A 56,723-nucleotide genomic window follows, 5' to 3' on the forward strand; every position below is an offset into this window, starting at 1 on the left:
TTTACCTTGAGGGTGCCTATGGCAAAGGATTGCTGGGCTGAAAGGTGAAACAGCAACATGCCCTGGGATTGATTGGCTTTGCTCGTCATGGCAGATGTCCTGTTGGTCGAAAGGTTGGCAGTCACTTCAGGCCTTTAGCATAAAGGATTACGGGGGGGATGGCCCTTCCTTGTTAACGACCATCTGGCAAAAAACTGGACTCGTTCAGCCAATTTAGTTGGCGCATTCATACCTGTGTCCGGTTATTGATCGCCATCCTCGCCAACGCCCCACTGCTGGCAGGCCGCTCGCAATGCGGCCTCATCGGCATAACCCAGCTTGCTGGCCACCTGCGCGGGTTTGCTGCCGCCCTTGAGCAATCTGAGCGCCTGCAGCAGTTGCCACTGTTGTTGCAATTCACTCCCTTCCACCGGCGCATCGGCTTGTTGTGCCCACAGTTGCAGAGACTCCGGCTGGCCATTGGCCAGCGCTTGCCAGCAGGCTTGCAGCTCACCGTGACCCTGCTGGCTGATGGCACACTGTTGCAGCTCATCCAGGATCACCTGCAGTCGCTGACCGTAGGCCCCTTGCCACTCTTTTGGACGTTGCCACCGTGCCAGCGAGTCGAGCAGGGCATCGAGCAGCGGGGTGGTCTGCAGCCAGCCTGCCTGCTGCGGCTGAGCCACGCGCAAAGAGACATTCAGCTGATCGTACTCGCAACCGCTGAGGGGGCTGAAGGCCGCAAGTGCATCGGCGCAGAGCCAGAAGCTGCAGCCTGCCGGAAGCAACAGCTCATGTTGGCCCAGTCTCAGCAGCGCGGCGCCCCGGGTGATCCGCAACAGCTGCCCGACCGGAGTTCGTTTGCGGTTGCCGGCGTGCAATCCCTCACAGGAAAAATGGTGGTATTCGATTGCGTGATGCATGTAAAAACCCTGATATGATGCTGCCTGGAGGTAACAAATATGGAAACCAGGCGTAAAAAACGCTTCATTGCCGGTGCGGTTTGCCCGGCGTGCGGCAAGTTGGACAACATGATGCTGTATCTGGAGCATGGAGTCGAGAAGGTGACCTGCGTCGCCTGTGGCGATACCCAGGTACAAACGCCTGCCGAGGTCGACAAGCAGACTCGCGAGGCGGAAGAGGTGATCGGGGTGTTTCGCCCCTGATGTGGCAACGGCGGGTGGAGTGCGGGTCTCCTCGCTGACGCTGTTGCCGTTTTTTTCGTCACTCCGTGGCGCCGCACGGCATATGCGCGGCCCGCTTTTTAGGGTATTCTGAGCCCGTTTTTTTCTATCCGCAGGATCCTGACATGAAAGTAGCTCCTCTGAGCGTGGTTACGCTGGAATACACAGTCACCGACGAGCACGGTGAAGTCATCGACAGCACTGTCGGCAAAGAGCCGCTGGTCTATCTGCACGGCACCCGTTACCTGGTCTCTGGCCTGGAAGCCGAGCTGGAAGGTCGCGCGGTAGGTGAAGCCTTCGAAGTGACTCTGGCACCGAGCCAGGCCTACGGCGAATATGACGAGACACTGGTACAAGAAGTACCGGGCGAGCTGTTCGACGGCATGGAAGTCTCCGAAGGGGATACTTTTGTGGCTGAAACCGACGATGGCCACCGTCCGGTGACCGTGGTTGAAGTGTCCGAAGAGTTCGTCAAGGTGGATGGCAACCATCCGCTGGCTGGCGTAACCCTGGGCTTCAAGGTCGAGATCAAGGATGTGCGTGCTGCCACTGCCGAAGAGCTGGCTCACGGCCATGTTCACGGTGCCGGTGGTTGCGGTCACGATCACGGTCATGACCACGATCACGGCGGTTGCTGTGGCGGTCATGGTCACGACCACGATGAGGAGCATGGCCAGAGCGGTTGCTGTGGCGGTGCTGGCCACGGTCACGATCATGGCCACGACCACGGTGACGACCATGGTCACGGCGGCTGCTGCGGTGGCGGCGGTTGTGGTGGCAAGGGCCATCACCACTGATCACGGCCATACCGATGATAAAAAACCCGCGTGAACGCGGGTTTTTTTATTGGCTGACAGCTATGCCAAGCCATGTCGCCAGACCAGAGATAGCGCCGGTTCAGTAGTGCGGCGGAGGGGTCTCTTCGGCCATGCTGGCAATCTGGCTGGGTTGTACGCTTTGCAGTTTATCGATCAGCAGCTGGATCTGGTATTTGAGTCGATCGAGTTCGCGGCCCTGAGTGGTCACCTCGTCGTTGAGCTGCTCTATGGCGTACTCCGCATAGGCGAGACGGGTTTCCAGGGTTTCGATGCGATCGTTAAGTTGCTGACTCATGGGCCTTCGGGTCCTTACTTGATTGTCCAGATTTCGGCCAGACCACTGGAGCTGGCACTGACAAGATGGCTATTGTCGCGCAAAGCGACGCCGTAGACCACTGCGCTGGGCGGTTTCACCTTGGGTTGCGGCGAGACGCGCCAGCTCTGCAGCAGGGCACCATCGCTCACTTGCCACAGGGAGAGCTGACGGGAAGGGGCGCCAGTGATGATCCACTTGCCATCGTTGGCAAAGCGGGCGCTGGTGTAGACCTCAAAGCGGTGATCATATTGCAGCTGGCTTACCTCCTTGCCGGTTTTCAGATCCCAGATGCTGGCCCGGCTGCTGTCGGCGGTGAAGGCGTAGCGGCCGCTCGGTTCCAGTCTGGCCATGATCACCCGGCCACCATGGTTGAAGCGCCAGATCACCTGCCCGCTGCGGGTATCCCACAGATAGGCGCTGTAGTCGTTGCCGCCGGTCAGGGCATAGCGACCGTTGGCGGAGAGATCCACCGTATTGACCTGTTCGGTGTGCCCCAGAAACTGCAGGCGACGGCCGCTTTGGGTATCGAGCCACTCTGCCTTGCCATCTTCCCGGCCGATCAGCACATAGCGCCCGTCAGCTGAGAGCGCGATGTCCCTCAGCTTGGATTCAGGAAGTGAGTAGTAGCCTTGTGACTGCCCATCCTGCAACCGCCAGGTGGCAAAGGTGTCGGTTGTGGCGGTGACGGCATGGCTGTTGCCTTCGGAAAAACGGGTAATGAAAACGAGATCGTCCGGCGAGTCGGATTGCTTCCAGCGCCAGCGTTGACGGTTCTGTTCCAGATCCCAGACGATGATGCCCTGGCTGATGCTGGAGACGATGGCCTGCTTGCCATCATTGGAGAGATCTGCGGTCAGCAGACCCGTGCTGGCGAGGGTCATTTGCTGGTTGGGTTGGGAGCTCTGCTCGCAACCGGTGAGCATTAAACAGAGGCTCACCAGATAAATGGCACTTTTTATCATTTTTGCGGTCTCACGCTTTTGTTACCTGCGATCACGGCGTTAGTATAAGGCGCTTATCACGATAAACCTCTCATTTCACGATGGAACCGAGAGCGGTATTTGGAGTTTGGAGAAACTGATGAACAAATTTCTGAAGGTGTCCCTGTTGGCGGCGGCGGTTGCCGTCGGTCTGACTGCTTGCCAAAAAGACGAGAAGCCTGCTGCGGCCAATACCGCCGAAGTGAAGGCAGAAGCCAGCAAGCCGGCAGAGGCGACCAAGGCCGAAGCCAAGAGCTTTGAAGAGCAATCTGGCTACGCAATTGGCCTCTCCATGGGTCGTTACATCGCCAATACCCTGGAGCGTCAGCAGGAACTGGGCATCAAACTGGACAACGCCGTGATCCTGAAAGGGGTGACCGACGGTCTGGGCAAAGAAGCCAAGATGACTGATGAAGAGATCCAGAAGGTACTGCAGGATTACGATGCCAAGATCAACGAGCTGACCAAGGCCAAGGCCGAGAAAGACGCCGTTGAGAATCTGAAGAAGGGTGAAGAGTTCCTGGCTGCAAACGCCAAGAAAGAGGGTGTGAAGAGCACTGAATCCGGCCTGCAATACGTGGTCGAGAAGATGGGCACTGGTGCCAAGCCGAAATCTACCGACATCGTCAAGGTGCACTACACCGGTACCCTGACCGACGGCACCAAGTTCGACAGCTCCGTCGATCGCGGCGAGCCGGCTACCTTCCCGCTCAACCAGGTTATCCCGGGTTGGACTGAAGGCGTACAGCTGATGCCGGTTGGCTCCAAGTTCAAGTTCTTCCTGCCGTCCAAGCTGGCCTATGGCGAGCACGGTGCAGGCTCCATCCCGGCGAATGCCGTGCTGGTGTTTGACGTTGAGCTGCTGGCTATCGAGAAGCCGACTGCAGACGATGCCAAGAAGTAATCTTTTCTTGTAGTGAAAAACGGCTCCTTAAGGAGCCGTTTTTACTTGTGTATTCCCTGCAATCGCGGGATAACAGAGCTGTCTTGGCGTTGGGGTTGCGCGCGAAAATAAGGCAAAATAGATCGCAGAATCAAATACAAGGATGAGTCCAGTGGCTGAAAATAAATCGCGTGTCCTGCTGGTGGAAGATACCCGTAGTCTGGCGGTGGTCTATGAACAGTACTTGCGCCAGGAGGGGTATGAGGTGGTGCTGGCCGATTGCGGTCAACAGGCGTTGGCGCAGTTGCTGGCAAGTCCTCCCCCCGTGGTGCTGCTGGATCTGGAGTTGCCGGATATGTCCGGTATGGATATTCTGCAGATGATCACCGAACAGCAGTTGCCTTGCTCGGTGGTGGTGATCACCGCCCACGGCTCGGTGGATGTGGCGGTGGAGGCGATGCGCCTCGGTGCCTTCGATTTTCTGACCAAGCCGTTTGACAGCAAGCGGCTCTGCGCCACCGTTCGCAATGCCTTGAAACATCAGCAGTTGAGTTCGCTGGTTGCCCACTATCGGGAGAACTTCGAGCGCAGCTCCTTCTTCGGTTTTATCGGTGCCTCCATGTCGATGCAGGCGGTCTATCGCATCATCGAGAGCGCGGCGCCCAGCAAGGCTACCGTCTTTATCACTGGCGAGAGCGGCACCGGTAAAGAGGTGTGTGCCGAAGCGATTCACCAGTGCAGTCCCCGTAGCGAACAGCCCTTTATTGCCCTCAACTGCGCCGCCATTCCCCACGATCTGATGGAGAGCGAGATCTTCGGTCATGTGAAGGGCTCTTTTACCGGCGCCCAGGGGGATCGCAAGGGGGCGGCCAGTCTGGCTGATGGCGGTACCCTCTTTCTCGACGAGATCTGCGAGATGGACCTGGATCTGCAGAGCAAGCTGCTGCGCTTCATCCAGACCGGCACAGTGCAGCGAGTCGGCAGTGGCAAGCTCGAGACGGTGGATGTGCGCTTTATCTGCGCCACCAACAGGGATCCGCTGGTAGAGGTAAAAGCGGGCCGTTTTCGCGAGGATCTCTACTATCGGCTCCACGTCATTCCGCTTACCCTGCCGCCGCTGCGGGAGCGGGGTGAGGATATCCTGCTGCTAGCGCGTACCCTGCTGCAGAGCTACGCCAAGGAGGAGAACAAACGCTTCAAGGATTTTGATGTCGAGGCTGCACGAGTGCTGCTCGACTACCCCTGGCCCGGCAACGTACGCGAGCTGCAGAACGTGGTGCGCAATATCGTGGTGCTCAATGACAAGGAGCTGGTGAGCCCGGATATTCTGCCGCCACCGCTCAATGGGGTTCGTCCCCAGCTGCCGGCTGCGATTGCGGCAGCGGTGGCATCGGCTCCGGCCGCCACCGGCGTGGCCCACGGGCCAATTCGTCCGCTCTGGCTGGTGGAGAAAGAGGTGATCGAACAGGCCATCGCCAGCTGTGACGGCAACATTCCCAAGGCGGCGGCACTGCTCGAGATCAGCCCCTCCACCATTTACCGTAAAAAGCAGGGGTGGGAAGAGTCCAACCGGGCCTGAACCATCTTGCCAGGAGAAAGGGCGGCTAGCGTGCCGCCCTTGTTATTTTGGGGATCAGAGTTTGGCGAGGCGCTTGAGGCGGGCCAGTCGTTCCCCCTCGTTGGCGCTGAACCAGCGGTCCTGTGACAGCAGAAACCAGGCGCGGGAGAAGTATTCCGCGGCCAGCGGATCGTCCAGCACCAAGGCATTCTCCCCCAGCTCCTCGAACAGATAACCATCCTCAGGTTCGCCAGCCTCGGCCATATCGGCCTTGAGCTGGTGCAGCTCTGCCAGCGCCTGCTGGTGCTGACCCTGGGCCCGGGTCAGGCGAGCCAGACTCCAGCGGGCGATAAACGCCTTGGCCGGCTGGTTATGTTGCAGATGCCAGGCCAGGCACTTCTGTTGCTGGATTTTCGCCTCCTCGAAGCGGCCCAGTTCGAACAGGGTCCAGCCCTGATTGTTGTAAAGGGGGGCCAGCCAGCCGCGCACCTTCTCGTCACTGCTGCGTTCCGCCAGCTCCATCGCCAGTTGATGCCAGCGGCTCTGCTCTTCCAGCGGTGCGGCGATGGCGATCATGTGGGCGGCGTCGATAGCAAGATAGGTCTCCTTCTCCTTGAGCCCCCATTGCCAAGCTTGTTCAAACAGCGGTTTGGCACTGGCTTTGTCGCCCGCCGAGTTAAAGGTGCGGCCTCGCTCCAGCAGGGCCCTGATCCGCGCTCTGGGGGTTGTATCTGTGAGACGAGGCGCTATCTCGTCGAGCAGCTGGTGGGCTTCGGCAAACTGGCGCTGCAGCGAATGGGTACGGGCAATTTGGGTCAGCAACTCCAGTTCGAGTTGCAGGTCGGCGGCGGCGCGCGCTTCGGGAAGAAGGGTGTGAAAACGAAGGGCACTGGCGGCGGGATCCTGATAATCCCACAGCGCCATGAAATCGGGCGGATTGTCCATTTGGCCTCCTTGCTGGTTATCCTGTCACCAAGATGCCTGCAGGCCATTGTTTGTACAAGGGCGCCCGTCACAGAGCGCCCCTTGAGCCATGCTAACGGTTGTGCCAGCCGATCAGTAGACCATGGCCAGGCTCATCAGCATCAGGCCGAGGGCGGCAAAGGCCCCCTCCTTGATGGCGAGCCGTGGCACCAGCGCCTTGGGCAGGGCCGGAAACAGGCTCAGGGCAAAGCCAAGGCCCGGCATCAACCAGTGGAATGCCGGATCGCGCAGGGCGGGATTGGCGGCTCCATTGATGATGATCAGCAAAATAAACAGGGTGAAGGCGGGGAGGATAAACCAGCGTACCCCGCCGGCGGCGACCGCCCGCAGCGGCGAAATGCGATAGAGCAGCATGGTCACAAGGAACAGAACAAAAGGGGCCAGCAGATAGAGCGGAGCGGGGTTCATAACATCTTTCCTGAAAACTGATCGTCAAAAAACAGGGAGTCCGGTGCAAGAGGCGCGGGATTTAACCACTCTTCGCAGGTAATCACCAGCAGCCCGGGCCCGGGCTGTGAAGAGGATCCCGGATAAAGGTTTGCTAGTGCGTCTTAATGCAACCAGAACCAGGCTGCTGCAAATCCCAGCCAGCTCAGCACCAGCAAGATCCAGGGCAGGGGATGCTGATGGCTTACTTCAACCAGCTCCAGCTGATCGTCTTGTTCTTCGATTTGGGGCGCGCCCTGTGGCTGCCTGGCTTTGGCCTGCAATTTTTTCTGGCGGCTCGCTTCGCGGGCCCGCGCCTTCATCTGTTTCTTGTATTCGTCGATGCCTTTCTGGATCCCTTGTGCGATAAGTTGGGTCTGTTCCTTGGTCTGCCCCGGCTTCTGGTTGGCACGGGCAATTTTCATCGCCTCCTGCTGGGTCTCGGGGGAAATCTTGTCGTACTTGGCCATCAAATTATCTCCTCGGGCATGGCTGGCTGGGGAGTATGCCATAAAGGCGCGTCCGGGTGGCGCCTCCTTGGTGCGGGAGGGGAGCAAGTGAGTGACTGCTCAACAAAAAACCTGATAAATCAGCAGGAAGCCGGATGTTGGGCCGAAGATCACAATTAGCAGAATTTGTGAGTCATCGATGAAAAACGGTCATCTGTTGTTTGTTATATTGGCGCCCGACCCGCTGGACAGGGTTGATAAATAACAAAACAATCAAGGTGATATGGAAATGAATAATAACTTTATCAAAGGTGGCGTGGCACTGGCCGTGCTTGCTGCACTGACTGGCTGTAATACCTCGAGCAATGACACCGTTGCACCCTGCACCGAAAATGTCTGCAAACTGACCATCCTGCACACCAACGATACCCACGGCCGTTTCTGGCACAACGCTGAAAATGAGTATGGTATGGCTGCCCAGAAGACTCTGGTCGAGCAGCTGCGTGCCGATGCCAAGGCTGCTGGCAGTGACGTACTGGTTCTTTCCGGTGGTGATGTGAATACCGGGGTGCCGGAGTCCGATTTGCAGGACGCCGAGCCTGACTTCATGGCGATGAACAACATTCGCTACGATGCCATGGCGGTGGGCAACCATGAATTCGACAATCCCCTCAGCGTACTGGAGAAGCAGCGCAAGTGGGCCCAGTTCCCCATGCTCTCGGCCAACATCTATGACAAGGCCAGCGGCAAACACTACTTTGACCCCTACAAGGTGTTCAAGCTGGAGAGCGGTCTCAAGGTCGCCGTACTGGGCCTGACCACCGAAGATACCGCCCAGCTGGTTGACCCCAACAACGTGCAGACCCTGGAGTTCCGCGATCCGACCAGCGAGGCGGCCAAACTGGGCCAGCAGATACGCAGCAACAAGGAGGCCAATCTGGTCTTCGCCATCACTCACATGGGCCATTACGAGAATGGTCAGCACGGCAGCAATGCGCCGGGCGATGTAGAGATGGCTCGTGCACTGCCGGCAGGGACTCTGGATGCCATCATTGGTGGCCACTCCCAGAATCCGGTCTGTATGGAACCGGGTACCACCAACAAGTACGCCAATTTCAAACCGGGTGATAACTGCCAACCGGACCAGCAAAACGGCACCTGGATCATGCAGGCCCACGAGTGGGGCAAGTATGTGGGCCGTGCCCAGTTTGAGTACCAGAATGGCAAATTGACCCTGACCAGCTATGACCTGATCCCGGTCAACCTGATCAAGCGCAACGCCAAGGGAGAAGCGATCGATGCCAACGGCGCCGTAACCAAGGACCCGGCCAAGATGCAGTTCGTACAGGACGAGATCACCAAGGATCCCGAGCTGTATAACACCCTGCTGGGTTACCAGGAGAAAGGTCAGCAAGAGCTGAATGTCGTCATTGGCTCGGCAGATGGCTTGCTGGTTGGTGATCGCAACTCGGTTCGCAACAAGCAGACCAACCTGGGTCGCCTCATCACCACGGCGACCAGCAGCAAGCTGGGTGTCGACTTTGGTATCGTCAACTCAGGCGGTGTGCGCGACAGCATCCCGGCCGGTGATATCACCTACCGCAGCGTGCTGCTGGTGCACCCGTTTGGCAACACGGTCAACAAGGCTGTCATGAAGGGAAGCGAGCTGGCGACCTATCTGGGCCAGGTGGCAAGCAAGACCCGCAATACCGGTGGTTATGCCCAGTTTGGCGGTATCAACATGGCGGTGGATTGCCAGGCCAAGAGCGTCAATATCACCAGTATCGGTGGCAAGGCGTTTGATCCGGCAGCAACCTACAGCTTCGCGATCCCGAGCTTCAGCGCCTCCGGTGGTGACGGCTATCCGAAGATCGATACCATCAACGCCGGGTTGGTCGATGCTGCCGTGCTGAAGGAGTACATCGAGATCAAGAAGACCATCAACGTGGCCGATTATCAGCCAGGCAATGAGGTGAGCTACCTGAACTCAGCCTCTACCGAAGGGTGCAACTGATTCGTCAGCGGGGCGCATAGCCTCCAGATGTGATCCGAAAGGGCAGCCGGTGGCTGCCCTTTGTCGTTATGTGCGTGGTGACATGTCATCTGGGGATTGGTCACAACTCTTCAATTATCAATGACGATAGCCATCGCCTGTAGGAGGTCAGGTGAGGGGATGAAATGAAAAGAGGCGGCCCATGGGCCGCCTCTTGCGTAGTGACAATCTAAACCTTACAGCTGCTCGATACCGACGATATGCCAGGGGGCATTGTTCTTGGCCAGATCGCGCTCGAGGTGCCACACCTCCTTGATGTCTTCTTCGACCTGCTCCTGACGGTCCATGTAGCGGCCGCTGAAGCGCACGCTAACCTGGGCCCAGTCGCTGCCGTAGTCGGCGCGTACCAGCTGGGTATCCACATACATCACTTCGGTATGCTGGTCGCCAGTCAGTTCGGCGCGCTCGGCTTTGAGCTGTTCAAACAGCTCGGGGCTGACGTATTCGCGCACTTTTTCCAGATCGTTCTTGTTCCACGCATCTTGCAGGGTGCGATAGTGATCGCGGGCACCGGCCAAGAAGCTGTTCATGTCAAAGCCCGGCGGCAGGCGGAACGGCACGTCGCTGTCGGCAAAGCCGGTGGCTTGCGGTGCGCTGTTGCTCTGCTCAAACTGCTGCGGGGCCGCAGATTGCGGTGGCTGATAGCCCGCATAGGCCGCCTGTTGTGGCTGTGGCGTCGTGACCTTGCCCTTGCGCAGGGTACGGATCAGGAAGACGGCACCCAGCGCCAGCAGAGCGATCAGCAGGAAGTCCATTCCTTGCAGACCTTCAAAGGCACCGCTGCCCAGCAGGTAGGCAAACAGGCCACCGGCCAGCAGGCCGCCCAGCAGGCCGCCCATCATGCCGCTCTTTTTCGGCGGAGTCTGGGCATTCAGTGTCGGATTCTTGTTGTCGACCGGTTTGGCCGCAGGCTGGGCCGGCGCAGTTTTGTAACTTTTACCAAAGGATTTGCCGCCGCCAAACTTCTTGGCTTCGGCGTGAGGTGCCCCCAGGCCAATGGCCAGGATCACGGCAAACAGGGTCAGCATCTTTTTCATTTTGACTCTTTTCACTCTCGTCTGTGGGTGGGGCATGCTCCGCTTTGGCAAGCTCAGCAAGGCGCATGGCAGGCTGCCTGTCCCTAATTGTGTCGCAGCTTGTATTCATCAATATCACCTCTGGCATGAATTATTCATGAACGAGGTTGCCGCGATGCGGCGTCAAACAAGAGGAGTAAACCGGATGAAAAGCAGAAGATTGAGTCGCAAGGAGCGCAAAATGCGAAGCAAAATCAAAATGGTCAAGGTAGAGCAGACTCTGGTTTGGCCCTTTATGATGGTATGAGCCGCCAGATAGGGCTCGCCGTAGTTGGCTTTCTTTTGTAAAATTCCCGTCCCCTTCCCGCTGCGGTTTTTATGTGTATGGCAGAGCAAGTGACGGCGAAAAAAGACGCCAAGACACAACAGCTGAAAGTTCCTCCCCACTCTTTTGAGGCCGAACAGTCCGTACTGGGCGGCCTGATGCTGGATAACGATGCCTGGGATCGGGTTGCCGAACGGGTTATCGATCAGGATTTCTACAGCCGTCCGCACCGGTTGATCTTCCAGGCCATGACCCGCCTCTCCAACGCGGGCAACCCCATTGACCTCATCACCCTGCAGGAGGAGCTGGAACGCTCCGAACAGCTGGAAGAGGCGGGCGGTTTCGCCTATCTGGTGGAGATCGCCAAGAACACCCCGAGTGCCGCCAACATCAACGCCTACGCCGAAATCGTGCGCGAGCGGGCGGTGGTGCGGGAGATGATTTCGGTCGCCAACGAGATCGTCGAAGCGGGTTACGAGCCGCAGGGCCGTACCTCCAACGATCTGCTCGATCTGGCCGAGAGCAAGGTATTCCAGATCGCCGAGCAGCGCACCAGCGCCAACGAAGGCCCCCAGCCGCTCAAGCTGATCCTCGAGCAGACCGTCGACAAGATTGAAGAGCTGTTCAAGACCCCGCACAACGGGGTGACCGGTGTCTCCTCGGGCTACAACGATCTCGACAAGATGACCGCCGGCCTGCAGCGCTCGGATCTGGTCATCGTCGCCGCCCGTCCCTCCATGGGCAAGACCACCTTTGCCATGAACCTCTGTGAGCATGCGGCCCTCACCGCCGACAAGCCGGTGCTTATCTTCTCGCTGGAGATGCCCTCCGAGCAGATCATCATGCGTATGCTCGCCTCGGTGGGGCGTATCGACCAGACCAAGGTGCGTACCGGTCAGCTCGACGACGAGGATTGGGCCCGTCTCTCCTCCACCATGGGATTGCTGCTGGAGAAGGGCAAGATGTATATCGATGACTCCTCCGGCCTGACCCCGACCGAAGTGCGCTCCCGCGCTCGGCGGGTGGCGCGGGACAATGGCGGCATCAGCATGATCATGGTGGACTACCTGCAGCTGATGCGGGTTCCCAGCCTCTCCGACAACCGGACTCTGGAGATCGGTGAAATCTCCCGCTCCCTCAAGGCGCTGGCGAAAGAGCTGCAGTGCCCGGTGGTGGCGCTCTCCCAGTTGAACCGAAGCCTGGAACAGCGGGCCGACAAGCGCCCGGTCAACTCGGACCTTCGTGAATCGGGCTCCATCGAGCAGGATGCGGACTTGATCATGTTTATCTATCGTGATGAGGTTTATCACGATGACAGCCCTGACAAGGGGATTGCCGAGATCATTATCGGCAAGCAGCGTAACGGCCCCATCGGCCGGGTGCGCCTCACCTTCCAGGGTCAGTTCTCGCGGTTCGACAACTACGCCGGCCCGGCGTTTGACGACGATTATTGATGTAAACCCAAGGTGATGGCGGTTTCGTCATTACCACGACTGCCCTGATCGATAGCCAGTCATTGGCTGCCGCTCAGAGCCTGTTTTCCCGGTTCGACAATTATGCCGGTCCGGCCTTCGACGACGATAAGTGAGTGGCGGTCTTCTGCCCGATGAGGGGGAGACCATTTGTGCCCTCGTAAGGGAAAACCATGAAAGCGGCTACTGCCCAAATCAACACTGCGGCCTTGCGCCACAACCTCGCCGTGGTCAAGCGCCACGCTCCCGCTTGCAAGATCATCGCTGTGGTCAAGGCCAACGCCTATGGCCACGGACTGCTGCCGGTCGCCCGCACCCTGGTGGATGCGGATGCCTATGCGGTGGCCCGTATCGAAGAGGCGCTGATGCTGCGCTCCTGCGCCGTGGTCAAGCCCATCGTGCTGCTGGAGGGCTTCTTCTCCGCCGACGACCTGCCGGTGCTGGCGGCCAACAATCTGCAGACGGCGGTTCACACCTGGGAACAGCTCGAAGCGCTGGAGCAGGCCGAGCTGCCAGCCCCGGTGGTGGCCTGGCTCAAGCTCGACACCGGCATGCACCGGCTCGGGGTGCGTGCCGACGAGATGCCCGCCTTTATCGAGCGCCTCGGCAAGTGCAAGAACGTGGTGCAGCCGTTCAACATCATGACTCACTTCAGCCGTTCCGATGAGCTGGAGCAGCCCACCACCCGCGAGCAGATCGACTTGTTCAGCAAGTTGACCGCGCCGCTCCTGGGTGAGCGAGCCATGGCCAACTCGGCGGGCATTCTGGCCTGGCCAGACTCCCACTGCGACTGGGTTCGCCCCGGTGTCATCCTCTATGGCGTGTCGCCCTTCCCCAACACGGTGGCGGCCGATTACGACCTGCAGCCGGTGATGACCTTGAAGACCCAGCTGATTGCGGTGCGGGATCACAAGGCGGGCGAGCCGGTGGGCTATGGCGCCAACTGGGTGGCGGATCGCGATACCCGGCTCGGGGTGATCGCCATCGGCTACGGTGACGGTTATCCGCGCATGGCGCCCAATGGCACTTCGGTGCTGATCAACGGCCGCATCGTGCCGCTGGTGGGGCGTGTCTCCATGGATATGAGCACGGTGGATCTTGGGCCCGGCGCCACCGACAAGGCCGGCGATGAGGCGGTGCTGTGGGGCGAGGGGTTGCCGGTAGAGCGGGTGGCTGACGAGATTGGCACCATCCCCTACGAACTCATCACCAAACTCACCTCCCGCGTCTTTATGGAGTATGTCTGATGTGGCAGCAGTGCCTGCTGACGTTGAAGCCCCGTTCGCGGGGCTTTCATCTGGTGACTGACGAGCTGGTGGCCAAGCTGCCGATGCTGGCGGATTACCGGATCGGCATGGCCCACCTGCTACTGCAACATACTTCCGCCTCGCTCACCCTCAACGAGAATTGCGACCCCAGTGTGCGCAGCGATATGGAGGCCCATCTGCACCGGCTGGCGCCGGAAGATGCCCCCTACTATCGCCACACCTATGAGGGGGCGGATGACATGCCCGCCCACATCAAATCCTCCCTGCTCGGGGTGAGCCTGCTACTGCCGATCCGTGACGGTCAGTTGGCGCTCGGCACCTGGCAGGGGATCTGGCTTGGCGAACATCGCGTCGATGGCGGTGCCCGCAAGGTGCTGGTGACCCTGCAGGGTGAGTAATCAGGCTGCAACCAGCTGAAAGATGACGATAAAAAAGAGGGATGGCATTGAGCCATCCCTCTTTTTTCGTTTTTGCGGTTTCGCGAGCTATCCGCCTGCCAGTGGTGAAGCGCTCTTAGTAGCTCAGCGCACCTTGAAGGGGGTCAGCTCGGCCAAGGGGCTCGCGTCCATAAAGGCTTGCGGCTCCTGGCCATGTTTGAAGATCTTGAAGTCCTGCTCGCGGGCGCTCCAGTACTCAACGGTATCGCCGCTGATCTGCAGCAGACTCGCTTCGCGCAGGGCCACCACGTATTCGCTCGGGTTGATGGCGCAGAACTCGGCCAGACGCTCGTCGCGGGTTTCGCCCATGTGTCCGCTGATGCTGGCATCCAGATAGTGCGGGTTGATTTGCAGCGGGAACAGGCCCAGCGCGGGCAGCACGGCGGCGTTGCAGACCGGCATGTCGTTGGTGGTGCGGATGCTCGGGGTCGCCACGTTGCAACCGGCGCTCCAGCCCACATACGGGACGCCCCGCTCACGCACGGCGCGCTGGATCGGCACGATCAGGCCATTTTCATGCAGCAGCTGATTCAGGCGCCAGGTGTTGCCGCCGCTGATAAAGATGGCGTCTGCCTGATTGACGGCATCGACCGGATCATCGAAGTGGTGAATGCTGATGGTCTCGATCCCGAGGCTCTCGGTAAGTTCGTTGGCACGGGCATCCCAGTCGCTGCGGATCACCGCGTAGGGGATGAGCAGGATGCGCTTGACCTGTTTGCGCGCGAGCAGGCTTTGAACCCGATCTCGGGCCCAGCCGAGCAGACCCGGAAATTCGTTGGCTTTACCGTTGCTAAGCAGAAGCAGTTCCATCAAATCGTTCCTCAAAAAGTGAAAGCGGAGGAGGGAGGGCCACCGGATCCGCCGTGCGGCCGGATGGCAAGAGCAGGCATGCTACCACCATTGGCGCGGCGGTTCTGTGATCGGGGGGCCTATTCAACGGCTATGGATGAGTGATGCCATGCCAAGCGGTGGATTAATGAGCCGTGGTCAGCTCGCCACCCATTGCCAATAAAAGACCCCGCCGCAGCGGGGTCATGGCAGAGTTAGTCGAGTTTGAGATCGACCCACACCATGCGGTGATCCGAGCTGACTCCCTTGGCGATGCCGAGTTTCGCATCATAGACCAGGTGATAACCGGCCTCGAAGCTGGCAGGCCAGAAGACGCCGCTCTTGACCGCGTTGAGGTTGGCGGAGGGGATGACGTGATCCAGCTGCAGCACGCTGGAGTTGGTGATGCGTTCCGGGTTGGGGCGAGTGAGGTTGCGTTTGCAGTCGGTCCCCTTGCTGACACACTCCGGGCCCCCTTCGCTGACCGGGATCAGGGTGCCATTGGTGATGGCCTGATTCATCAGCGGGTTGTTTAGCAGATCCTGAATGGCGGTCAGGTCGCCGTCACCGGTGAGCGGATCGGCGTTGAGATCACCCGCGATAACAAACTTGGCGTTTTTGGCCAGCCCACCCTTGGTGCCCTTGTCATCGGTCATGTAGTTGAGACCCTTGACGTAGTCATTCCAGAAGGCGATCTCGGCGCGGTTGTGTTTGACTGTGTGGCGCGCCGCATTGGCAAAGATTGGCGGGGTCGGGTGGGAGATCAGGAAGTGGATCACCTCTTCCCCCTTCTCGGTCTTGATCCGTACCGGCACATCGGCATGGTTCTTGGAGGAGAGCGGGTACTGCTGCCAGGCTGCGTCTGAATACCAGGCATCACCACACTGGCGGCCGGCCGGGATCTTGACCTTGGGATTGTTGCAGTCATCGATGATGGGGTTTTGCTCGCCCGGCATATCCTTCCACTTGAAGTTCTGGAAGGTGCGGATCTGCTTGGTGTCGATGGGGTATTTGGACATCACCGCAAAGGCGTACTGGCCGTGGTAGTTGCCAAAGCCCCAGGCATCGTCGGGGCCGCTGTTGACCTTGCCATCCAGATTGAGGTCATAACCGCTCATCAGGCCGGTGTTGGTGGCGAAGTTCTGCATCACCGGATAGCTAATGGCCGTCACTTCGGCATGCTGGGCATGGGCCAGATAGTTGTCGTTGAAGGCTTTCAGATCGGCGGTGCTCTCGCCTTTGCCGTCGTTGTCGAACTCGTTGAGCAGGAACACATCCGGGCGGGTGCGCTGGATGATCTCCGCCACGTTGCGGATCTGCTGCACGTTCTTGGCTTTGGTTTCAGTGGCGCCGCTCAGGCTCCCTTCGGCGAGGCGGGCCAGCAGGGCATCCTGCTCGGTGCGGGTCAGCGCCAGCTCACCGGTCAGCATACCGGCGGCAGTGCGATCAAAAGAGAGGTTGAAGGTGGCAAAACGAACCATGGGATCAGCTGCCTTTGAGTCGTTGTCGCTGTTGCAGCCAGCCAGCATCCCGAGGGAGATGGCGGCAGCCAGTAGGGTTTTGTTGATATTTTTCATTGTAATTATTCCGTAGCATCAATGAGTTATGCCTTCTGTGAGGCGGCGCCATTATAAGTAGACGGTGATGCTGCGGGGGTTTTGCCTGAGCAAAGTGTGAGGATATTCACACCACATATCTGGCGATGATGAATGTTAGCAGGGCGACATGGGGTGTGAAAAACCGGTTTATACGCTGCAGTTTTCGGGATGAATAGCGCGCGCTGCCAACCATTACCGCACTCTGAATTTGTCACACCACCATCGGCAGGCCGCTCTCGGGGTGGTGGATCACCTGTGCCGGATAGTCATAGAGACGGGCGATGAGCTCAGGGGTCAGCACCTCGGCAGGCGTGCCATCGGCCATCAGTTTGCCCCGCTCCAGCATCACCAGCCGATCGGCATAGCGCGCCGCCAGATTGAGGTCGTGCAGCACCACCAGCACAGCTGTATTGCGGCTGGCGAGGGCGCGCGCCATGGTGAGCAGCTGATGCTGGTATTTCAGATCCAGCGCCGAGGTGGGTTCGTCGAGCAGCAGCAAGCGGGGTTGCTCGGCCTGCTCGGTCGGGGAGGGGGCCTGCCAGATCTGCGCCAGCACCCGGGCAAACTGCACCCGCTGCCGCTCGCCGCCAGAGAGCCCGGGATAGAGCCGCTTGGCCAGATGCTCGACCCCGGCATGGGTCATGGCCGCTGCTACTATCTCGTCACGCCGCGCCGCCGGTTCACTGTGGGGCAAGCGCCCCATGGCGACCACTTCCTCGCAGAGAAAGGGGAAGTTGAGGGAGGAGCTTTGCGGCAATACCCCGAGTCGGTGGGCCAGCTGGCTGCTGTTCCACTGCTGGCGATCTGCGCCAAACAGGGTGATGGAACCCTCATATTCCAGCTCGCCGGTCAGGCACTTGAGCAGCGAGCTCTTGCCCGCCCCGTTGGGGCCGAGCAGCGCGGTGAGAGTGCCGCTCTCGAGACTAAGATCGAGCCCATCCAGGATCTGGCGCTGGCCACGGCGCAGGCTGAGTCTGGTGCAGCTCAACAGGGGGGAGGAGAGTGAGGATGAGAGTGGTTGCATAACAGTCCGTATCACAGGGCGCGGCGGCCTTTTACCAGCAGCCAGATGAAGAAGGGAGCGCCGAGCAGGGCGGTGATGATGCCCACCGGCAGCTCGGCCGGGGCCAGCAGGGTGCGTGCCAGCATATCGGCTGCCAGCAGCAGGGCGGCGCCAAGCAGGGCCGAGAGCGGCAGCAACCTGACGTGGTTGGGGCCCGCCAGCAGGCGCACCAGATGGGGCACTACCAGCCCGACGAAGCCGATCATCCCCGATACCGCCACCGCCACCCCGACGCCCGCGGCGGTGAGCAGAATCAGGCGACGTTTGAGGGATTGCACATTGACCCCAAGATGACGAGCCTCCCCTTCACCCAGCAGCAGGGCATTGAGGGGATTGGCATCGCGCATAAAGAGCCACAGCAGGGCCGCCAGGGTGAGCAGGGCCAGCGCCACATCGGCCGGTTTGCCTGCCGCCAGCGTTCCCATCTGCCACAGGCTCAGGTTGCGCAGCATCTGATCGTCCGCCAGATAGGTGAGCAGGCCGATCACCGCGCCGGAGAGCGCCGTGATGGCGACCCCGGCCAGTAGCATGACGGTGACCGAGGTGCCCCCCTCACGGGTGCCGAGCAGATAGACCAGGGTGGTGGTGAGCGCGCCGCCGAGAAAGGCGAGCAGCGGCAGCAGACCAACCCCGATGGTGGCTTGCAGCTGCTGGCCGAGGGGGGCCAGCAGCACGATGGCGAGCGCCGCACCGAGTGCCGCACCGCCGGAGACACCTATGATGCCGGGGTCAGCCAGGGGGTTGCGAAACAGCCCCTGCATCACGGCGCCACAGAGCCCGAGGATCCCCCCCACTGCGATGCAGAGCAGGGTACGAGGCAGGCGAATTTCCTGCACGATCAGCAGTTTGTGCGACTCAATCCCGCTCTCCTGCCCGGCAAACAGCGCCCGTAGACTCTCGCCCAGGGTGAGGGTCATGGGGCCGGTTGCCAGCGAACCGAGCAGCAACAGCGCCAGTGCGGCCGTGGTGAAGGCCAGCAGCCAGGAGAGGGGTAACCGCATCATGACCCCTGCTTGATCCACTGGGCGATCTGGTTCGCCTGTTGCAGGGAGTTGAGGCTCAGGCCCCCTTGCAGGGCGTGGCCGTCGATGGCGTGAATGGCGTTACGCTTACCAGCCGGGGTGGCGGCCAGGGCGGGCACTTCTGCCAGCACCTTGGCCGGGTCGGCATATTGCTGCCAGTCACGACCGCTGACCAGTACCAGATCGGGCTGCATCTCGATGAGGGATTCGGCGGATACCGGCTTGTAGTTGCGCAACTCGGCGACCGGATTGATGCCGCCTGCCAGCGAAATCAGCGCGCTGGCGGTGGTGTCCCCCCCGGCGATGCTGGTGGGTTGCCCCTTGTGCAGCAGCAGGAAGGCGACCTTGAGCGGCTTGTTCTGTTTGGCTTGCGCCGCCAGCTGATCGGTCTGAGCCTGGATCTCTGCCTTCAGGCGATCGCCAGCGGCTTTGTCGCCCAGCAGGCTGGCGAGGGTGTCGATACGCTGGTTGAGGTTGGCGAGGGTCGGCGCGGTATCCAGCACCTCCACCTTGACCCCGGCACGACGTAGCTGATCCAGGGTCGGGGCCGGGCCCATCTCGTCGCTGCCCACCAGTCGGGTGGGGGAGAGGCTCAGGATCCCTTCGGCGGCCAGCGCCCGGTGATAGCCCACCTTGGGCAACCCTTTTGGCAAGGGGCTGCTGACATCGGTGGCGATCAGGCTCGATTCACCGCCAAGGGCCAGAATGAGTTCTGTGGTGGCCGGGCCGATACTGACGATACGCTCTTTCTGTCCGTCGGCGGCAACGGCAGAGAAGGGGGATAGTGAACTGCAGAGCAGGGTGATGGCGAGGGCAAGACGACGGCCCATGCTAACCTCCGAAGGGGTGAATGAAACGGGTGTGCCGCCGAGAATATCAAGGCTTTAGAAAAAATGCACTGATAATGATAGCAATTATCAATTGCATTGATTCCGGTGCTTTATTAGAGTAGCCGCCATGATAAACAGCGGGACGACCTGGTCCCGCAGAGGGAGAAAACATGAGCATTGCACAACGCATTCACGCGCTGCTGGAGCAGGATCCCGGCGCTCATCCGTCCACCCTGGCGGCCCAGCTTGCCATCAGCGAATGGGAGGTGGTTCGCCATCTGCCCGCCGAGCTGGTGACCCTGCTGTCCGCCGATCGCGCACAAGGTCTGCTGGAAGATCTGGCCGACTGGGGCCCGGTGACCACCATCGTCGAATCTGAAGGCTCCATCTTCGAGGTAAAAGCCCCCTTCCCGAAAGGCAAGGACGCACGCGGCTACTACAACCTGATGGGCCGCGACGGTGAGCTGCATGGTCACCTCAAGCTCGACAACGTGGCGGGGATTGCGCTGGTCAGCAAGCTGTTCATGGGCAAGGAGGGGCACTCCTTCCAGTTCTTCGGTCACTCCGGCCGCTGCATTTTCAAGGTCTATCTGGGTCGCGACGAGAAACGCCAGCTGCTGGCCGATCAGGTTACCCGTTTCATGGCGCTGCGCCACAACTCTCAAGAGGAAGTCAAAGCATGAGTGAACGTCAGGAGCGTCTGCAGAACCGCCTGCAACCGGAGATCCGCGAGTTTCGCGACAGCTGCCGTACCCTGCAGCTCGCCACCGTCGATGGCGAAGGCAATCCCAACGCCAGCTATGCCCCGTTTGTGCTGCAGGAAGATGGCTACTATGTGCTGATCTCCGAGATCGCTCGCCACGCCCGCAACCTGCAACAGGTGCCGCGAGTATCCCTGATGCTGATCGAGGATGAGAGCGGTGCCCGCGAGCTGTTTGCCCGCAAGCGCTTGACCTTCGATGCGGTAGCCGAAGTGGTGGCCCGTGACGACGCTCGCTGGAGCAAGGCGGTCGCAGCACTGGAGGGGCGTTTTGGCGAGATCATCAAGGGTCTCTCCAACCTCAAGGATTTCAAACTGTTCCGCCTCAAGCCGGAGCAGGGGCTGTTCGTCAAGGGCTTCGGCCAGGCGTTCGCGGTCTCCGGTGACGAGCTGGTGGATTTCGTCCATCTGGTGGAAGGGCACAAGCGCATCGACAACGGTGCCGAGCTCACCAGCCCGGCCGATGCGCCGGTCTGATAATCCCTGTCGACCACGACAGCCGTTATAACAAAACGGGCAGCCACTGGGCTGCCCGTTTTTATTGCGTTATCTTATCCGCCAGTTCAATCCTGCCAGCTGGCCTTGTTGGGAAAAGCGCGACGATCGGCGTCGGTGGCCGTTTCGTTGCACTCCCCCCGCACCTTCCAGGAGGTCTGGCTCAGCACTATGTAGCCCTGGCGGCAATACGGCTTGGTCGCCAGGGTCTCGGTCAGCAGGTTCTCCTGCAACGCCTCCCGCTGCTCCAGCAGGCGCTGGCTCTGGGCCGCCGAGAGGCCGCGCGGCAAGGTGTCGTTGGGGGCTGCTTCAAAGGTGAACCGCTTGCTCCCCTCCTCGTTGATGTGGGTCAGAAACAGAGGTTCCGGCCCGTCATACTTCTGTCCGGGCAAGCTGGAGCAGGCCGACAGCAGGGGAACAATCAACAACAGGGTGGCAGACAACAGGCGCACGACAGACTCCAGTGAGAAACGAGGCGAGGCTCGCAGATTAGCATGGCTGCAGGGCGGGTGTTACTGCCAGCAGCTCGTCGGTGGTGAGCAGGGTCACACTGCGCCCCTCCGGCAGGCTGAGGTGGCGCCACATCCAGTGATGGTGCTCGGTGATCTGGGCTGCGCTCAGGTGGGGGCGATCGGCGGTGGTGTGACCATCGCTTAATACCAGCACCTCGTACCCATGGGAGGCGGCACTGCGCACCGTGGTGTCGACGCAAAAATCGGTGGCGCAGCCACAGAGGATCAGTCGATCGACCGGCTGCTCGGCCAGCAGGAAGGCAAGCTCGGTATCGAGAAAGCTGTCACAGGCCGTTTTGCGCACCCGGCTCTCTCCCTTGGCCGGTTGCAGCGCACTGTGCAACTGCCAACCCGGGGTGCCCGGTTCCAGTTCGGTACCGGGGGGCGAGTCATGCTGGATATAGATGACCCGTCCCTGTTGCTGCCTGACATGGGCCGCAGCCCGATTGATATTGGCCAGCACCTGCTCCTGGCGGTAACGGGGCTCGTTGAACAAGCCTTGCTGCACATCGATGATCAGTAACACATCCATATTTTACCCGCCGTTTCCTGGAAGATTAGGGTTGCAGCCACTGGCTGCAGTCACGACTGCGGGATTGATGCAGCGCGCCCATATCTTGCTTCATCTCGTCACTGTTTTGCCAGCGCTTAGGCAGCGGCATGATGGTTACCTGCACATCGGCTGCGGGATCTGCAACAGAGGTCTCATCTGTACGGGGGACGACCAGCGCTACCTTGAGGGCCGGATTGCGGCTGGCGATGCGACTGGCGAGCCCAAGCCCCCCCTCGACGTGGAAATTGCCGGCGATATGCATGATCTGCTGGCCCGGGTGCTTGGCGAGATAATCCACCATGCTCTCGGCCATGGTGTCATCCCAGCTGGTCTGGGCTGCGAAGCGGCGGGCGTTGCTGTCGGCATCGCCGTGGTGCATGGAGGCCATAAATTTCTGGCGATAGGGGTCATCCCCCAGCGTCAGCTGGCGGGCCAGCTGGCTGCGACGTGTGGCTGGCAGTTTGTCGAGCCACTCAGCCCCCTCCTGACCGACACAGCTCACCAGCGGCTTGGGGGCGTTGGCGGCGATCACCGGCATCCGGTGAGCCTTGGCAAACTCTACCAGCGGGCGGTAGTCGCTCGGATAGTTGGGCCAGGCGTTGCCTTCGCGGATCAAGGCCGCTTCACCAATCTGATTCGCCAGATAGGCATCCAGCGTCTTCTGATCGGCGCGGCTGAACTGCTCCATGGAGAGGGCCAATGGCCGACCGTGCTGCTGACCTGCGGTGTAGAGCCCGCTCAGCAGGCGCGATTGCAACAGATGCACGGCAGGATGGCTGTGCAGCTCGCCCACCAGAATGATGTCGGCGTCGGCAATGCGCGCGATTGCTTGCTCCAGCGTCAGGTCTGCATCTCCCTCGCTACTTAGCCGGTAGTCATAGAGCGTCTGCAACTGTGATGACACGTTTGGCTGGGTTGGGGTGGCACAGGCTGCCAGTAGCAGCGGCAGGGCGAGCAGGGGAAGTCGTCTAATCATGGGATCTCACGGCTGATATGCCCGGATGCCGGTGCATCTCGGGGGCTAATAGAGAATAAGGGCAACACAGGGCGACAGTGTAAAACCAATTTGGTTCAAAACAAATGAGAATGATTTCGTTTCTTGTTGATCTTTGTCGAGAGCCGGGTAATATGCGGCCTGTTTGATAACAGTTCTCAATAAGGATTCGCTGTGACCCATCATAACGCACTCTCTCTGGTTGCCCTCGCCGTGGCGGCCGGTCTCTCCTCCCAGGTCTTTGCTGCCACCCAGAAGGCGGATGAAGTCGTGGTCGTCAGCGGCTCACGGATGGAGCAAAAACTGGAAGATGTCTCCGGCCCCATCTCGGTGATCACCGCCAAGCAGATTGAAGAGCAGGTCGTCACCAACGTCGCCGACCTGTTCCGCTACGAACCCGGTGTGACCGTGCTCGGCGGTCAGGGGGATGCGCAGACCTTCATCATCCGCGGCATGGGTGAAAACCGGGTCAAGGTGGTGCGCGACGGTGTGCGCCAGAACGATGCTTACAGCAAGGGCGGTGTTGGCCAGAGCTACTTCGATACCGACATGATCAAGCAGGTAGAAGTGGCAAAGGGGCCGGCGTCTGCCGCCTACGGCTCCGATGCGCTGGGTGGCGTGATTGCCATCACCACCAAGGATGCCAGCGACTTCCTCAAGGGCAAGGATAGTTATCTGGATGTGACCAGCGGTTACGCCTCCAGCAGCCACCAGAAGATGGCGGGCTTTACCGGCGCCTTGCGCACTGGTGAAGTGGAGAACCTGCTGCGCTACACCTGGCGCGATGGCGGTGTGACCCAGAATTTCGACTCCACCAAAAACGACTTCGATATCGGTACCCACGCCCTGCTGCTCAAGAGCAAGTGGAACCTCTCCGATGAGCAGTTCCTCAAGCTGACCGTTGACTACCTGACCGATGGCGAGGAGCCGGATGCGGTCAAGCTCAACAAGGTCGGTACCGGTACTGCCCGTGTCTTTGATCAGCCCATCACCGACAAGCAGACCGACAACCTCTCTTTGGTGCTGGATCACGGCATCGCGCTGAATCAAGGCTGGGCTGATCGGATGGATAGCAAGGTCTACTTCGCCCGCACCAAACAGACGCTGGATCAGTACGCCTCATCCAAGTATCCGGTCAGCCCCGGCAACCCCTATGTGACCAAAAACTCGCTGGATCACAACGTGTTCGATCAGAAGAACATCGGCGCCCAGCTGCAGTTCCACAAGGCGGTCGCCAACCACCGCCTGGCCTGGGGGGCTGAATACGAGCACACCGACAACGAACGTACCCGTTACAAGGGGCCGACGACCCCCGGTGATTTTGTCGGCTACAACGAGCTGAGTTTCCCGGCTACCACCAGCGAGCGCAGCGCCCTGTGGGCCTTTGACGAGATCAAGTTTGGCGAGCGCTGGGTGCTGACCCCAGGTGCCCGTTATGACTACTACCGGATGACTCCGGACAACGATCCGGCCTACACAGGCGACAAGCTGCACAAGTTCTCGGAAGGGGAGTTGTCACCCAAGCTGGGTCTGGTGTTCAAGGCCCACGAGGCGGCCAACCTGTTCGCCCAGTACAGCCACGGCTTCAAGGCCCCCATGTATGACAGCGCCTTCTCCACCCTGAACCATCAGGCTTACGGCTATCGCATCGAGCCCAACCCGAACCTCAATCCGGAGAGCAGCGACGGCATCGATCTTGGCGTGCGTGGCAGCAGCAACGGCTTCAGCTATGAAGTAGCCAGCTTCTACAACAAGTTCGAAGACTTCATCGAGATGGTGGAAGTGGGCAAAGAGGGGCGCACCGCCGTCTACCAGTACCAGAACCTGAGCAAGGCGACCACCAAAGGGGTCGAAGCCAAGGCGGATTACTGGCTCAACGACATCGTCAATGTCTGGGGCAACCTCGCCTACATCGAAGGCAAGGATGGGGATGGCAACTACATCAACAGCTTGAGCCCGCTCAACGGCTCGGTCGGTGTGCGTCTGGAACAGTCCCAGTGGAACTTCAATACCGCGCTGCGCTTTGCTGACGACATGGACAAAGTCCGTAAAGACAGCAAAGGCAACGATTACGTGAAGAGCGCCGGTTGGGGTGTGGTGGATATGTACGCCCAGTTCAACCCGATGACCGACCTGCAGCTCAACGTCGGGGTCTTCAACCTGTTTGACAAGGAGTACACCAGCTACGAGCGCATCGCCGGTCGTGCCGAGGGCTCCGATAACAGCATGATGACCGAACCGGGCCGCAACCTGAGTGCACGGGTCAAATACGTATTCTAAAAAGACAACACACGCAGTGATCTCGGGCTGTTGCCCGCACCGGATCCCCGCCCTGACAGGCGGGGATTTTTTATACATGTAGCCAGGTGTGAGGTGACCCGCTCACACCATGTTATTCATTGGCTTCGCCTTTTTCTTTGTGTTGGCGAGATATTATGCTATATGATTTATTGTTAATGACATTTAGTAATTCTTTACAACGGGTGTGCCTAGCTTTTGACTTCGACATCGAACTTTTTCCTCGACACCGCCGACGCTCTTGAGCTGATTACCCGCTTCAATGAGGCCTCTGACGAGCAGACCATAGTGGCCCTGCTGCGTACCCTTAGCCAGCAGATGGGTTTTGACCACTTCCGGCTGGGATTCATCTTTCCCAGTTCGATTCAGCGACCTGACGTGAGGATTTTCAACGGCTGTCCTGCCGAATGGGTACAGACCTATGACAAAAAGCGTTTCTTTACGGTAGATCCCGTTGTACGCAAAGGGATGAGCCAGAGTACCCCTATCCTCTGGGCCAACCTGATCACCGAGTGTTGCGATGAACAAGATATGGCGGGGCTTGAGGTGATGTTGCAGGCCCATGAGATGGGATTGCGCGACGGGATCACGATTCCCTGGCACGGGCCGAATGGCCATGTTGGCTTGTTGTCATTGATCACACGCACTACACGAACTGAGCATCAGTGGCTGACGGCTGCTCCCTTTTTAAGCTGGCTGGCGGTGCATGTCTTCGAGGCTGTGGCCCGTGTTTGTCTTGCCGTGAAGCTTCCTCAGGAAGAACTGACCCTACGGGAACTGGAGGTGTGCCAGTGGGCTGCCGAAGGCAAGCAAGTGAGTGATATTGCCCAGATCCTGGGGATCAAGCCCAGAACCGTCACTTTCCATCTTGAACGGATAGCGGAGAAGCTGGGGGCAAGCAGCAAAAATCAGGCGATATCATGGGCGCTGATGCAGGGTATTGTCAGACTGAACATTGACACGGCACAGATTGAAAATGTGGATGATGACAGTACATGATGCTGTCTAACGCAAAAAATTGCTCATTACACAGATAAAATCACTTGAAATGACAGTTTTGCCAGTGAGTTTGATGATGTTGCGCAATTTATTGCATATGAAGGAATCGTGCGAGAATTGTCTTTTATTTAACTAATTGAAAAATAAGAATAAAAATAAGTGGCATGGTCGCTGCTAAAGGTTGGTCGAGTGCTATCTCGTTTAACCAATCTATTTAGGAGCATACCCATGCCAACTCCATGTTATATCAGCATCGAAGGTAAAACCCAGGGCAATATCACCGCCGGTGCCTTCACCTCCGATTCCGTCGGCAACATCTTCGTACAAGGCCACGAAGACGAGATGCTGGTACAAGAGTTCCAGCACGTTGTCACCGTCCCGACCGACCCGCAATCCGGTCAGCCTGCCGGTCAGCGTGTCCACAAGCCGTTCAAGTTCACCGTTGCGCTGAACAAAGCTGTGCCGCTGATGTATAACGCACTGGCGTCCGGCGAGATGCTGCCGAAAGTGACCCTGAAGTGGTACCGTACCTCCGTTGAAGGCAAGCAGGAGCACTTCTTCTCTACCGTGCTGACCGATGCCACCATCGTTGACATCGACTGCCAGATGCCGCACTGCCAGGACCCGGCGAAGTCTGACTTCACCCAGCTTATCCAGGTCTCCATGGCTTACCGCAAGATTGACTGGGAACATACTGTTGCCGGTACTTCCGGTGCGGACGACTGGCGCGCCCCCATCGAGGCGTAAGCCTTGCTTCGGTACTTTGGTATTCCTTGTAAGTAGTAATGTGTCTTTGAGCCGGTTGTTCAACCGGCTTCTTGTACTGTGCATTTTCTCCAGCCTGGCCAACGGGTTGGCTGGAGCTTTTCTGTTTTGCCATCCCCCTGCCGGGGTTTGATGCCCTGCCGGTGAGTGCGGAGGGATGGCAAAGCACTAAAGGGTGTCCTGTGATGCAGACCCGAACCGCTCGTAACCTGTTAACCCCTTTATCTTTGGTGGCCCTTGCGGCACCGGAGAGGGCGGTAGCGTGGCTGCGCGGCGAGGGCGTGTATGGGCGCGAGAGTTGGCAAGGGCTCAGGCACTGCTTGGCCGTGACAAGAGGGGAAAGCCATGGCTAATCAAACCGGATTGCAATTTACCGTCAAGGTGGGGGCGTTGCCCGAGAGCACCTTTGTGGTGGCCAGTTTCCAGCTGGATGAGGGGCTGAACCGGCCGTTCAACTTGCAGCTGGAGGTGGCCAGCAGCCAGCCTGATGTCGACTTTGGCGCCGTGCTGGACCAGCCCTGCGAGCTGATGGTGTGGTACAACGGCGAACTGCAGCGAAGGGTATGCGGGGTGGTGAGCGAGTTTGCCCAAGGGGACAGCGGCTTTCGCCGCACCCGCTATCAGCTGCAAGTCAAACCGGCCCTGTGGCGACTGGACCTGCGCCAAAACTCCCGCATCTTTCAGGCGCAAAAGCCCGATGAAATCCTCAGTATCTTGCTGCAAGAGCATGGCATTACCGACTACGCCTTTGCGCTCAAGAACGAGCACGCCCAGCGGGAATATTGCGTGCAGTATCGGGAGACCGACCTCGACTTCCTTAATCGCCTTGCAGCCGAAGAGGGGCTGTTCTACTTCCACGAGTTTGAAGCAGGCAAGCACCGCATCGTCTTTGCCGACGATGCGGCAGCCCTGACCGCTGGCCCCGAGCTCTTCTTCAACCTCGGCAACCGCTCGTTGGAACAAGGTCCTTACGTGCGCCAGTTCCACTACCGCGAGGCGGTACGGCCAAGTGATGTAGAGCTCAAGGACTACAGCTTCAAGACGCCGGCCTATGGCCTCTCCCACAAGAAAATGGGTGCAGAGCTGGAGCATCAGCGCGATACCTATCAGCACTTTGACTATCCGGGCCGCTACAAGCAGGACCCGAGCGGCAAGGCCTTTGCCCAACACCGGCTCGATGCGTTGCGCAATGATGCGGTGGCGGGCAGTGGCAAATCCAACAGCGCCGCATTGCTACCAGGTCAACACTTCTCACTCACCGAACATCCGAACGGCAGCCTTAACACCAACTGGCAAATCGTCCATATCCGCCACATCGGTGAACAACCGCAAGCGCTGGAAGAAGAGGGCGGCAGTGGCCCGACTGTCTACCACAACGAATTTGGCGTGGTGAAGGCGAGCACCACTTGGCGGGCGCGAATCGGCAGCCCCGAGGCGCCCCACAAGCCGATGGTGGATGGCCCACAAATCGCCATGGTGGTGGGTCCCGATGGGGAGGAGATTTACTGCGACGAGCACGGCAGGGTCAAACTGCAATTCCCGTGGGACAGATATGGCAGCTCCAACGACCAGAGCTCCTGCTGGGTACGAGTATCCCAAGGCTGGGCCGGCGGCCAATACGGCATGATGGCCATCCCCCGCATCGGTCATGAGGTTATCGTTTCATTCCTCGAAGGTGACCCCGACCAGCCTATCGTGACGGGCCGTACCTACCACGCCACCAACCGGCCACCTTACGACTTACCGGCTAACAAGACCCGCACCGCGCTGCGCACCGAAACCCACAAGGGCGAGGGCTTCAACGAGCTGCGTTTTGAAGACCAGGCGGGGCAGGAAGAGATTTACATCCACGGTCAGAAAGACCTGAACGTGCTTATCGAAAACGATGCCGCTTGGCGCATCAAGCACGACCAGCACACCGACATCGACTTTGATCGGGTAACCCGCATCAGAAAAGTGCCGGGCAAGGATGGCGCTCCGCCCAGCCTCGGTAATGACCACCTGACAGTCGAAGGCGAAAAACGGGAGCACATCAAGGCGGACTATTCGCTGACGGTGGATACCTCCCTGCACCAGAAGCTGGGTCAATCCCTCTTGGTGGATGCGGGTGAAGAGGTGCATATCAAGGTGGGTGACAAGCTGGTGCTGGAGGCGGGCTCTGAGATCACCCTCAAGGGCGGCGGTAGTTTTGTGAAAGTTGACCCGAGCGGCATCAAGCTAGTCGGCCCCGCCATCAAACTCAATGCCGGCGGCAGCCCGGGAGCAGGCTCTGGCTGGGCAGGTCAGGCTCCCGTTACTCCCAAAGGGGTTGAGGTGGTCAAAGCCCCGGAATTGGTTGAACTGGTCAAGGCGATTGCCACCGAGAAGGCGATGGAGGCGTTGCTCAAGGTGCTGGAGCCCGATAGCGATTATCAGCCCTCTGCTTGATGTTCGACGAATAACTTAGGATTGAATGACAAAGATGAAAATCGTCTATCCCATGCAACTGGCGGGTGAAAATGGCTCCAGCGAGATTGCATCCCTCGATGAATTTATCAAGAAGATCAATGGTCTCAAGAGCGGTACCTTCCCGATAGGCCGTAACCGCATTTGGCACGGTGGTATCCATTTCAGTAAAAGCGGAGGCTGGCACCCGAGCGGAGCAGTGCGCGCGATTGCTGACGGGGAGATTGTGGCCTACCGACTGGCGACCAAACCGGCCAAGGCAACCCGCAGCCCCGAAGCAGGAAAGCCAGGAGACGATATTGAGCTACATACCTCCCCTTCGTTTTGTCTGGTTCGTCATCGCTACGAAGGCGGAGAGCAGAACAAGAATCGCCTGACGTTCTACAGCCTCTACATGCACATCGCCTGCGAGAACAGCTACAACAGTCCCGAGGCGGCGCGAGTTACCGTCAAGGGCTCGGGTGTCTCCACCTATGAACCGGTGGCGCAGGGAGACCCCCTAAAGCTGACACGCCGACTGTCGGGCAGTAGTCCTGTGTATGCCAAAACAGGTGCTGAGGTGAAGTTGCTCCAGCAAACCCCGAGCAACCTGCTCAACCACAGGGATGAAGCCCACAATTATTTTCTGGTGCACTACGTCGATGAACCGAACAGCCCGTTCTATATCGCACAGAGCCAGTTACAGCATGAATATCCGCAAAAGCCGACGTGGATGACCCCACCAGAAGGCAAACCGGCCCGCCACAAGGTCCCGAGTAATACATGGTTACGTAAAACTGCTGACACCACAGTGGGTAGCATGGGGCTGCCTGCTGGCAGTGAGGTGGTGGTATCCACTGAGCCACCACAGATGGTGAACCTCAATGGCGGCACGACAGAGTTTCGTAAAGTACAGGTGTTCAAGACGGGCAGCGGCACAGTCAAAGACAGTGCCAATCAGGTGATGACCAATGCTGGCAAAGGTGCCGTTGGCTGGTTGGCAAAAAGCAAGATGGGGGCCGGACTGACCGCAGAACCGAGTACCCCAGTCGAATTCAAAGACGATGCGCCGGTTGTTAACCGCAGCGCAAATCCGATACCGGTGCAGGCCGGAGAGATCATCGGTCATTGGGGGGAGCATGAGCTAGCCACTGCCGGTGCCAGCGGTTTCGAGAAAGACGCCGACAGCAAAGCCGTGCACTTTGAGGTGTTTGTGTCAGAGAGCGACAAACAGGCGCTTGAAGATTGCATCAATAACAAGGCGCGAGTAACCGGTGGCCAAGGCTACCTGCTAGTAAAAAAAGAAGTGACCACCTATCGCCTCACCAACGATAGCCAGCATGGTTTTCACGAGGTTGCTAATTTTGGGCCGCAGGTCTTACCGTTGGCGGTGAAAGAGTCTGATATTGTCACTCATGGTGCCAACAATTTTGTGAAGGTGCGTGAGAGGACTGCTGCGGACGGGGAGTTGGCTGGCGAGTTTGTGTTGCAGGGCGGTGATGTCGAAGTCATCAGCCAGCATGACTGGCACAAGCTGGGCGTCAAACTGGTCGATGGCAGCAGCGATGAAGATGGCTTTTTGGACAAGGCAGATACCGAGAGTGAAGATCAGCAGCAGAAAGAGGCGAGCAAATTTTTTAGTACCCTCTATGACAAGCTGGTGACAGACAGGGACAACGATGGCACCCTGAGCGGCAATGATATCAAGGCCGCGCTGGCCGATGAGGAGTTGGCGGGCAAGTTGCGGATGTTGTTTATCAAGCACAAAAGTGAATGGGTAAAGCCAAGCCAGGAGTGGCCGCGCTTAAAACAGGAGTTGGCTAAGCAGCCAAAGCTCTATGAATATGCCATGCAGGTACACAACAATATGGCGTGGATGGACGATGCCAGTAACATATTGGGTGATACCAAACCTTGGTTTATTCATCCTGCTGGGATGATGAGACTTATTGAAGATAAATATACTGGTTGTGCATGCGAACGTGACATTACTATTGATGAACTTGCCCAGATCGCACCTAAGATAGATAAGAAAAGATTAGAACTATATTTGCCAGAGATAAATGCTGGCTTCAAAAGGTTCAATATGTCCACATGCAGAGAAAAAGCCCATTTTCTTGCTCAATGTTATCATGAGAGTGATGGTTTTATACAAACGGTTGAGTATGGTGGTTCAAGTCAACCATATTCACCATGGTTTGGTCGAGGTTTTATTCAAATCACTTGGCAGGAAATATATGCAAAATATGAAAGTTACACAGGGGAAGATTATACATCAAGTGATACTGCTAGGGAAAAACTTGAAAAGTTCCCTCATTGCATAAAGTCGGCCTTTTGGTTTTACAATGTATATAAAAATGTGTCAAAGTATGCAAAGTGTGATGATTTTAACATGGTTGTTGCACTTATTAATGGTGGCTTTAATGGTTACCTCGATAGATTGAGTAAGTTTAATGATATTGTTGCTATATTAAACGCACAACATATGTCATCAAAGATAAAGAATGGGATGTTTTCGTTCTCAAATAGTGAGATTTATAATTATCGTGTTTATGCATATAGTTGGGGACGATATCATGACCCTGAGTTAATCAATGTTAAAGGTACAGGGAAAAATAGCGGAGAGGCTTTAAATGCTTATCAGCGAGCCTTGGCCTTATATAAGGCTAAGAATGATAAAAAGACAGTTATTGCCATAGAGAAAAGAATTACGTCTCTCCGTGATAAAGTAAAACAATGATAGGTGATGCTATGAAATATATCTTCCACATGTTTTTTGTGTTTTTTTTCTCGAGCAGCGTTATCGCTAATGAAATAAAGCCATCTCCCTTTACAGCTTTAAGTATTAAAAGTAGTGACTATGCATTAGTATGCAGTCATACTGACCTTTGTAAAAAAGGAGTGAAAATATGGGCGCTTAATGGAGAGTCTGTTGGATTATATGCTACTGGACCAGGGCCTAAACTTACCCAAATGCAACTTAAAAATGGAAAGTATCGGGTCGTAAATGAATGGGATTTTAGTAAAGTAAATAAAAGTAATGAGTTGGGTGATGAAGATTTAACTTTTGATGGAACTGAAATATTTCCTGCTTTATACCCAGTAAGTAAAACAAAAAATGCAATAGCATTGGTAACAAAATGGAGTGCTGCCTACTCTGGAGGCGGTAGAATTGAGCAAGTAGCAGATTTTTTCATGCTTAATGGCGATAATTCATATAATCCAGTTGTATCAGATGTCCCATTTTATTCACAAGAGCGGATAAAAGCATGCTTTACACAAAGTGATTATGATAAAAAATCACATTGTGAAGATGAAAGTTGGAGTATTATAAAAATCAGGGTTGTCGATTCCGGCCATGAATATTATTCATGGGATGTTGTCACAAAATCATATAATTGGCCAGCGTTTGTTGAAAAGTCAAAGATGACCGTTAGCCAGGTAGTGGAAAGTGTTAAATTGTTCGAGAATATAAAATGAATTATGACATGGGTATTGTAGATTACTCGTAGTATATAAATGGAATTTATAGAGACTGAGGTCATATTTTATATGGCCTTTTTTAGGCGTTGTTGCCCAAATCAACGAGCAAGTCATGACTTCACCAGCTCATGGTTACCGCTACACTCGGGGCTTTCTGACAGGTAGACCAAGGGTATTCAGTTTATTTATGGCGCTTACATAAGCCATGACTTCTCCCACTTGGCCGTTGTAGTTCCGCAGACTGATTTTCCCCGCCAGCAACAGCTTAAACCGATACATCACTGTTTCTGCCAGTGAGCGACGGTGATACCCCGATATCTTCTTCCAGTGCGCCAGCCCTTCCTTGCGCATCACCAGCACCGCGTCATTTCTTGCGTGTCCTTTTTTCCATAACCCCGCGCTTTTGCGAGGTGGGATACAGGCTGTTGCCCCTTTGCGCAAGATAAGCTGATGGCTGGCTTTGCTGTCATAGGCGCCATCCGCATAAACATGTCCCAGCTTACGCCGCAGAGGGTTGAGCAAGGTGGGCAACACCTCGACATCATGGACATTCTCCAGCGAGATTTCCGCCGCCACGATATCGTGAGTGGCCGGGTCTACTGCCAGATGCAACTTGCGCCAGACTCGCCGCTTCTCGGCGCCGTGTTTTCTGACCTTCCACTCGCCTTCACCAAATACCTTCAGCCCGGTTGAGTCGATAACCAAATCGGTAATACGTCCTTTTGGGGGCTGTCGATAAGCCACCGTCACCGTGCGGGCCCGCTGCTTACACAACTGTAATCGGGGCACAAAGCGGTATGTTCATCAACTCGAACAGAGAATCGAGTAGTCCCTGAGTGGCCCGCAGAGTGAGGTTAAAAATCCCCTTGAGCATCAGGAAGGTACAGATGGTCTGGTCGGTGTAGAGCTGACTGCGGCCCCGGCGCCCATGATGGTCGTGGTGGAACCAGTTATCCATGGCGCCAGCATCAACCCAGAAGGTGAGGGAACCACGGTTAATCAAAGACTTGTTGTATTGAGGCCAGTTGCTGATGGGGTGAAGCGACGAGCCCATGATGCAGATTTGAAGAGGATGGTGGTGATCAGATCACCGAGTCCTCAGTAAGTTCCCTTCAAACTGCATCGATTTAGGCAACAACGCAGTTTGAATGCGAGATGCAGATCCTAGTGATGAAGAAAATTGATTAGGGGACAAAAAAGAAACCCGCCATGGGCGGGTGGAAGGATTGCAACACTAACCAGGAGGAGGTGTTACCAAGTAGACCCTGTACCTTCGGTAATAGTTCAATTTTATTGAAGTTTTTTCGTTTTCTTCGCGGGGTTTCCATCGGGATCTATGGGGGCGGATGGGTTATCATTCTGCTCCCGTCATCCGGTTGCAGAGGATCTATGCCCGCGTTTTCCTGGTTAGCGCTCTTTTTCGGCGCCTTCTATTTTGTCTACGGTGCTTACTTGCCGTTCTGGTCGCTCTGGCTGGAGGGGGTGGGCGTCAGCGCCGAGATGATTGGTCTCCTGCTGGGGGCGGGGATGGCGATCCGCTTTGCCGGCAACCTGATGGTGATGGGGCAGATCAAGGGGGCGGGCCATCTGCTGCCGGTTACCCGGTTGCTCTCCCTGCTCAGTCTGCTGGCCTTTCTCGGTTTCTACCTCAGTCATAACCTCTGGTGGCTGGTGAGCTTGACCCTGCTGGCGAACTTTATCTATCCGACCCTGATGCCAGTGGGGGAGGCGCTGGCGACCCGCATGGTGGTGCAGGCGCACCTCGATTACGGCAAGGTGCGGCTGTGCGGCTCCTTTGCATTTATTGTCGCCTCGACCCTGGTGGGGGCGTTGGTGGGCAACTTCGGTAGTGACTGGATTTTGCACACCATGGTGGCGGGGCTGGTGCTGATGCTGCTGCTCAGCTGGCTGCCGCTTTATCCGGCGCCACAGGATAGTCAGGGCGAGCGGGCCAAGGCGTCCTTGCTGGCAACCCTGCGCAGCGCGTCGGTGCGCCGCTTCCTGTTGCTGACAGCGCTGCTGCAGGGGAGCCACGCCGCTTATTACGGTTTCAGCGCCATCTACTGGAAGGCACAAGGATATAGCGGCACCATCATCGGCTATCTCTGGGCGCTCGGGGTGGTGGCGGAGATCTGTATGTTTGCCGCCGACAAGCGTTTCCTGCAACGCTTTGGCGCCCAGAGTCTCTTTATCGCCGGTGCCATCGGTTGTGTGGTGCGCTGGGTATTGCTGGGTGCCTCGACCGAGTTGTGGGTGCTGGTACTGGGGCAGTTGCTCCACTCGGTGACGTTCGGTATGAGCCATCTGGGGGCGGTGCGCTTTATGACCCGTCAGCTACCGGCCGAGCAGTTGATCCCGACTCAGGCGCTCTATGCGGCCCTTGGCCTCGGCATGACGGTGGCGGCCCTGATGGCGCTCTGCGGCGTGCTGTTCGAGCCTCTCGGCGGTGGCATCTTCTTCCTGATGGTGCTGGTGGTCTTGCCGGTCTTCTTCCTGCGGCTGCGCCCCTTTGCGCCGTCTGCGCAGGAGAGTGCTCCAGCCTGATATTTGTCTATTTCACCTAACAAAAGGGAGAGCCACGGCTCTCCCTTTTTCGTTAGTGCGGTTTGTGGCGCTACTGCTGCTCGCCAAGATAGAGGCGGCTGAGACGGCGCCAGGTATCCGAGCCGATGGTGCCGGCAAGCAGCTCATTGGATGCAGCATCAAAGCGGCCATCCGGCAGCCAGCCCAGTTGGGGCAGCAGTTGCGCCAGCGTCACGTCATTGTGTTGCAACTCCCGCTCCAGCGCTTCCCAGAAGGCGCTCCCCTTGACGTAAAAGAGCGGGTAGTAGGAGCGATCGCCCGCCAGCACCTCGCGAGCTGCCCGATAGAGGCCGCTCTCGCTATGGGGTAGCAGTTTGCCCCGCTCGGCCAGCTCGTTGACCGCCGTGACTTGATGCAGCCGAAAGCGGCGCAGCGCTTTGATGGCAAGGTATTCGGCGAGGCTCTCGTTGATCCAGGTGGGCTGTGGAGTTGCGCGGCGAGCGCTGAGGATATGTACCGCCTCGTGGGCCGAGGTGCGCAGCAGGCGCAAGGGGGCCTGTGGCGTCGGTTTGCCAGCCTCGGTGGGGTAGTTGGCGACAAACACCTGAACCCCGGCTGCGCCGCCAAGGGAGCGGGTCGCCACATCTCGCCCCAGCCACACCAGTTGCCACGGGTGAGTGGGCGGGGCCACGTCGAGCTGAAAGGCCAGATAGTCGATGATCTCATTCAGTTGTTGCTGCAAGGCCGGCAGATCGAGCTGGTTGGCGGTCTCGTCATGGCTCAGCACCAGCCGCGGATCCGGCTTGGTGACGGGCACAGTTTGCAGACCAAATGGCAGGATCAGCGGTGGCTGGTTGACATCCGGCAACGGTTGGCAGCTGCCATCCGGCAGACACACCTTCCCTTGGCGACTCCCCTGCTGGCGCACAAAGTTACCCCATTCGGTCAATAGCCACTGGTTGGGAGCGAACAGAAGCGACTGTTGGGCCGAGGCATCCGCACCCACTGTCGGAGCCGGTGTGAGCGTGATCTGCCAGCCAACCTCTTTGCAGGAGAAGGGCTGGTTGAGGGCAACCGGCTGGTTGTCTGCAAGGCAGACCAGCGCGGGGGAAACCGGCGTGGCACTGCCCGGCAACTGACGAGCGGGGAGCAGGGTAAAAGGGGGCTTGCCCTGCATGGTGAGGCGCACTTGCAGCACATTGGCGCTGGCGCCCCGCTCGATAAGATAGCGGGGGCCGCTCGCGTCATTGCCAGCGCAGGCCCACAGCGGCAGCAGCCACAGGGCAAACAGGGTGATATGACGACTCATAAGGGGTTAGTGCTCCTGCTCGTAGCCCAGCAGATCGCCGGGCTGGCAATTGAGTTCACGGCAGATGGCCTCCAGAGTGGAGAAGCGCACCGCCTTGGCGTGGCCATTCTTGAGGATCGAGAGATTGGCCTCGGTGATGTCGATGCGCTGGGCCAGCTCGCGGGCGGTCATTTTGCGCTCGGCCAGCAGGGCATCGAGGCGGATGATAATGGGCATATGTTCCTCACACCGTCAGTTGCTGTTCATCGGCCAGCAGTTTGGCCTCGCGCATGACCAGTGCCAGCGCCGAGACGATCAATCCGGCCAGCAGCAACTGAAAGTTTGAGGAGCTGATATTGATGGTGCCGTGCAGTTCAGGGCCTTGCAGAGTGAGCGCTATATCCAGCAGTGGCGTGGTGATGATCTCGGCGATGAAACTGGCACACAGCAGCAGTCCGATCATTTTGTAACGACGGATCTGGTCGAAGGTGAACAGCATGGCGCATCGATAGCCACGAAACAGCTGGAGCAGTTGCCACAGGATGAGCATGAAAACTACATCAGGCAGCAGCATGACCAAGGTCGCCAGCAGGCGGGTACCCATATTGAGGGGGTAGTCGGCAATCGAGGGGGCCGTAGTGGTCACTACTGGTGAGGGCATGTTCAGTGGGACATTACTGAGTGTGGAACCGTCATTCACTGCCAGGGCATCGACCAGCTCCTGATGCAGATAGTCGTTGCCACCCAACAGGTGTGACCAGGCTCCCATGACGGTCATAAGTGGGGTGGCCACCAGTGCAAATAGCAGAACCCACTCGATTAGGCCGCTCATTCGTTCGAGCTTGTTGTGTTTCATCGTTTATCTCCAGATGGAATGTGACAGAAAGATTAGGGCCATGAACGGTGCTGCCAGCAGGGTCAGCAGCAGGCACCATTCGATAAGGTCGCTGATGTGTCCGAGCGTATGGTGTTTCATCGTTTCACCTCTTGCTTGAAAGAGAAAAAAGATGGAGCGTGCGCGCATGAAATTATTGTTTATCAATAAACAGACGCTAGTGTTTATCGTTTTGCGATATAGAGTCAAGGCTAAACTTATTGAAAAACGATAATTTCAATCTGTCCGAAGGGGATGACTTTTGGCTGCAGCCTCTCTAGACTGGCGAGGTTGTATACAAAAACTCAACATGGACAAGGAGTTATCGATGCACCAGGGATGGTTGCTGATCGGATTGTCGCTCACCTATCTGGGGCTGCTGTTTCTGATCGCCTTCGTGGCAGACAAGCACAAACGGCACCGTCTCAAGGGACAACCGCTGCTCTACAGCCTGTCGCTGGCGGTCTACTGCACCTCCTGGACCTTCTTCGGCACAGTGGGGCAGGCGAGTGAATCGCCCTGGTCGCCGGTGCCCATCTACCTTGGCCCCATGCTGGTCTTTCTGTTTGGCTGGCGGCTGCTGGCCCGCCTTATTCTGGTAGCCAAACGGGAACACATCACTTCCATCGCCGACTTTATCGCCGCTCGTTACGGCAAATCCCAGCGGCTCGCCATGGTGATCGCCCTCATCGCCATCATGGGGATCCTCCCCTATCTGGTGTTGCAGCTCAAAGCCATCGTCACCGGGCTGGATCTGCTGATGGTCAACAGCGGCGGCATCAGCCCGACCAGCAATACCAGCGAGTTGGCGCTCGGGGTCACTCTGCTGCTGGCGCTGTTCAGCATCCTGTTCGGTACTCGCCATCTCGATGCCACCGAGCACCACAGGGGGATGGTGGTGGCCATCGCCTTCGAGTCGGTGGTCAAATTGCTGGCCTTTATCGCGGTGGGGGGCTTCGCCCTCTGGCTGATCCTGAGCAAACCGGGCGAGGCTCACGAACAGGTGACCCGCGACTTCTTTGCGCAGGTGATGGCGGTGAGCCCCGGCAACCTGCTGGAGCTCGCCATCTACACCCTGGTGGCCATGTGCGCCGTCATCTGCCTGCCGCGCCAGTTTCATGTGACTGTGGTGGAGAACAATCAGGGGCAGGATCTGCACTGGGCGCGCTGGATCTTCCCGCTCTACCTGTTCGTTATGGGGCTCTTTATCTGGCCGTTGGCGCTGGCGGGCAAGCAGTGGGTCGGGGCCGACATGGCCTCCGATACCTATGTGATCAGTCTGCCGATGGCCCTCGGGTTCGATGGCATGGCGATGCTGGCGTTTCTCGGCGGCACCTCGGCGGCCACCGGCATGGTGATCGTCTGCACCATCGCACTGGCGATAATGGTGAGCAACGATCTGGTGCTGCCGGTGCTGCTGCGCCGCTTCTGGCGGCAGGGACGCGACGAGCGGCTGGTACGGCTGCTGTTGCAGGTGCGCCGTGGCGCCATCCTGCTGATCTTGCTGGCGGCCTGGGGGCTCTACCTATGGCTCGGCGATCTCACCAGCTTGTCGCGCATCGGTTACCTCTCCTTTGGCGCGGTGGCCCAGTTTGCGCCGGCTCTGCTGCTCGGTCTCTACTGGCGCCACGGCAATCGCAAGGGGGTCTATCTTGGGTTGAGCCTCGGAGTGAGCCTCTGGTTCGTGACTCTGCTGGTGGAGAGCGGGCTGCTGGCCGGTTCACCGCTGGCCGAGCTGCTGGCGCCACCGGACTGGCCCGCGTTTCGCGAGCTGAGTCTCGGGGCCTGGTGCATCTTCCTGAGCCTGCTCTTCAACCTGCTCGGCTATGTGGCAGGCTCGCTTCTGTCGCGCCCTGCGGTGAGCGAGCGGCTGCAGGCGGCCAACTTTGTCGGCAAGCCGAGCCGCGATACCGCCGCCCTCTATCAGGCGCGGGTCTCGGTCAAGGAGCTGGAGATGCTGGCGGCTCGTTTTGTCGGCTCAAGCCGGGTCAAGCGCGCTTTTGGTCGCTTCGCCGGTGAGCGGGGCGGCACCCTTGCTCCGCAGATGCAGGCCTCGGCCGAGCTGATTGCCCACACCGAACGGCTGCTGGCGGGGGTGTTTGGCACCTCGTCGGCACGGCTGGTGCTTGCCTCTGCCCTGCAGGGGCGCAACATGCAGCTCGAGGAGATCGCCACCATAGTCGATGAGGCCTCCGACGTGTTTCGCTTCAACCGAGGCTTGTTGCAGGGGGCGATCGAGCATATCGGGCAGGGGATCTCGGTGGTGGATAGGGAGCTTCGGCTGGTGGCCTGGAACCGCCGCTACATCGAGCTGTTCCACTATCCGCCGGGGCTTATTCAGGCTGGGCGCCCCATTGAAGAGATCATCCGCTACAACGCGCAGCAGGGGCTTTGCGGCCCCGGCGATATCGAGGATCACGTGGCGCGGCGCGTCGCCTTTATGAAACGCGGCAGCGCCCATATCTCGGCGCGGGAGCGCCCGGACGGGCGGGTGATCGAGATGCAGGGCAACCCCATGCCCGCCGGTGGTTTCGTCATGACCTTTACCGACATCACCCCGTTTCGCGATGCGGAGCGGGTGCTGCGCGAAGCGAACGAACATCTGGAGGCACGGGTGGCCGAGCGCACCCGTGAGCTCTCCGAACTCAACCGCCAGCTGCTGCTGGTGAACCAGCAGGTGGAGCGGGCCAATCAATCCAAGAGCCGTTTTCTGGCGGCGGTCAGCCACGATCTGACCCAGCCCCTCAATGCTGCCAAGCTGTTTACCTCCTCCCTGCTGGAGATGTTGCCAGATGCTGGCGAGCAGGCCCGCATCGCCCGCCATATCGACGATGCGCTGGGGGCGACCGAGGATCTCATCACCGATCTGCTCGATATCTCGCGGCTCGAAGCGGGCAAGTTCAAGGCCAAGAAGCTCGACTTTGCCCTGCGCGATCTGCTCGACAACCTCAAGGCGGAGTTTGGCGTGCTGGCGCAGGCGGGGGGGATCCACTTCTCGGTGGTGGAGAGCAAGCATGCGGTACACAGCGATGTGCGGCTGCTGCGTCGGGTGCTGCAGAACTTCCTCACCAATGCGTTTCGCTACAACCCGGGTGGCCGGGTGCTGCTCGGTTGTCGCCGGATGGGGGAGAAGATCCGCATCGAGGTATGGGACAACGGCCCCGGCATCCCGCAGGACAAGCAGGAGGCTATTTTTGACGAGTTCTCCCGCCTCGATCACTCCCGCACCGCCAAGGAGCAGGGGCTGGGTCTGGGGCTCGCCATCGCCCGTGGCATCTCGCAGGTGCTCGGTCATCAGCTCACATTGCAGAGCTGGCCGGGCAAGGGATCGGTCTTTGCGGTGACCCTCAATCTGGCGACCCGGCCGGTCACGGCCCATCAGCTGGCGGCGCCGGTGGCGCGCGACAGCCAGCTGGAGGGGGTGGCCGTGCTCTGTATCGACAACGAGCGGGACATTCTGACCGCCATGAGCACCCTGCTCGGCCGTTGGGGCTGCGAGGTGCGCTGCGCCGTCGATCTGGCCGAAGCCGAGGCGCTGGTGGCGGAGGGGTTTGTACCGAGACTGGTGCTCTCTGACTACCACCTCGACGATGGCAAGACCGGGTTGGAGGCGCTCGCTGCCCTGCAACGGGTGTGTGGCGACGAGCTGGGAGGCATCATCATCAGTGCCGATCGCAAGAGCGAGTTGCAGGCGCAGATCCGCGAGCGGGGGTATGGCTACATCAGCAAACCGGTCAAACCACTCAAACTGCGGGCCCTGATGAACAGCCTGCTGCTGAGTTAAACAGGGGGAGATGTTTCTTATGGCTCCATAAGGGGCTCAATAAAACCGGCTACCTTGTCGCGGATCTTGGGCTGGGCCGCAGGGGTGGGATGAATACCATCGTTCATCATAAGTTCAGGGCGCAGCGCAATATCATCCATGAAGAAGGGCAGCAGGGGCAGATCGTTAGCCTGGGCCAACTCGGGAAAGATCTGTTCGAACTGGCGCAGATAGCGGGCACCGTAGTTGCGGGGCAGCTGGATTTGGGTCAACACCACACGGGTCTGCTGCTCCTTGGCGAGCGCGATCATGCTGGCCAGATTCTGGCGGGTAATGGTCGGCGCGAAGCCACGCAGGCCATCGTTGCCCCCCAGTTCGATCAGAAGCCAGTCTGGCTTGTGCTCCTTCAGCAGCGCAGGCAGACGGGCCAGCGCCCCTTGTGTCGTTTCACCGCTGATGCTGGCATTGAGCAGGGTGTGTTTGCCCCCCTCCTCCTGCCATTTCTGGTTGAGCAGGGCAGGCCAGCTCTGCTCAGCCTGCATTTGATAGCCGGCGCTCAGACTGTCACCCAGCACCAGTAGGGTCTGGGCCTGAGCCGACGAGAGCAGGCTGCCGAGGCCAACAAACAAGGCAAACAGAATACGCACCATCAATTCAACTCCCGCTATGGATTGTCATCAAGGGATTGGAACAAAGGATACAGAGCATGAGTTCAACCCCCATTATTGTCGTCAAGGGCCTCGGCAAATCGGTTCGCCTCGGCCAGGAAAGCCTCACCATCCTTGAAGGGATCGATCTGCAAGTCAATAGTGGCGAGACGGTGGCTCTGGTCGGTGCCTCCGGCTCCGGCAAGTCCACCCTGCTGGGGCTGCTGGCCGGGCTCGATCTGCCGAGTCAGGGGGATATCGAAATCCTCGGCAAATCCCTGGGCGAGCTGGATGAGGAGGGGCGGGCCCGGTTGCGCGCCGAGCAGATCGGCTTTGTGTTCCAGTCGTTCCTGCTGCTCCCGACCATGACTGCGCTGGAGAATGTGATGCTGCCTGCCGAGCTGCGTGGCGAGCGCCACTGCGAGCCGAGGGCCCGCGAGCTGTTGGCGGCTGTCGGGCTTGGCGAGCGGTTGCACCATCTGCCGCCACGGCTCTCTGGCGGCGAGCAGCAGCGAGTGGCCATCGCTCGCGCCTTTATGACCCGTCCCAGCCTGCTGCTGGCAGACGAGCCGACCGGCAACCTCGACAGCAAGACCGGCGAGAAGGTGATCGAGCTGCTGTTTGAACTCAATCGCAAGCACGGCACCACGCTAGTGGTAGTGACCCATGATCATCAGCTGGCCGAGCGTTGCCAGCGGCAACTGGTCATGACGGCGGGCAGACTGGATCTCGAGGTGGCCCATGATGTGGTGTAACGGGGTGAGCTGCGGGTCAGGCGGGAGATGCAAGGGATGATGCCGTGGCGATTGGGATGGCGACTGCTGCGCCGGGAAGGTTTCAGCGGCGAGCTGCGCTGGTTTGTGCTGGCGCTTGCGCTTAGCGTGGCGTGTGTCTTGAGTGTGGCATTGGTGGCGGATCGGCTCGATGCCGGACTCAAGGCGTCTGGCCGCGACTTTATCGGAGCGGATCGGGTGCTGCGCACCGCCGCCGCCCTGCCGGATGGTTGGCTGGAACGAGCGAAACAGGATGGCTTGGCGGTGCAGATCACCGTCAGCTTCAACAGCATGCTGTTTCATGGCGATGCGTTGCAGCTCGCCTCCATTCGGGCGGTGCCCGATGGTTTTCCCTTCTATGGCAAGCTCACTCTGGAACCTGCCCGCGCCCCGGCCCCCGGCGAGATCTGGCTCTCCGCCCGGGTGATGCAGCTGCTTAAGGCCAAAACGGGGGATGAGCTGGAGGTGGGCAATACGGTGCTCAAGGTGGCCGGTCTGCTTGGCGAGGAACCGGATCAGGGTTTCAGCCCCTTCTTGCTGGCGCCGCGTGCACTGATCCATAGCGCTGATATCGAGGCGACCGGCGCTCTGCTCCCCGGCAGCCGCCAGCAGTGGCGCTATCTGTTCAAGGGGCCGCGAGAGTCGCTTGCTCGTTACGAACAGTGGCTATTGCCGCAGTTGCAGGCCGGACAGAAGTGGATCAAACCGGATGACAGCGAATCCCGTGTCGGCCGCTCGCTGGCCAATGCCGAGCGTTTCTTCCGGCTTGCTTCCCTAAGCGGGGTATTGCTGGGGGCGTTGGCGATGGGGATCGCTGTGCGCCACTTTGCCGAGCGCCAGACCAATATGGTGGCGCTGCTCAAAACCCTGGGGGCATCCCGTCGCTCGCTCTGGCAACTGATGGGAACCCTGCTGCTGTCGTTGACGCTGATCGGCGCGTTGCTGGGTCTGGTGGCGGGCACTGCCATGCAGTGGATCACCTTGCAACTGCTGGGGGACCTGCTGCCGCCGGATCTGCCGCCCCCCTCTTGGCGCCCCTTTGTGCTGGGGGTGGCGGTGGCGCTCTTTATCACCCTGCTGCTCGCTTTTGTGCCCTTCTTGCGGCTGCTGAAGGTGCCGCCGCTGCGGGTATTGCGCCGGGAGCTGGAGGCGGGGATTCCCCCCTGGCTGGCCCTGCCGGTCGGCCTGTTCGGGCTGTTTGCGCTGGTCTGGGGCTTTACCGCCGATGTGCGGCTGGCGCTGGGGCTGGTGGGGGGCATGGGTTTGCTGATGGGGCTGTTGGCCCTGCTGGCGGCGCTGATGTTGCGGCTGGGGACGAAAGTGAGCGGGCCTCATGCCTTGCGGCTGGCGCTGGCCCACCTGTCGCGCGAGCGCAGCAGCGGCCTGTTTCAGTTGGCTGGCTTTGCGCTGGCATTGATGCTGTTTGGCTTGCTCTGGGCAGCCAGGGTCGATCTGCTGGATGAGTTTTCGGCCCGTCTCCCCGTCGATGCGCCCAACCGTTTTCTGGTCAATGTGGCCGAGAACGAACGGGAGGGGATCCTGAGCGAACTGGCGGCGGCCGGGGCCACCACCTCCGATTTCTATCCCATGGTGCGCGGCAGGCTGACCCATATTGCCGGTGAGGCGGTGGGCGAGGGGGCCAGCAGTGGCCGCGAGGGGGTAGATCGGGAGCTCAACTTCACCACCACGGCTACCCTGCCAACCGACAACAAGCTGGTGGCCGGGAAGTGGCTTGCCGGGTCCGGCGAGGTGTCGGTGGATAGCGAGTTGGCCAAGCGACTCGATATCAAGCTGGGGGACATGCTCGCCTTTACCATCGAGGGGCGCAGCTTCGGCGCCAGGGTCACCAGTCTGCGCAGCATCAAGTGGGACAATATGCGGCCCAACTTCTACATGATCTTCTCCGAGGATCTGCTGGCACCCTTCTCCCGTACCTGGCTTGGCAGCTACCGGCTGCCCGAGGCGGGGCGCACTGCCGAGGTGGAGTTGATCCGCCGTCACCCCACGGTGAGCCTTATCGATGTGGATGACCTGATTGCGCGGCTCACTCAGGTATCGGAGCAGGTGAGCCGGGCACTGGCGCTGATGCTGGGGCTGGTGACAGTGGCCGCGCTGCTGGTGCTGCTGACCCAGACCCAGGCCAGCATGGCTCAGCGTCGGCGCGAACTGCTGCTGATGCGCACCCTGGGTGCCAGCAGCGAACTGCTGAAAAAGATGCTGCGTTGGGAGCTGGTGGCCAGTGGTGCGCTGGCGGGGCTCTGCGCCGCCATGGTGGTGGAGCTCTGTTCCTTTGGCCTGCAGTGGTGGTGGTTCGAGGGGTTGTGGCAGTTCCACTGGGCCATCTGGCTCGGTCTGCCGACTCAGGGGGCGCTGTTGGTGACGCTGGCGGGGCAGGGGATGCAGCGCCAGCTGCTGGCTGGCACCCTGAGCGATCGGCTGCGGGGGCTGGGTCAGGGACTGTTGTAATCCCGCCAGCGCGAGCCGATACACACAAGGTGCAATAGCGCAGCCGCAATAAGCAAGCAGCCCGGCCTTGGTCGGGCTGCTTGCTATGCGAGGTGCTGACGAGTGGACGCAGCGAACAGGTGTGAGTTAGCGGGGCTCGCGCAGCAGATTGGCGAGGGCGCTCGGCAGCTCGGGATAGCTGAAGTGAAAACCGGCCTGTTGCAGCCTTGTTGGTATCACCTTTTGTCCGGTCAGCAGCAGATCTGCCGCCTCCCCCATCACCAGTTGCAACAGCGGCGCCGGGACGAAGAAGAGGTGTGGACGGTGCAGGGTCGCGGCCAGAGTCTCACTGAACTCCCGGTTGCTGACCGGATGGGGGGCGGTTCCGTTGAAGATGCCGCTGCACTCTTCGTGCTCCAGTATGAACAGGATGGCGCGCACCAGATCCTGCACATGGATCCAGCTCATCATCTGGCTGCCCGACCCCATGGGGCCGCCGAGTCCGAGTCGGTATGGGGGGAGCATTTTGGGTAGCGCTCCCCCATCCATGCCGAGCACCAGCCCGATCCGCACGATACAGACCCGGGTCTGCTTGCTTTGTGCTTCCAGTGCCAGGGTCTCCCACTGTTGGCAGAGTTGGTGGGTGAACTCGTCGTTGGGAGAGCGGCACTGCTCGTCGAGGGTTTCGGTGCCCTGTCTGCCATACCAGCCGATGGCGGAGGCGTTGATCAGCACCTTGGGCGGCGTTGTGGAGAGCTTGATGAGATCCACCAGCTGCTCGGTCAGCAGCCAGCGGCTGTCGCAGAGCAGCTGTTTACGCGATTCGCTCCAGCGTCCGGCGGCGATGGGTTCACCCGCCAGATTGATCACTGCGTCCACGTCATTGAGGTCATCGAGCCGGTCAAGGTTATCCAATACCTTGATATCGTGACCGAGCAGGGAGTAGGCGCGGCTCCCCTGCCTGCTCAATACCACGACCTCGTGATTGACCTTGAGATGGGCAACCAGCTTGCGGCCGATAAAGCCGGTTCCTCCGGTAATCAGAATCTTCATCGTTGCACGCTCCTGCTGCCGTTTGCTCTACTCTAATGGCGTCGTCCTCCTTCAACAAGTGGACGAGTTTGACACGTTTTGTTCATTCGACTGATGTTAACTCTATCCTCTTCTTGCGACATATTGTTGAACAATAGTTTGAATTGATTGATTTTTGTCGGGTGGACATTTGTTGTTCAATCGCTATTATGGCGACCCTTTCGCCTGTCCACCGGGGCTGTCACCCACCATCCGAGCATCAAAGAGGCCGCCATGCCATTTCGTCGTTTGAAACTTCGCCAGCTTTACTCGAGGATTCTGGTGGCACTACTGATGGGGGGCGGGATCCTGCTGCTGGGGGTTGTTGCCGTTATCTGGCAGACTGTGACCGAGATAGAGCATGATTCCGATTCACGCTTGCAGCATGCCCGGATGATGTTTGATCGCTCCATCGGCCATGCCCGGCAAGCGGCCATCAATGTGGAGGGGATGCTTGGTCACTCCTGCAAGGAGGCGGCACAACTGCTGCGCGAACAGGTGGCCACTGTGCCTGATGTCCGCTCTGCCAATCTGGCTATAGGAAATCGTATCTATTGCACCTCGCTCTATGGTGACTACGATGGCCCCTTCAACCCTGACAGTTATGTGGATGGCAGGCTGCAACTGCTGCCAGGCAATGAGGTCACACCGGATCGCCCCCTGATCGTGCTGCGCCACGAAACGGACAAGGGGAGTGTGCTGATCGGTGTGGATGGCTACTACCTGCGCAATACCCTGGAGATCTCCAGCAAGAACTCCCCGATGGCTCTGGTGGTGGGGCAGAGGGCACTGTTTGGCTCAGGTCAGTTCGGGGCGGCGCCCTCTCCGGCAGAAGAGGGTTATATTGCCCTCGCTTCGGCCGATTTCCCCTATCAGGTCGTCACCCGGATCACGGTGCATGATTACTTGAGCCACGCATGGCGCTACTCCAGAGATACCTTGATCCTCTCTCCACTGCTGGCGCTGCTGATTGGATTCGGCACCTTCAGGCTGATGGGGCGTAGCAGCTCACCAGCGGAGGAGCTCAAGCGGGCGTTGATCGAGGAGGAGTTTATCCCCTACCTGCAGCCGGTGGTCTCCGGTGAGGATGAGCAGTGGCGTGGCTGTGAGGTGCTGATGCGCTGGCAGCATCCCAAGCAGGGGATGATCTCGCCGGATCGCTTTATCCCGCTGGCGGAAGATAGCGGCCTGATCGTGCCCATGACCAGCCTGTTGATGGCCGAGGTGCGTGACCACTTCTCCCCTTATGCCCGCAAGCTGCCGGCAAAGTTTCATTTTTGCTTCAATATCAGCGCCAAGCACTTCCAGGATCTCGACCTGTTGGCTGACTGCAAGGCCTTTCTCGACGCGTTTAAGGACAATCCCGTTGATTTGGGGTTGGAGCTGACGGAGCGGGAGCTGCTGGTGGCTGATGAGACAACCGCCCGGATGTTTGCCGAGTTGCGCAAACTGGGCGTGTTGATCGCTATCGATGACTTTGGCACCGGTCACTCCAGTCTCACCTATCTGCAGCAGTTTCAGGTCGATGCAATCAAGATTGACCGGAGCTTTGTAGAGATGATCGGTACGGATGCACTCTCCAGCCATATCGTTGAAAACGTGATTGATCTGGCGAAGCGACTTGAATTGATCCTGATCGCGGAGGGGGTCGAGAAGCAGTCGCAGGCGGACTACCTGCGGGCTCGCCACGTTGACTATCTGCAAGGATATCGCTACGGCCGCCCCATTCCGATGAAGCAGTTTTGCAAGACCCTGTTTGGCTGAACGGGTGAATGGGGAGCATAAAAAAAACCAGCGAGCGCTCGCTGGTTTTTTGTTAATACGGTTTGGCTTGGGCGTTCAGTGCATCCGTTGGAGGGCGCAGGCCAGCCGCTTGACCCCCTCCTCGATGGTCGCCTCATCGACGCAGGAGAAGCTCAGGCGCAGGGTGTTCTTGATTTCGGGGCGTACATAGAAGGGGGCGCCGGGCACGAAGGCTACCTTCTCCTTGATCGCCTCATCAAACAGGGCCATGGCGCTGATGTGGGCTGGCAGAGTCAGCCAGAGGAACATGCCCCCTTCCGGTCTGGTGTAGCTGACGCCGGGCGGGCAGTGACGGGCCAGTGCAGCCTCCATGGCAGCACGCTGGCGACCATAGACCTCCTTGATCTTCTCCAGATGGGCATCCAGTGAATTGTCGGTCAGGAAGCGGTGCAGCACCTGCTGGCTGAAGGCGTTGCTGTGCAGATCGGTGGCCTGCTTGGCGATGGTCACCTTCTTGCGTAGCCACTCCGGCACCAGCATCCAGCCCAGACGGAAGGCGGGCACCACGGTTTTGGAAAACGAGCCGAGCAGCACGGTATTGTTTGGTGCCAGCTTGGCAATGGGGGGCAGATGCTCCCCTTCGAAGCGCAGCTCGCCGTAGGGATCATCTTCCACCATCAACAGCTCGTGGCGCACCAGTCGCTCGGCCAGTGCCTCGCGGTTGGCACGGTTGTAGGAGACACCGCTCGGGTTCTGGAAGTTGGGCACGCCGTAGAGCAGCTTGGCATTGGATCCGCTTGCCAGCAGCGCATCCAGCGCCGCCAGATCCAGACCCTCTTCTTCAAGGGTGATCGGCTTGAAGGTGGGCTGGTAGACAGAAAAGGCCTGAATAGCGCCAAGGTAACCCGGCTCTTCGATGATGAGATCCTGACCCTCGTCGATCAGCACCTTGCCCAGCAGATCCAGCGCCTGCTGGGAGCCGCTGGTGATGAGGATGTTGTCCGGATTGATCTGCATGCCGTGGCGGGCCAGATAGCGGTCGGCAATATATTGGCGCAGCGGGGCGAAGCCTTCGGTCGCCGCATATTGCAGGGCAGCAGCCCCCTGTTCGCGCAGCACATCCTGACAGGCCTGATCGATCGCCTTGACCGGAAACAGGTGGGGATTGGGCAGGCCACCGGCGAAGGAGATGATCTCCGGATTGGCGGCAACTTTGAGGATTTCACGGATAAAGGAAGGTTCAACCTTCTCGAAGCGCTGGGCAAAAAACGGCTGCATAGACAATTCTCTCGGCATGTGGGCGGTCGCTCCATTCGACCGCCAGGTTATCCGTTTGTATCAGATTTCAGAAATGAGGCAATGATTGTCACAAAAATCGCCAAAAAAGGGCAGGTTTGGCACCTGCCCGAATTTTACCTGCCCGTGTGGCTCCCATGAATTGAAATGAGTTAGGGCGATCTTGTTTTGTGGACAAGCAACTGACCTTACAAACCCGGTTCCTTGAGGAAGCGGATCATCAGGTCGGTGTTGGCGCCAAGTTGGCTTTCTACTCTGCCAGGGAATAGTTCCGCCATCTTGTCGAGGCGGTCGTACTGGGTGTGCCAGATTTTTCCCCACTGGGTTTCGCTGTCACGATCGCAGGCGCTCTTGGTGGTGGCGTCATAGCAGTCCCACAGCGCTGGATTGGTGCTTTGGGAGTAGCCGTCATAGCCATCAGCGCCGTTGATGGTGAAGTTGGTCGCTTCAACGTAGGCGATCGGCACCCCCAGGCAGGCAAAGGGAGCGTGATCTGACCAGCTGCCAGTCTCCCCTTCCGGATAACCGCTGTAGCTGGGATGAATGGCAAACGGGGTCGCAGTCTGTTTGGAGAGGGTAAGCAGGCGATCCCGCACCTTGGGATCGAAGCTGTAGCGGCTCGGATCTGTGCAGTTGTATTCGGCGACGTCCGAGTGGGCTGAGTGGACGTAGACGATGTCGCCCCCGGCGATGGTGTCGTAGTTCACCATCGCCAGCAGCTTGGCGACGGCGGTGCTGTCGAGGCTGGCGGCATAGGCTTTGGAGCCGTTGAGACCGTTCTCCTCCGCCCCGAAGAATGCAAAGCGAACCGTGTAGGGCAAGGTTTGTCCTTTAAGCGCCTCAGCCACTGCCAGCAGGGCTGCTACGCCAGCGCCGTTGTCGGTGGCTCCTTCAGAACCTTTCTTGTCGCCCGTACTGTCGTAGTGGGCGCCGATCAGGATCACCTTGTCACTTGTGCCCTTGAGCTCAGCGATCAGGTTTTGGGAGTTTTTACTGGCGCCGCTTTTGGTGTAGGTGAAGGGTTGGCGTTGCACATCGTAGCCCCAACCGGTCAGATGGTCCTGGATCCATGCCGCGGCACGAGTTTCTGCCTCTGTCCCCGTGGGGCGCGCGCCAATCCCTTCTGCGGTTGAGCTCAACTGCACCAGATACTCATAGGCCTGCTCGGCGGCAGCAGGGGTTTGTGAGTCATTTGTTGATGTGTCGCATCCCGCAAGCAAAGTGGTGATGGCAAACGCCAATGCTCTGTATTTCATACTGCAATCCTTTGTTGTGTATGGTTTTATTTGCGCAGGCAGCATGTACTCGACGCGTGACCGATTCTGTGAACGGGTCGGCATTTGTCAACTGTTGTCAATGAAATGGAGAGAGATGAGGGATTTGTTTCGCGAAACACTTGCGCCTTGGGCCTATCTTGGGATAATTCGCTCCCCTGTTTTCGCGGGTCGATGAAATGCCGAGCCGCGAGCGGTCCCGCTCGGGATCGAACACAAGATGTATTACCCGGATTGATGAAATAACGAGACCATTATGCCTGTGACCCAAGATGTATTTAACGAAGACGGCAAATTCATGCGCAAGATCCGCAGCTTTGTCCGTCGCGAAGGCCGCCTGACCAAAGGGCAGGAGAAGGCCCTAGAAGAGCTTTGGCCGGTCATGGGCATCGATTTTGAGCCAAAGCAGCTCGATCTGGTCGCGCTGTTTGGCCGTGAAGCACCAGTGGTGCTGGAGATCGGCTTTGGCATGGGCGCCTCTCTGGTTGAGATGGCCAAGAATGCCCCCGAGAAGAACTTCATCGGCATCGAAGTGCACTCCCCGGGCGTGGGTGCCTGTCTGGGTACCGCTCAGGAAGCGGGCGTCACCAATCTGAAAGTGATCTGCCACGATGCGGTGGAAGTGCTGGAGCACATGATCCCGAACGGTTCACTCTCCTGCCTGCAGCTCTTCTTCCCGGATCCCTGGCACAAGAGCCGTCACCACAAGCGCCGCATCGTACAGCCTGCGTTTGCCCAGGATATTCGTCAAAAGCTGGCCATCGGTGGCGTGTTCCACATGGCGACCGACTGGGAAAACTATGCCGAGCACATGCTGGAAGTGATGAGCGCCGCCGAGGGTTACGAGAACACCTCCGCCACCGGCAACTGGGTGCCCCGTCCGGACTGGCGTCCGCTGACCAAATTTGAACAACGTGGCCACCGTCTCGGCCACGGGGTTTGGGATCTGATTTTCAAGCGTGTCAGCTAAGCTGGCACGTCAACACACCTAGCGTATCAACTAACTTGAGGAGCTATCATGGCCAATCGTAGCCGCCGCCTGCGCAAGAAACTGCGCGTCGATGAATTCCAGGAAATGGGTTTCGACATCAGTTTCAACTTCCCGGTCGGCACTGCCGAAGAGACCATCGATGCGGTAGTCGATGCGATGATCGATGAGGTTGTTGAACCCCGTAAACTGGCTTTTGCCGGCTCCGGTCACCTGGCCTGGGAAGGGATGATCTGCACCCAGCAACTGGGCAAATGTACCGAAGAAGACCGCGCCGCCGTCAAATCCTGGCTGGAAGGCAAGGGGATGGAAGCCGTGGTCGTTACCGAGCTGTTCGACCTCTGGTACGGTGAACCGGCCTGATACAAGGCTGCCGCATCTGGCGCCTTGTTGTGGGTAACTGAAAAATCCCGCCGCTGGCGGGATTTTTGTCAGTGGGGATGGGATCTCCACCGCTGTTTTAGTCATGGAATCGCTTATTGCTTATGGTGTTGTCATCCGAATTACTGGCCAGCATCCTCGAAGAGGTGCGCCCGTTGCTGGGACAAGGCAAGGTGGCCGACTACATTCCGGCACTGGCTCAGGTGCCGGCCGATCGGCTCGGTATCGCAGTCTGTACCGTTGAGGGGGAGCTGTTCACCGCCGGTGACGCTTTTGAACCCTTCTCCATCCAGAGTATCTCCAAGGCCCTGAGTTTGACCTTGGCACTCACCCTCTATCAGGAGGAGGAGATCTGGGCCCGGGTGGGCAAGGAGCCCTCCGGCCAGCCCTTCAACTCGCTGGTACAGCTCGAGTTCGAGCAGGGGATACCCCGCAACCCCTTTATCAATGCCGGGGCGCTGGTGGTGAGCGATCTGCTTGAGACCCGCCTCACTGCGCCGCGTCAACGTACCCTCGAGCTGGTGCGCCGTCTTTCCGGCAATCCGGCCATCATGGCGGATCAGGTGGTCGCCCGCTCCGAATATCAGCACTCTGCCCGCAACGCCGCCATCGCCTATCTGATGAAGGCCTATGGCAACTTCGAAAACGAAGTGGACAAGGTGCTGCAAAGCTATTTCAATGCCTGTGCCATTCGCATGAGCTGCGTCGATCTGGCGCGGGCATTCATCTATCTGGCCAACCGTGGTGTGCCACTGGGCGAGAGCGTGCCGCTGCTGCCTGCCCGCACGACTAAACAGGTCAACGCCCTGCTCGCCACCTGCGGCCTCTATGACGAGGCGGGCGATTTTGCCTATCGGGTCGGCATGCCGGGCAAATCGGGGGTCGGCGGCGGTATCATCGCCCTGATCCCGGGCGAGCTCTGCGTCTGTGTCTGGTCGCCCGAGCTCAACAAAGCCGGCAACTCGCTGGCGGGCACGGCGGCGCTGGAGCTGCTGGCCGAGCGGCTGGGTCGCTCCATTTTTTAACCTTGTTCACTATGAATCGAGAAATCACCATGAAACGACATCTTCGCTTCCTGCAGGCCGCGCTGGCGACCTTACTGCTCTGGTGTGCCCTGCCCGCCGTGGCAGGGGAGTTGCCACCGCTCTCGCTGGCCGATGCCAAGGCCAAACAGGCTGTCATCCTGGATACCCGCGCCAGCTACTTCTATCAGGGGTGGCCGATGGAAGGGGAGAAGCAGGGCGGCCATGTGGCGGGCGCCGAGAACCTCTCAGCCGAGTGGAAATACAGCGATGAAGAGTGGCCAAAGGCGCTCGAGATCAAGGGTCTGAAGGCCGATCGTCCGGTTGCCCTCTACGGTGCGTCCCGCGAAGTGGCCGAGGTGGCCCGTTTGCTGCGCAAGCAGGGGATCAAGCAGCTGTTCGAGCTGCAAGGGTGGCAAGTTGCACCGCGCGAGTCGCTGGCACGCTGGCAGCAGCTGGTCTATCCGCGCTGGTTGGCGGACCTGCAGGAGGGCAAGCCGGTTGCCGCGGCGCCCAAGGGTGACTGGAAGCTGTTTGAAGTGGATTGGGGTTCACCCAAGGCCTACCTCATCAGCCACATCCCGGGGGCCGGTTATATCGATACCAACAGCCTCGAAGAGGAGCCGCTGTGGAACAAGGTCTCTGACGAAGCGCTCAAGAAGCTGCTGCTGGATAACGGCATCCGTCACGACACCACCGTCATCCTCTATGGTCGCAACACCATGGCGGCTGCCCGTGCCGCGCATCTGATGATGTATGCGGGGGTGGAAGATGTGCGCCTGCTGGACGGTGGTCTGGATGCCTGGTTTATCCAGCACCTGCGCACCGAAACCGGCCTGCCCAACAAATATGAGCCGGTGAAGGAGTTTGGCGTGGCCATTCCCGCTCACCCCGAGTACTACACCACGCTAAGTCAGGCGAAAGAGCTGCTCAAGAAGCCCGATAGCGCCCTGGTCAGCGTGCGTACCTGGGACGAGTTTGTCGGCAACACCTCAGGTTACAGCTACATCAAGCCGAAGGGCGATATTCCGGGGGCCAAGTGGGGTCACGGTGGGGTGGATGCCAACAGCATGAGCGACTTCCACAACCCGGACGGCACCATGAAGCCGGCCCGCGAGATCCTCGCCATGTGGGACCAGTGGAACATCGAGCCAACTCAGCAGGCCGCATTCTACTGCGGTACCGGCTGGCGCGCCTCCGAGGCCTTCTTCTACGCCTGGCTGATGGACTGGAAACGGATCAGCGTCTACGACGGCGGTTGGTATGAGTGGAGTTCCGATCCCAAGAACCCGACCGTGACCGGTGAGCGCCAGCCCGCCAAGTCATGATTGCGCGCTTGCGCTTGAAAGAAGAGGCCGGACAGATGTCCGGCCTTTTTGTATCCGCTCGGACCTGCGCCAGCCTGCCACTACACTTTGCTGGTGGCTATCAGGTCGATGGAAGGAGTGACTGATGAGACGGATATGGACAGGCCTGCTGGTGGCAGGCGTACTGGCACAGGGGGTAATGGCTGCCGAACGGGCTCGTTATCTGGTGCAACTCAAGCCGGGGGCGGAGGCCGCTGTGCTGGCCCAAAGCAAAGGGATGGGGGGCGAGCTGGCCCTGCAACTGCCCGAGCAGCATGCGCTGGCGCTCTGGTTGCCAGCTGCTGCAGCGACAGCGCTGGCGCGCAACCCCAACGTGCTGTGGGTGGAGCCGGATGCCAAGCGTTATGCCAGTGCCGAGACCCTGCCTTATGGCATTCCCATGGTACAGGCGCCACAACTGAGCGATGGTATGGCCGGAGAGGTGCTGGTGTGTATCATTGACTCTGGCTATAGCGGCAATCACCCGGATCTGCCCCATGGGGCGCAGGTGCAGGGTAGTGACAACGCAGGTACAGGCAGCTGGAGCAGTGACGAAAACGGTCACGGCACCCACGTGGCAGGCACCATAGCCGCCATTGGGGGGAACGACATGGGCGTGGTCGGTGTCTTGCCGAATCAGAGTGTCCCGCTGCACATCATCAAGGTGTTTGGCGCCAACGGCTGGGCCTATACCTCCAACCTGGTGGGGGCTCTCAATGCCTGCAAGCAGGGGATGAGCAGTCGTGGCTTTACTCGCATGGTCATCAACATGAGCCTAGGGGGCAATGTGCCCAGCAAGACGGAAGAGCAGGCGTTCAATCAGGCTTACAGCCAGAATGTGTTGAGTGTGGCGGCGGCGGGCAATGCGGGCAACACCAGCAAGTCCTATCCCGCCTCTTACAGCAGTGTGGTGAGCGTGGCTGCTATCGATGGCAGCAAGCAGTTGGCTTATTTCTCGCAACGCAACGATCAGGTGGAGCTGGCGGCCCCCGGTGTTGCTGTGCTGTCGACCGTGCCGAGTGGTTACGCCAGCTACAGCGGTACCTCGATGGCGACCCCTCATGTGGTCGGGGTCGCCACCCTGGCCTGGTCACAGCGGCTGGAGTGCAGCAATGATCAACTGCGCCAGACCCTGCGCAGCAGCGCCCAGGATCAGGGGGCTGTCGGACGGGACAACAGCTATGGCTATGGTCTGGTGCAGGCCAGAGCCGCGGCAGATCGGCTGGCACTTGGCTGTGGTTCCGGTACCGGTAGCAGTGGCAAACCGGGTGGTCGCAAGTAACTGATTTTTGATGGTGATCTCACTTTATTGTGCAAGTTTCCGACTGCCTGCCGGATTGGAGTAGGCTGGATATGACACCCTCGTGGTGAGGGTGAAAGGAGAAGAGTGCGCCTATGAAAAAACTGATGATGATCCTGGTGTGCGCCCTGGGGCTGGTAGCATGCAGCTCCCAATACATCATGAGCACCAAGGATGGCAAGATGATCACCACAGAGAGCAAGCCCAAGCTGGACGAGAGTACCGGTATGTATCGCTATTACGATCATGAAGGGCGTGAGGTGATGATTAATAAAGAAGATGTGACCCAGATCATGGAGCGTTGAGCGCTCATATGCAGTCAGGGCCGCAATATGCGGCCCTTCACATTTTTACCGGCAAATTCCTTCATTTTCTCAGGCAATCGCCCCTCTTTCGCCGCAAATGCGCGTTCGGGTACAGCTTCCGTTATGGTTCGGTCCGTATTATTGCACTCCGTTTTTTATTGGAGGTGTTATGTCCCTGATGTCTATCTGGAATTCCCGTTTTTCCGCGCGCACCCTGCTGGGTGGTGTCTTGCTGGTGGTGGCGTCAGCCAGCCATGCTGGCGATGATCAGTTCACGCTGGGGCGGACTATTTTGCTGGGGGCCGGTGATCATGGTGCGACAATTCCTTTGGTGATTTGCCGTCAGACCAAATATATCAAGGTGAAGGCGGAACGTGATTTGACCCTGGATCGGGTGGTGGTGACCTATGGTGGTGATCGTACCAAAACCATTCGCTTCGATCGGGAGATGAGCAGTGATAAAGAGACCGAGTGGAAATCACTGGGTTCGCGTCGTTGTGTGAAAAAGATCGAAGTGTACGGTAATTCAGAGCGCAGCAAAGCGGGCGTAAAAGTATTCGGCCGTAAATAATCGATGCATTTTGTCTGCACGAACAGATGAGCTAAAAATAATGGCGAGCCGTGGCTCGCCATTATTTTTTATGGTCGGCTTTGCTATTTTTTCGGCCGAAATGGCTTGATGACAGTTTCATCGCACTCAAGATACGGCCCTTCCATCAAATCGATGCAGTAGGGGATGGCGGGGAATACTGCATCCAGACACTCGCGGATCGATTTGGGCTTGCCCGGCAGATTGACGATCAGGGTATCGTCGCGCAGCCCGGCAGTCTGGCGCGACAGAATGGCGGTCGGCACAAACTTGAGGGATTCGGCCCGCATCAGCTCGCCAAAGCCCGGCATCATGCGATCACA

At 58.8% G+C, this 56,723-nt stretch carries 52 protein-coding genes and 1 pseudogene (2 of these 53 cut by a window edge); 28 read left to right on the forward strand and 25 right to left on the reverse strand.

The features are described from left to right. On the reverse strand, nucleotides 1-89 hold the 5' portion of the coding sequence (locus tag G5193_RS04065) for a chemotaxis protein (RefSeq protein WP_227342036.1). It extends 811 nt beyond the left edge of the window; 89 of the gene's 900 nt are visible here — the first part of the coding sequence; the start codon lies at nucleotides 87-89; the stop codon falls past the left edge of the window. 153 nt (nucleotides 90-242) lie between these two features. After that, the gene (locus G5193_RS04070) at nucleotides 243-902 is read right to left on the reverse strand and encodes a hypothetical protein (RefSeq protein ID WP_421205031.1); all 660 of its coding nucleotides are present in this window, start codon (nucleotides 900-902) and stop codon (nucleotides 243-245) included. Nucleotides 903-941: 39 nt separating this feature from the next. On the opposite strand from G5193_RS04070, the gene G5193_RS04075 reads away from it, so the two are divergent. Next, nucleotides 942-1,145: a YheV family putative zinc ribbon protein gene (locus G5193_RS04075; RefSeq protein ID WP_005335287.1), complete on the forward strand. Its 204-nt coding sequence runs from the start codon at nucleotides 942-944 to the stop codon at nucleotides 1,143-1,145. Between the two features lie 143 nt (nucleotides 1,146-1,288). Continuing rightward, complete coding sequence (gene slyD, locus G5193_RS04080; protein WP_421205033.1) at nucleotides 1,289-1,960, forward strand: peptidylprolyl isomerase; 672 nt, start codon at nucleotides 1,289-1,291, stop codon at nucleotides 1,958-1,960. A gap of 100 nt (nucleotides 1,961-2,060) precedes the next feature. Here the strand turns inward: slyD and G5193_RS04085 are convergent, their stop codons facing one another. Then, entirely contained in the window at nucleotides 2,061-2,276 is a 216-nt protein-coding gene (locus tag G5193_RS04085; protein ID WP_421205035.1) for a SlyX family protein, read from the reverse strand. A gap of 14 nt (nucleotides 2,277-2,290) precedes the next feature. Beyond that, on the reverse strand, nucleotides 2,291-3,259 hold the full coding sequence (locus G5193_RS04090) for a hypothetical protein (protein WP_421205037.1): 969 nt from the start codon (nucleotides 3,257-3,259) through the stop codon (nucleotides 2,291-2,293). A 118-nt stretch (nucleotides 3,260-3,377) separates the two neighbouring features. Here G5193_RS04090 and fkpA point away from each other — a divergent pair, with 118 nt between their 5' ends. Then, the gene (gene fkpA, locus G5193_RS04095) at nucleotides 3,378-4,181 is read left to right on the forward strand and encodes an FKBP-type peptidyl-prolyl cis-trans isomerase (RefSeq protein ID WP_005335283.1); all 804 of its coding nucleotides are present in this window, start codon (nucleotides 3,378-3,380) and stop codon (nucleotides 4,179-4,181) included. 151 nt (nucleotides 4,182-4,332) lie between these two features. Continuing rightward, nucleotides 4,333-5,739 (forward strand): sigma-54 dependent transcriptional regulator, encoded by a 1,407-nt coding sequence (locus tag G5193_RS04100; protein WP_323890719.1) that lies wholly within the window; start codon nucleotides 4,333-4,335, stop codon nucleotides 5,737-5,739. Between the two features lie 54 nt (nucleotides 5,740-5,793). Here G5193_RS04100 and G5193_RS04105 read toward each other — a convergent pair whose 3' ends face one another. From G5193_RS04105 to G5193_RS04115, 3 genes are all read right to left on the reverse strand, one after another. Continuing rightward, entirely contained in the window at nucleotides 5,794-6,663 is an 870-nt protein-coding gene (locus G5193_RS04105) for a hypothetical protein (protein ID WP_421205039.1), read from the reverse strand. 111 nt (nucleotides 6,664-6,774) lie between these two features. Then, complete coding sequence (locus G5193_RS04110) at nucleotides 6,775-7,110, reverse strand: hypothetical protein (protein WP_107684268.1); 336 nt, start codon at nucleotides 7,108-7,110, stop codon at nucleotides 6,775-6,777. A gap of 143 nt (nucleotides 7,111-7,253) precedes the next feature. Further along, nucleotides 7,254-7,598, reverse strand: coding sequence for a DUF2956 domain-containing protein (locus G5193_RS04115; RefSeq protein ID WP_064335603.1), 345 nt, complete (start codon nucleotides 7,596-7,598; stop codon nucleotides 7,254-7,256). A gap of 268 nt (nucleotides 7,599-7,866) precedes the next feature. Between G5193_RS04115 and ushA the strand changes: the two genes are divergently transcribed. Then, a complete protein-coding gene (gene ushA / locus G5193_RS04120) occupies nucleotides 7,867-9,591 on the forward strand; it encodes a bifunctional UDP-sugar hydrolase/5'-nucleotidase UshA (protein ID WP_108542609.1) in 1,725 nt (574 codons plus the stop codon). Between the two features lie 215 nt (nucleotides 9,592-9,806). Here the strand turns inward: ushA and G5193_RS04125 are convergent, their stop codons facing one another. Further along, nucleotides 9,807-10,667, reverse strand: coding sequence for a Tim44 domain-containing protein (locus tag G5193_RS04125; RefSeq protein WP_421205041.1), 861 nt, complete (start codon nucleotides 10,665-10,667; stop codon nucleotides 9,807-9,809). A 363-nt stretch (nucleotides 10,668-11,030) separates the two neighbouring features. Between G5193_RS04125 and dnaB the strand changes: the two genes are divergently transcribed. The 3 genes from dnaB to G5193_RS04140 all read left to right on the forward strand — a co-directional run bounded on the left by dnaB (nucleotide 11,031) and on the right by G5193_RS04140 (nucleotide 14,109). Continuing rightward, nucleotides 11,031-12,425 carry a replicative DNA helicase gene (gene dnaB, locus G5193_RS04130; RefSeq protein WP_421205043.1) on the forward strand — a complete coding sequence of 465 codons (1,395 nt, stop codon included), beginning with the start codon at nucleotides 11,031-11,033 and terminating at the stop codon, nucleotides 12,423-12,425. A gap of 191 nt (nucleotides 12,426-12,616) precedes the next feature. Continuing rightward, a complete protein-coding gene (gene alr, locus G5193_RS04135; protein WP_266134378.1) occupies nucleotides 12,617-13,690 on the forward strand; it encodes an alanine racemase in 1,074 nt (357 codons plus the stop codon). Next, on the forward strand, nucleotides 13,690-14,109 hold the full coding sequence (locus G5193_RS04140; protein ID WP_033114624.1) for a secondary thiamine-phosphate synthase enzyme YjbQ: 420 nt from the start codon (nucleotides 13,690-13,692) through the stop codon (nucleotides 14,107-14,109). Before alr ends, G5193_RS04140 begins: the two co-directional genes overlap by 1 nt. A gap of 123 nt (nucleotides 14,110-14,232) precedes the next feature. On the opposite strand, the gene pepE is transcribed toward G5193_RS04140, so the two are convergent. From pepE to G5193_RS04165, 5 genes are all read right to left on the reverse strand, one after another. Further along, nucleotides 14,233-14,958 (reverse strand): dipeptidase PepE, encoded by a 726-nt coding sequence (gene pepE, locus G5193_RS04145; RefSeq protein ID WP_421205046.1) that lies wholly within the window; start codon nucleotides 14,956-14,958, stop codon nucleotides 14,233-14,235. Between the two features lie 233 nt (nucleotides 14,959-15,191). Further along, nucleotides 15,192-16,553, reverse strand: a complete 1,362-nt coding sequence (locus G5193_RS04150) for an endonuclease/exonuclease/phosphatase family protein (protein WP_005354210.1) — start codon at nucleotides 16,551-16,553, stop codon at nucleotides 15,192-15,194. Nucleotides 16,554-16,785: 232 nt separating this feature from the next. Continuing rightward, the gene (locus G5193_RS04155) at nucleotides 16,786-17,598 is read right to left on the reverse strand and encodes a heme ABC transporter ATP-binding protein (protein WP_421205048.1); all 813 of its coding nucleotides are present in this window, start codon (nucleotides 17,596-17,598) and stop codon (nucleotides 16,786-16,788) included. Between the two features lie 11 nt (nucleotides 17,599-17,609). Next, nucleotides 17,610-18,641: a FecCD family ABC transporter permease gene (locus tag G5193_RS04160; RefSeq protein ID WP_005335261.1), complete on the reverse strand. Its 1,032-nt coding sequence runs from the start codon at nucleotides 18,639-18,641 to the stop codon at nucleotides 17,610-17,612. After that, complete coding sequence (locus tag G5193_RS04165; RefSeq protein ID WP_040066746.1) at nucleotides 18,638-19,489, reverse strand: heme/hemin ABC transporter substrate-binding protein; 852 nt, start codon at nucleotides 19,487-19,489, stop codon at nucleotides 18,638-18,640. The genes G5193_RS04160 and G5193_RS04165 overlap by 4 nt, the downstream gene beginning before the upstream one ends. Nucleotides 19,490-19,659: 170 nt before the next feature. On the opposite strand from G5193_RS04165, the gene hutX reads away from it, so the two are divergent. Together hutX and hutZ are read left to right on the forward strand one after the other, a co-directional pair. After that, the gene (gene hutX / locus G5193_RS04170; RefSeq protein ID WP_040066748.1) at nucleotides 19,660-20,172 is read left to right on the forward strand and encodes a heme utilization cystosolic carrier protein HutX; all 513 of its coding nucleotides are present in this window, start codon (nucleotides 19,660-19,662) and stop codon (nucleotides 20,170-20,172) included. Then, nucleotides 20,169-20,726 carry a heme utilization protein HutZ gene (gene hutZ, locus G5193_RS04175; RefSeq protein WP_005335257.1) on the forward strand — a complete coding sequence of 186 codons (558 nt, stop codon included), beginning with the start codon at nucleotides 20,169-20,171 and terminating at the stop codon, nucleotides 20,724-20,726. Before hutX ends, hutZ begins: the two co-directional genes overlap by 4 nt. Before the next feature lie 86 nt (nucleotides 20,727-20,812). On the opposite strand, the gene G5193_RS04180 is transcribed toward hutZ, so the two are convergent. Genes G5193_RS04180 through G5193_RS04190 form a run of 3 tightly spaced genes read right to left on the reverse strand, consistent with a single transcriptional unit; the run spans nucleotide 20,813 to nucleotide 22,785 of the window. Further along, the gene (locus G5193_RS04180; protein WP_421205051.1) at nucleotides 20,813-21,196 is read right to left on the reverse strand and encodes a hypothetical protein; all 384 of its coding nucleotides are present in this window, start codon (nucleotides 21,194-21,196) and stop codon (nucleotides 20,813-20,815) included. A gap of 37 nt (nucleotides 21,197-21,233) precedes the next feature. Next, on the reverse strand, nucleotides 21,234-21,788 hold the full coding sequence (locus tag G5193_RS04185; protein WP_005348211.1) for a cysteine hydrolase family protein: 555 nt from the start codon (nucleotides 21,786-21,788) through the stop codon (nucleotides 21,234-21,236). A 25-nt stretch (nucleotides 21,789-21,813) separates the two neighbouring features. After that, nucleotides 21,814-22,785, reverse strand: coding sequence for a ChaN family lipoprotein (locus G5193_RS04190; RefSeq protein WP_268012484.1), 972 nt, complete (start codon nucleotides 22,783-22,785; stop codon nucleotides 21,814-21,816). Nucleotides 22,786-22,977: 192 nt separating this feature from the next. Between G5193_RS04190 and G5193_RS04195 the strand changes: the two genes are divergently transcribed. The 6 genes from G5193_RS04195 to G5193_RS04220 all read left to right on the forward strand — a co-directional run bounded on the left by G5193_RS04195 (nucleotide 22,978) and on the right by G5193_RS04220 (nucleotide 32,769). After that, nucleotides 22,978-25,083, forward strand: a complete 2,106-nt coding sequence (locus G5193_RS04195; RefSeq protein ID WP_421205053.1) for a TonB-dependent hemoglobin/transferrin/lactoferrin family receptor — start codon at nucleotides 22,978-22,980, stop codon at nucleotides 25,081-25,083. A 216-nt stretch (nucleotides 25,084-25,299) separates the two neighbouring features. Further along, nucleotides 25,300-26,100, forward strand: a complete 801-nt coding sequence (locus tag G5193_RS04200) for a LuxR family transcriptional regulator (protein WP_421205055.1) — start codon at nucleotides 25,300-25,302, stop codon at nucleotides 26,098-26,100. A gap of 228 nt (nucleotides 26,101-26,328) precedes the next feature. Next, nucleotides 26,329-26,847, forward strand: a complete 519-nt coding sequence (gene hcp1 / locus G5193_RS04205; protein ID WP_010634242.1) for a type VI secretion system effector Hcp1 — start codon at nucleotides 26,329-26,331, stop codon at nucleotides 26,845-26,847. A 363-nt stretch (nucleotides 26,848-27,210) separates the two neighbouring features. Further along, nucleotides 27,211-29,292: a type VI secretion system tip protein TssI/VgrG gene (gene tssI / locus G5193_RS04210; RefSeq protein WP_421205057.1), complete on the forward strand. Its 2,082-nt coding sequence runs from the start codon at nucleotides 27,211-27,213 to the stop codon at nucleotides 29,290-29,292. 25 nt (nucleotides 29,293-29,317) lie between these two features. Continuing rightward, nucleotides 29,318-32,029, forward strand: a complete 2,712-nt coding sequence (locus G5193_RS04215; protein ID WP_421205059.1) for a glycoside hydrolase family 19 protein — start codon at nucleotides 29,318-29,320, stop codon at nucleotides 32,027-32,029. 11 nt (nucleotides 32,030-32,040) lie between these two features. Further along, on the forward strand, nucleotides 32,041-32,769 hold the full coding sequence (locus tag G5193_RS04220) for a hypothetical protein (RefSeq protein ID WP_421205061.1): 729 nt from the start codon (nucleotides 32,041-32,043) through the stop codon (nucleotides 32,767-32,769). 141 nt (nucleotides 32,770-32,910) lie between these two features. Here G5193_RS04220 and G5193_RS04225 read toward each other — a convergent pair. Beyond that, nucleotides 32,911-33,826, reverse strand: a pseudogene (locus G5193_RS04225) (IS5 family transposase). 335 nt (nucleotides 33,827-34,161) lie between these two features. Between G5193_RS04225 and G5193_RS04230 the strand changes: the two are divergent. Next, nucleotides 34,162-35,316 carry a 3-phenylpropionate MFS transporter gene (locus G5193_RS04230; RefSeq protein WP_421205063.1) on the forward strand — a complete coding sequence of 385 codons (1,155 nt, stop codon included), beginning with the start codon at nucleotides 34,162-34,164 and terminating at the stop codon, nucleotides 35,314-35,316. Nucleotides 35,317-35,386: 70 nt separating this feature from the next. On the opposite strand, the gene G5193_RS04235 is transcribed toward G5193_RS04230, so the two are convergent. The 3 genes from G5193_RS04235 to G5193_RS04245 are packed head-to-tail and all read right to left on the reverse strand — an operon-like array spanning nucleotide 35,387 to nucleotide 37,439. Continuing rightward, the gene (locus G5193_RS04235; protein WP_266134371.1) at nucleotides 35,387-36,604 is read right to left on the reverse strand and encodes a hypothetical protein; all 1,218 of its coding nucleotides are present in this window, start codon (nucleotides 36,602-36,604) and stop codon (nucleotides 35,387-35,389) included. 6 nt (nucleotides 36,605-36,610) lie between these two features. Beyond that, nucleotides 36,611-36,820, reverse strand: a complete 210-nt coding sequence (locus G5193_RS04240) for a helix-turn-helix domain-containing protein (RefSeq protein WP_201949611.1) — start codon at nucleotides 36,818-36,820, stop codon at nucleotides 36,611-36,613. A gap of 7 nt (nucleotides 36,821-36,827) precedes the next feature. Continuing rightward, nucleotides 36,828-37,439 carry a DUF2975 domain-containing protein gene (locus G5193_RS04245; RefSeq protein ID WP_421205065.1) on the reverse strand — a complete coding sequence of 204 codons (612 nt, stop codon included), beginning with the start codon at nucleotides 37,437-37,439 and terminating at the stop codon, nucleotides 36,828-36,830. Between the two features lie 346 nt (nucleotides 37,440-37,785). On the opposite strand from G5193_RS04245, the gene G5193_RS04250 reads away from it, so the two are divergent. Continuing rightward, nucleotides 37,786-41,241, forward strand: a complete 3,456-nt coding sequence (locus G5193_RS04250) for a NahK/ErcS family hybrid sensor histidine kinase/response regulator (protein ID WP_421205067.1) — start codon at nucleotides 37,786-37,788, stop codon at nucleotides 41,239-41,241. 17 nt (nucleotides 41,242-41,258) lie between these two features. Here G5193_RS04250 and G5193_RS04255 read toward each other — a convergent pair whose 3' ends face one another. Then, entirely contained in the window at nucleotides 41,259-41,870 is a 612-nt protein-coding gene (locus G5193_RS04255; protein ID WP_227342045.1) for an arylesterase, read from the reverse strand. A gap of 56 nt (nucleotides 41,871-41,926) precedes the next feature. On the opposite strand from G5193_RS04255, the gene G5193_RS04260 reads away from it, so the two are divergent. Both G5193_RS04260 and G5193_RS04265 read left to right on the forward strand, forming a co-directional pair. Then, on the forward strand, nucleotides 41,927-42,622 hold the full coding sequence (locus tag G5193_RS04260; RefSeq protein WP_216952998.1) for an ABC transporter ATP-binding protein: 696 nt from the start codon (nucleotides 41,927-41,929) through the stop codon (nucleotides 42,620-42,622). 36 nt (nucleotides 42,623-42,658) lie between these two features. Further along, a complete protein-coding gene (locus G5193_RS04265; protein WP_421205069.1) occupies nucleotides 42,659-45,106 on the forward strand; it encodes an ABC transporter permease in 2,448 nt (815 codons plus the stop codon). A gap of 126 nt (nucleotides 45,107-45,232) precedes the next feature. Here G5193_RS04265 and G5193_RS04270 read toward each other — a convergent pair whose 3' ends face one another. After that, entirely contained in the window at nucleotides 45,233-46,138 is a 906-nt protein-coding gene (locus G5193_RS04270; RefSeq protein ID WP_144714304.1) for a TIGR01777 family oxidoreductase, read from the reverse strand. 252 nt (nucleotides 46,139-46,390) lie between these two features. Here G5193_RS04270 and G5193_RS04275 point away from each other — a divergent pair, with 252 nt between their 5' ends. Then, entirely contained in the window at nucleotides 46,391-47,920 is a 1,530-nt protein-coding gene (locus tag G5193_RS04275; RefSeq protein ID WP_144714306.1) for an EAL domain-containing protein, read from the forward strand. A 75-nt stretch (nucleotides 47,921-47,995) separates the two neighbouring features. Here the strand turns inward: G5193_RS04275 and G5193_RS04280 are convergent, their stop codons facing one another. Together G5193_RS04280 and G5193_RS04285 are read right to left on the reverse strand one after the other, a co-directional pair. Further along, the gene (locus G5193_RS04280) at nucleotides 47,996-49,177 is read right to left on the reverse strand and encodes a PLP-dependent aminotransferase family protein (protein ID WP_421205071.1); all 1,182 of its coding nucleotides are present in this window, start codon (nucleotides 49,175-49,177) and stop codon (nucleotides 47,996-47,998) included. 206 nt (nucleotides 49,178-49,383) lie between these two features. Beyond that, complete coding sequence (locus G5193_RS04285; protein ID WP_144714311.1) at nucleotides 49,384-50,451, reverse strand: M28 family metallopeptidase; 1,068 nt, start codon at nucleotides 50,449-50,451, stop codon at nucleotides 49,384-49,386. 274 nt (nucleotides 50,452-50,725) lie between these two features. On the opposite strand from G5193_RS04285, the gene trmB reads away from it, so the two are divergent. The 7 genes from trmB (at nucleotide 50,726) to G5193_RS04320 (ending at nucleotide 56,382) form a co-directional block, all read left to right on the forward strand. Then, nucleotides 50,726-51,439 (forward strand): tRNA (guanosine(46)-N7)-methyltransferase TrmB, encoded by a 714-nt coding sequence (trmB, locus tag G5193_RS04290; RefSeq protein WP_005335228.1) that lies wholly within the window; start codon nucleotides 50,726-50,728, stop codon nucleotides 51,437-51,439. Nucleotides 51,440-51,487: 48 nt separating this feature from the next. Then, nucleotides 51,488-51,820, forward strand: coding sequence for a YggL family protein (locus G5193_RS04295; RefSeq protein WP_005348158.1), 333 nt, complete (start codon nucleotides 51,488-51,490; stop codon nucleotides 51,818-51,820). A gap of 122 nt (nucleotides 51,821-51,942) precedes the next feature. Beyond that, a complete protein-coding gene (gene glsB, locus G5193_RS04300; RefSeq protein WP_005348151.1) occupies nucleotides 51,943-52,863 on the forward strand; it encodes a glutaminase B in 921 nt (306 codons plus the stop codon). Between the two features lie 29 nt (nucleotides 52,864-52,892). Continuing rightward, nucleotides 52,893-54,188: a sulfurtransferase gene (locus G5193_RS04305; RefSeq protein WP_266134362.1), complete on the forward strand. Its 1,296-nt coding sequence runs from the start codon at nucleotides 52,893-52,895 to the stop codon at nucleotides 54,186-54,188. A gap of 124 nt (nucleotides 54,189-54,312) precedes the next feature. Continuing rightward, complete coding sequence (locus G5193_RS04310) at nucleotides 54,313-55,488, forward strand: S8 family peptidase (protein ID WP_216954981.1); 1,176 nt, start codon at nucleotides 54,313-54,315, stop codon at nucleotides 55,486-55,488. Nucleotides 55,489-55,601: 113 nt separating this feature from the next. Continuing rightward, a complete protein-coding gene (locus G5193_RS04315) occupies nucleotides 55,602-55,811 on the forward strand; it encodes a YgdI/YgdR family lipoprotein (RefSeq protein WP_129503426.1) in 210 nt (69 codons plus the stop codon). A gap of 169 nt (nucleotides 55,812-55,980) precedes the next feature. Continuing rightward, on the forward strand, nucleotides 55,981-56,382 hold the full coding sequence (locus G5193_RS04320) for a DUF2541 family protein (protein ID WP_129503427.1): 402 nt from the start codon (nucleotides 55,981-55,983) through the stop codon (nucleotides 56,380-56,382). Between the two features lie 83 nt (nucleotides 56,383-56,465). On the opposite strand, the gene mog is transcribed toward G5193_RS04320, so the two are convergent. After that, nucleotides 56,466-56,723, reverse strand: the final stretch of a protein-coding gene (mog, locus tag G5193_RS04325; RefSeq protein ID WP_421205073.1) for a molybdopterin adenylyltransferase. It continues 273 nt past the right edge of the window; the window shows 258 of its 531 coding nt (coding positions 274-531); its start codon lies beyond the right edge, outside the window; it ends in the stop codon at nucleotides 56,466-56,468.

Origin of the sequence: Aeromonas sp. 601027, from assembly GCF_049174455.1 — a bacterium.
Taxonomy (GTDB): domain Bacteria; phylum Pseudomonadota; class Gammaproteobacteria; order Enterobacterales; family Aeromonadaceae; genus Aeromonas; species Aeromonas veronii_A.

Coding starts and splice junctions, on each gene's coding strand:
- fkpA (WP_005335283.1), top strand. CDS start 3,378: ATGAACAAATTTCTGAAGGTGTCCCTGTTGGCGGCGGCGGTTGCCGTC.
- G5193_RS04165 (WP_040066746.1), bottom strand. CDS start 19,489: ATGGGCCGTCGTCTTGCCCTCGCCATCACCCTGCTCTGCAGTTCACTA.
- hcp1 (WP_010634242.1), top strand. CDS start 26,329: ATGCCAACTCCATGTTATATCAGCATCGAAGGTAAAACCCAGGGCAAT.
- G5193_RS04315 (WP_129503426.1), top strand. CDS start 55,602: ATGAAAAAACTGATGATGATCCTGGTGTGCGCCCTGGGGCTGGTAGCA.
- tssI (WP_421205057.1), top strand. CDS start 27,211: ATGGCTAATCAAACCGGATTGCAATTTACCGTCAAGGTGGGGGCGTTG.
- G5193_RS04270 (WP_144714304.1), bottom strand. CDS start 46,138: ATGAAGATTCTGATTACCGGAGGAACCGGCTTTATCGGCCGCAAGCTG.
- G5193_RS04295 (WP_005348158.1), top strand. CDS start 51,488: ATGGCCAATCGTAGCCGCCGCCTGCGCAAGAAACTGCGCGTCGATGAA.
- G5193_RS04250 (WP_421205067.1), top strand. CDS start 37,786: ATGCACCAGGGATGGTTGCTGATCGGATTGTCGCTCACCTATCTGGGG.
- G5193_RS04070 (WP_421205031.1), bottom strand. CDS start 902: ATGCATCACGCAATCGAATACCACCATTTTTCCTGTGAGGGATTGCAC.
- G5193_RS04105 (WP_421205039.1), bottom strand. CDS start 6,663: ATGGACAATCCGCCCGATTTCATGGCGCTGTGGGATTATCAGGATCCC.
- dnaB (WP_421205043.1), top strand. CDS start 11,031: ATGGCAGAGCAAGTGACGGCGAAAAAAGACGCCAAGACACAACAGCTG.
- G5193_RS04275 (WP_144714306.1), top strand. CDS start 46,391: ATGCCATTTCGTCGTTTGAAACTTCGCCAGCTTTACTCGAGGATTCTG.
- G5193_RS04190 (WP_268012484.1), bottom strand. CDS start 22,785: ATGATTAGACGACTTCCCCTGCTCGCCCTGCCGCTGCTACTGGCAGCC.
- G5193_RS04310 (WP_216954981.1), top strand. CDS start 54,313: ATGAGACGGATATGGACAGGCCTGCTGGTGGCAGGCGTACTGGCACAG.
- G5193_RS04240 (WP_201949611.1), bottom strand. CDS start 36,820: ATGCCCATTATCATCCGCCTCGATGCCCTGCTGGCCGAGCGCAAAATG.
- slyD (WP_421205033.1), top strand. CDS start 1,289: ATGAAAGTAGCTCCTCTGAGCGTGGTTACGCTGGAATACACAGTCACC.
- trmB (WP_005335228.1), top strand. CDS start 50,726: ATGCCTGTGACCCAAGATGTATTTAACGAAGACGGCAAATTCATGCGC.
- G5193_RS04075 (WP_005335287.1), top strand. CDS start 942: ATGGAAACCAGGCGTAAAAAACGCTTCATTGCCGGTGCGGTTTGCCCG.
- G5193_RS04320 (WP_129503427.1), top strand. CDS start 55,981: ATGTCCCTGATGTCTATCTGGAATTCCCGTTTTTCCGCGCGCACCCTG.
- G5193_RS04155 (WP_421205048.1), bottom strand. CDS start 17,598: ATGCAACCACTCTCATCCTCACTCTCCTCCCCCCTGTTGAGCTGCACC.
- G5193_RS04115 (WP_064335603.1), bottom strand. CDS start 7,598: ATGGCCAAGTACGACAAGATTTCCCCCGAGACCCAGCAGGAGGCGATG.
- G5193_RS04230 (WP_421205063.1), top strand. CDS start 34,162: ATGCCCGCGTTTTCCTGGTTAGCGCTCTTTTTCGGCGCCTTCTATTTT.
- G5193_RS04110 (WP_107684268.1), bottom strand. CDS start 7,110: ATGAACCCCGCTCCGCTCTATCTGCTGGCCCCTTTTGTTCTGTTCCTT.
- G5193_RS04090 (WP_421205037.1), bottom strand. CDS start 3,259: ATGATAAAAAGTGCCATTTATCTGGTGAGCCTCTGTTTAATGCTCACC.
- pepE (WP_421205046.1), bottom strand. CDS start 14,958: ATGGAACTGCTTCTGCTTAGCAACGGTAAAGCCAACGAATTTCCGGGT.
- G5193_RS04125 (WP_421205041.1), bottom strand. CDS start 10,667: ATGAAAAAGATGCTGACCCTGTTTGCCGTGATCCTGGCCATTGGCCTG.
- glsB (WP_005348151.1), top strand. CDS start 51,943: ATGGTGTTGTCATCCGAATTACTGGCCAGCATCCTCGAAGAGGTGCGC.
- G5193_RS04255 (WP_227342045.1), bottom strand. CDS start 41,870: ATGGTGCGTATTCTGTTTGCCTTGTTTGTTGGCCTCGGCAGCCTGCTC.
- G5193_RS04260 (WP_216952998.1), top strand. CDS start 41,927: ATGAGTTCAACCCCCATTATTGTCGTCAAGGGCCTCGGCAAATCGGTT.
- G5193_RS04280 (WP_421205071.1), bottom strand. CDS start 49,177: ATGCAGCCGTTTTTTGCCCAGCGCTTCGAGAAGGTTGAACCTTCCTTT.
- alr (WP_266134378.1), top strand. CDS start 12,617: ATGAAAGCGGCTACTGCCCAAATCAACACTGCGGCCTTGCGCCACAAC.
- G5193_RS04265 (WP_421205069.1), top strand. CDS start 42,659: ATGATGCCGTGGCGATTGGGATGGCGACTGCTGCGCCGGGAAGGTTTC.
- G5193_RS04140 (WP_033114624.1), top strand. CDS start 13,690: ATGTGGCAGCAGTGCCTGCTGACGTTGAAGCCCCGTTCGCGGGGCTTT.
- G5193_RS04150 (WP_005354210.1), bottom strand. CDS start 16,553: ATGAAAAATATCAACAAAACCCTACTGGCTGCCGCCATCTCCCTCGGG.
- G5193_RS04160 (WP_005335261.1), bottom strand. CDS start 18,641: ATGATGCGGTTACCCCTCTCCTGGCTGCTGGCCTTCACCACGGCCGCA.
- G5193_RS04215 (WP_421205059.1), top strand. CDS start 29,318: ATGACAAAGATGAAAATCGTCTATCCCATGCAACTGGCGGGTGAAAAT.
- G5193_RS04305 (WP_266134362.1), top strand. CDS start 52,893: ATGAAACGACATCTTCGCTTCCTGCAGGCCGCGCTGGCGACCTTACTG.
- hutZ (WP_005335257.1), top strand. CDS start 20,169: ATGAGTGAACGTCAGGAGCGTCTGCAGAACCGCCTGCAACCGGAGATC.
- G5193_RS04235 (WP_266134371.1), bottom strand. CDS start 36,604: ATGAGTCGTCATATCACCCTGTTTGCCCTGTGGCTGCTGCCGCTGTGG.
- G5193_RS04245 (WP_421205065.1), bottom strand. CDS start 37,439: ATGAAACACAACAAGCTCGAACGAATGAGCGGCCTAATCGAGTGGGTT.
- G5193_RS04185 (WP_005348211.1), bottom strand. CDS start 21,788: ATGGATGTGTTACTGATCATCGATGTGCAGCAAGGCTTGTTCAACGAG.
- G5193_RS04285 (WP_144714311.1), bottom strand. CDS start 50,451: ATGAAATACAGAGCATTGGCGTTTGCCATCACCACTTTGCTTGCGGGA.
- hutX (WP_040066748.1), top strand. CDS start 19,660: ATGAGCATTGCACAACGCATTCACGCGCTGCTGGAGCAGGATCCCGGC.
- G5193_RS04085 (WP_421205035.1), bottom strand. CDS start 2,276: ATGAGTCAGCAACTTAACGATCGCATCGAAACCCTGGAAACCCGTCTC.
- G5193_RS04220 (WP_421205061.1), top strand. CDS start 32,041: ATGAAATATATCTTCCACATGTTTTTTGTGTTTTTTTTCTCGAGCAGC.
- ushA (WP_108542609.1), top strand. CDS start 7,867: ATGAATAATAACTTTATCAAAGGTGGCGTGGCACTGGCCGTGCTTGCT.